53 protein-coding genes, 1 tRNA gene and 4 pseudogenes (2 of these 58 running past the window's edge) are annotated in these 55038 nt (G+C 72.6%); 36 read left to right on the top strand and 22 right to left on the bottom strand.

What is annotated here, in order from left to right; translation table 11 throughout:
• Together ACWD1U_RS06215 and ACWD1U_RS06210 are read right to left on the bottom strand one after the other, a co-directional pair.
• Positions 1-615, bottom strand: the 5' portion of a protein-coding gene (locus ACWD1U_RS06215; RefSeq protein WP_451104873.1) for a class I SAM-dependent methyltransferase. It extends 162 nt beyond the left edge of the window; only the first 615 of its 777 coding nucleotides appear in the window; it begins with the start codon at positions 613-615; the stop codon falls past the left edge of the window.
• 232 nt (positions 616-847) lie between these two features.
• On the bottom strand, positions 848-2299 hold the full coding sequence (locus ACWD1U_RS06210) for an MFS transporter (protein ID WP_451104871.1): 1452 nt from the start codon (positions 2297-2299) through the stop codon (positions 848-850).
• Between the two features lie 193 nt (positions 2300-2492).
• On the opposite strand from ACWD1U_RS06210, the gene ACWD1U_RS06205 reads away from it, so the two are divergent.
• The 6 genes from ACWD1U_RS06205 to ACWD1U_RS06180 all read left to right on the top strand — a co-directional run bounded on the left by ACWD1U_RS06205 (position 2493) and on the right by ACWD1U_RS06180 (position 7898).
• Entirely contained in the window at positions 2493-4232 is a 1740-nt protein-coding gene (locus ACWD1U_RS06205) for an MFS transporter (protein ID WP_451104869.1), read from the top strand.
• 90 nt (positions 4233-4322) lie between these two features.
• Positions 4323-4973, top strand: a complete 651-nt coding sequence (locus ACWD1U_RS06200) for a class I SAM-dependent methyltransferase (protein ID WP_451104867.1) — start codon at positions 4323-4325, stop codon at positions 4971-4973.
• 107 nt (positions 4974-5080) lie between these two features.
• The gene (locus tag ACWD1U_RS06195) at positions 5081-5368 is read left to right on the top strand and encodes a hypothetical protein (protein ID WP_451104865.1); all 288 of its coding nucleotides are present in this window, start codon (positions 5081-5083) and stop codon (positions 5366-5368) included.
• 64 nt (positions 5369-5432) lie between these two features.
• Complete coding sequence (locus tag ACWD1U_RS06190; RefSeq protein WP_451104863.1) at positions 5433-6383, top strand: N-acetylmuramoyl-L-alanine amidase; 951 nt, start codon at positions 5433-5435, stop codon at positions 6381-6383.
• Between the two features lie 158 nt (positions 6384-6541).
• Positions 6542-7357, top strand: a complete 816-nt coding sequence (locus ACWD1U_RS06185; RefSeq protein ID WP_451104861.1) for a hypothetical protein — start codon at positions 6542-6544, stop codon at positions 7355-7357.
• Positions 7358-7604: 247 nt separating this feature from the next.
• Positions 7605-7898 (top strand): hypothetical protein, encoded by a 294-nt coding sequence (locus tag ACWD1U_RS06180; RefSeq protein WP_451104860.1) that lies wholly within the window; start codon positions 7605-7607, stop codon positions 7896-7898.
• Positions 7899-8004: 106 nt separating this feature from the next.
• Here the strand turns inward: ACWD1U_RS06180 and ACWD1U_RS06175 are convergent, their stop codons facing one another.
• Genes ACWD1U_RS06175 through ACWD1U_RS06165 form a run of 3 tightly spaced genes read right to left on the bottom strand, consistent with a single transcriptional unit; the run spans position 8005 to position 11473 of the window.
• The gene (locus ACWD1U_RS06175) at positions 8005-9075 is read right to left on the bottom strand and encodes a prenyltransferase (protein ID WP_451104858.1); all 1071 of its coding nucleotides are present in this window, start codon (positions 9073-9075) and stop codon (positions 8005-8007) included.
• Positions 9072-9806, bottom strand: coding sequence for a methyltransferase domain-containing protein (locus ACWD1U_RS06170; RefSeq protein ID WP_451104856.1), 735 nt, complete (start codon positions 9804-9806; stop codon positions 9072-9074). Before ACWD1U_RS06170 ends, ACWD1U_RS06175 begins: the two co-directional genes overlap by 4 nt.
• A complete protein-coding gene (locus ACWD1U_RS06165) occupies positions 9800-11473 on the bottom strand; it encodes a glycosyltransferase family 4 protein (RefSeq protein WP_451104854.1) in 1674 nt (557 codons plus the stop codon). Before ACWD1U_RS06165 ends, ACWD1U_RS06170 begins: the two co-directional genes overlap by 7 nt.
• 211 nt (positions 11474-11684) lie before the next feature.
• Here ACWD1U_RS06165 and ACWD1U_RS06160 point away from each other — a divergent pair, with 211 nt between their 5' ends.
• A complete protein-coding gene (locus tag ACWD1U_RS06160; RefSeq protein WP_451104852.1) occupies positions 11685-12341 on the top strand; it encodes a TetR family transcriptional regulator in 657 nt (218 codons plus the stop codon).
• A 287-nt stretch (positions 12342-12628) separates the two neighbouring features.
• On the opposite strand, the pseudogene ACWD1U_RS06155 reads toward ACWD1U_RS06160, so the two are convergent.
• Positions 12629-12859 (bottom strand): annotated as a pseudogene (locus ACWD1U_RS06155) (ferredoxin); the annotation flags it as partial.
• On the opposite strand from ACWD1U_RS06155, the pseudogene ACWD1U_RS06150 reads away from it, so the two are divergent.
• The 3 genes and pseudogenes from ACWD1U_RS06150 to ACWD1U_RS06140 all read left to right on the top strand — a co-directional run.
• A pseudogene (locus tag ACWD1U_RS06150) lies at positions 12857-13123 on the top strand (hypothetical protein); the annotation flags it as partial. The pseudogenes ACWD1U_RS06155 and ACWD1U_RS06150 overlap by 3 nt on opposite strands.
• Positions 13124-13132: 9 nt before the next feature.
• Entirely contained in the window at positions 13133-13588 is a 456-nt protein-coding gene (locus ACWD1U_RS06145; RefSeq protein ID WP_451104851.1) for a nuclear transport factor 2 family protein, read from the top strand.
• 67 nt (positions 13589-13655) lie between these two features.
• Positions 13656-13829: a hypothetical protein gene (locus ACWD1U_RS06140; RefSeq protein WP_451104849.1), complete on the top strand. Its 174-nt coding sequence runs from the start codon at positions 13656-13658 to the stop codon at positions 13827-13829.
• A gap of 7 nt (positions 13830-13836) precedes the next feature.
• Here ACWD1U_RS06140 and ACWD1U_RS06135 read toward each other — a convergent pair whose 3' ends face one another.
• Positions 13837-14652: an SAM-dependent methyltransferase gene (locus ACWD1U_RS06135; RefSeq protein WP_451104847.1), complete on the bottom strand. Its 816-nt coding sequence runs from the start codon at positions 14650-14652 to the stop codon at positions 13837-13839.
• A gap of 33 nt (positions 14653-14685) precedes the next feature.
• Complete coding sequence (locus tag ACWD1U_RS06130) at positions 14686-15363, bottom strand: phosphotransferase (protein ID WP_451104845.1); 678 nt, start codon at positions 15361-15363, stop codon at positions 14686-14688.
• Positions 15364-15653: 290 nt separating this feature from the next.
• Between ACWD1U_RS06130 and ACWD1U_RS06125 the strand changes: the two genes are divergently transcribed.
• The 7 genes from ACWD1U_RS06125 (at position 15654) to ACWD1U_RS06095 (ending at position 23507) form a co-directional block, all read left to right on the top strand.
• Positions 15654-16868 (top strand): prenyltransferase/squalene oxidase repeat-containing protein, encoded by a 1215-nt coding sequence (locus ACWD1U_RS06125; protein WP_451104844.1) that lies wholly within the window; start codon positions 15654-15656, stop codon positions 16866-16868.
• Positions 16865-17503, top strand: coding sequence for an SCO2322 family protein (locus tag ACWD1U_RS06120; RefSeq protein ID WP_451104842.1), 639 nt, complete (start codon positions 16865-16867; stop codon positions 17501-17503). The genes ACWD1U_RS06125 and ACWD1U_RS06120 overlap by 4 nt, the downstream gene beginning before the upstream one ends.
• A 10-nt stretch (positions 17504-17513) precedes the next feature.
• On the top strand, positions 17514-18620 hold the full coding sequence (locus tag ACWD1U_RS06115; protein ID WP_451105039.1) for a CbiQ family ECF transporter T component: 1107 nt from the start codon (positions 17514-17516) through the stop codon (positions 18618-18620).
• Positions 18617-20380 (top strand): ABC transporter ATP-binding protein, encoded by a 1764-nt coding sequence (locus ACWD1U_RS06110; RefSeq protein ID WP_451104841.1) that lies wholly within the window; start codon positions 18617-18619, stop codon positions 20378-20380. The genes ACWD1U_RS06115 and ACWD1U_RS06110 overlap by 4 nt, the downstream gene beginning before the upstream one ends.
• Positions 20380-21213 carry an ECF transporter S component gene (locus tag ACWD1U_RS06105; protein ID WP_451104839.1) on the top strand — a complete coding sequence of 278 codons (834 nt, stop codon included), beginning with the start codon at positions 20380-20382 and terminating at the stop codon, positions 21211-21213. The genes ACWD1U_RS06110 and ACWD1U_RS06105 overlap by 1 nt, the downstream gene beginning before the upstream one ends.
• A gap of 318 nt (positions 21214-21531) precedes the next feature.
• Positions 21532-21843, top strand: coding sequence for an ATP-binding protein (locus ACWD1U_RS06100; RefSeq protein ID WP_451104838.1), 312 nt, complete (start codon positions 21532-21534; stop codon positions 21841-21843).
• A gap of 32 nt (positions 21844-21875) precedes the next feature.
• A complete protein-coding gene (locus tag ACWD1U_RS06095; protein WP_451105038.1) occupies positions 21876-23507 on the top strand; it encodes a hypothetical protein in 1632 nt (543 codons plus the stop codon).
• Here the strand turns inward: ACWD1U_RS06095 and ACWD1U_RS06090 are convergent.
• A complete protein-coding gene (locus ACWD1U_RS06090) occupies positions 23461-25512 on the bottom strand; it encodes a bifunctional glycosyltransferase 87/phosphatase PAP2 family protein (RefSeq protein WP_451104836.1) in 2052 nt (683 codons plus the stop codon). The two genes, ACWD1U_RS06095 and ACWD1U_RS06090, sit on opposite strands and share 47 nt — an antisense overlap.
• 395 nt (positions 25513-25907) lie before the next feature.
• Between ACWD1U_RS06090 and proP the strand changes: the two genes are divergently transcribed.
• Together proP and ACWD1U_RS06080 are read left to right on the top strand one after the other, a co-directional pair.
• Positions 25908-27293, top strand: coding sequence for a glycine betaine/L-proline transporter ProP (gene proP, locus ACWD1U_RS06085; RefSeq protein ID WP_451104835.1), 1386 nt, complete (start codon positions 25908-25910; stop codon positions 27291-27293).
• An 89-nt stretch (positions 27294-27382) separates the two neighbouring features.
• Entirely contained in the window at positions 27383-28054 is a 672-nt protein-coding gene (locus tag ACWD1U_RS06080; protein WP_451104833.1) for an O-methyltransferase, read from the top strand.
• A gap of 10 nt (positions 28055-28064) precedes the next feature.
• Here the strand turns inward: ACWD1U_RS06080 and ACWD1U_RS06075 are convergent, their stop codons facing one another.
• Positions 28065-28457, bottom strand: a complete 393-nt coding sequence (locus tag ACWD1U_RS06075; RefSeq protein ID WP_451104831.1) for a hypothetical protein — start codon at positions 28455-28457, stop codon at positions 28065-28067.
• Positions 28458-28546: 89 nt separating this feature from the next.
• Here ACWD1U_RS06075 and ACWD1U_RS06070 point away from each other — a divergent pair, with 89 nt between their 5' ends.
• On the top strand, positions 28547-28954 hold the full coding sequence (locus tag ACWD1U_RS06070) for a DnaJ family domain-containing protein (protein WP_451104829.1): 408 nt from the start codon (positions 28547-28549) through the stop codon (positions 28952-28954).
• Between the two features lie 18 nt (positions 28955-28972).
• Here ACWD1U_RS06070 and ACWD1U_RS06065 read toward each other — a convergent pair whose 3' ends face one another.
• Together ACWD1U_RS06065 and ACWD1U_RS06060 are read right to left on the bottom strand one after the other, a co-directional pair.
• Positions 28973-29575, bottom strand: a complete 603-nt coding sequence (locus ACWD1U_RS06065) for a hypothetical protein (RefSeq protein WP_451104827.1) — start codon at positions 29573-29575, stop codon at positions 28973-28975.
• 3 nt (positions 29576-29578) lie between these two features.
• Positions 29579-30289 (bottom strand): hypothetical protein, encoded by a 711-nt coding sequence (locus ACWD1U_RS06060; RefSeq protein ID WP_451104825.1) that lies wholly within the window; start codon positions 30287-30289, stop codon positions 29579-29581.
• Positions 30290-30458: 169 nt separating this feature from the next.
• Here ACWD1U_RS06060 and ACWD1U_RS06055 point away from each other — a divergent pair, with 169 nt between their 5' ends.
• Complete coding sequence (locus ACWD1U_RS06055) at positions 30459-30950, top strand: GNAT family N-acetyltransferase (RefSeq protein WP_451104823.1); 492 nt, start codon at positions 30459-30461, stop codon at positions 30948-30950.
• Between the two features lie 25 nt (positions 30951-30975).
• Here ACWD1U_RS06055 and ACWD1U_RS06050 read toward each other — a convergent pair whose 3' ends face one another.
• Positions 30976-33042, bottom strand: a complete 2067-nt coding sequence (locus tag ACWD1U_RS06050) for a DHA2 family efflux MFS transporter permease subunit (protein WP_451104821.1) — start codon at positions 33040-33042, stop codon at positions 30976-30978.
• 782 nt (positions 33043-33824) lie between these two features.
• Here ACWD1U_RS06050 and ACWD1U_RS06045 point away from each other — a divergent pair.
• Positions 33825-34625, top strand: coding sequence for a peptidoglycan-binding domain-containing protein (locus tag ACWD1U_RS06045; protein WP_451104820.1), 801 nt, complete (start codon positions 33825-33827; stop codon positions 34623-34625).
• A gap of 27 nt (positions 34626-34652) precedes the next feature.
• Positions 34653-35180 (top strand): annotated as a pseudogene (gene cpt / locus ACWD1U_RS06040) (chloramphenicol phosphotransferase CPT).
• 11 nt (positions 35181-35191) lie between these two features.
• On the opposite strand, the gene ACWD1U_RS06035 reads toward cpt, so the two are convergent.
• Positions 35192-35851 (bottom strand): HAD-IA family hydrolase, encoded by a 660-nt coding sequence (locus ACWD1U_RS06035; protein WP_451105036.1) that lies wholly within the window; start codon positions 35849-35851, stop codon positions 35192-35194.
• Positions 35852-36048: 197 nt separating this feature from the next.
• Positions 36049-36630, bottom strand: a complete 582-nt coding sequence (locus tag ACWD1U_RS06030; protein WP_451104818.1) for a TMEM165/GDT1 family protein — start codon at positions 36628-36630, stop codon at positions 36049-36051.
• Positions 36631-37020: 390 nt separating this feature from the next.
• Here ACWD1U_RS06030 and ACWD1U_RS06025 point away from each other — a divergent pair, with 390 nt between their 5' ends.
• The 6 genes from ACWD1U_RS06025 to ACWD1U_RS06000 all read left to right on the top strand — a co-directional run bounded on the left by ACWD1U_RS06025 (position 37021) and on the right by ACWD1U_RS06000 (position 44316).
• Entirely contained in the window at positions 37021-37665 is a 645-nt protein-coding gene (locus ACWD1U_RS06025; RefSeq protein WP_451104816.1) for an HNH endonuclease family protein, read from the top strand.
• A gap of 80 nt (positions 37666-37745) precedes the next feature.
• The gene (locus ACWD1U_RS06020; protein WP_451104815.1) at positions 37746-39383 is read left to right on the top strand and encodes an alkaline phosphatase D family protein; all 1638 of its coding nucleotides are present in this window, start codon (positions 37746-37748) and stop codon (positions 39381-39383) included.
• 270 nt (positions 39384-39653) lie between these two features.
• Complete coding sequence (locus ACWD1U_RS06015; protein WP_451105035.1) at positions 39654-41516, top strand: FAD/NAD(P)-binding protein; 1863 nt, start codon at positions 39654-39656, stop codon at positions 41514-41516.
• Between the two features lie 81 nt (positions 41517-41597).
• The gene (locus ACWD1U_RS06010) at positions 41598-42050 is read left to right on the top strand and encodes a DoxX family protein (protein WP_451104813.1); all 453 of its coding nucleotides are present in this window, start codon (positions 41598-41600) and stop codon (positions 42048-42050) included.
• 257 nt (positions 42051-42307) lie between these two features.
• The gene (locus tag ACWD1U_RS06005; RefSeq protein ID WP_451104811.1) at positions 42308-42904 is read left to right on the top strand and encodes a DedA family protein; all 597 of its coding nucleotides are present in this window, start codon (positions 42308-42310) and stop codon (positions 42902-42904) included.
• 128 nt (positions 42905-43032) lie between these two features.
• Positions 43033-44316 carry a phosphatase PAP2 family protein gene (locus ACWD1U_RS06000; protein ID WP_451104809.1) on the top strand — a complete coding sequence of 428 codons (1284 nt, stop codon included), beginning with the start codon at positions 43033-43035 and terminating at the stop codon, positions 44314-44316.
• Between the two features lie 10 nt (positions 44317-44326).
• On the opposite strand, the gene ACWD1U_RS05995 is transcribed toward ACWD1U_RS06000, so the two are convergent.
• On the bottom strand, positions 44327-44557 hold the full coding sequence (locus ACWD1U_RS05995) for a DUF2277 domain-containing protein (RefSeq protein ID WP_451104808.1): 231 nt from the start codon (positions 44555-44557) through the stop codon (positions 44327-44329).
• A 101-nt stretch (positions 44558-44658) separates the two neighbouring features.
• Here ACWD1U_RS05995 and ACWD1U_RS05990 point away from each other — a divergent pair, with 101 nt between their 5' ends.
• Both ACWD1U_RS05990 and ACWD1U_RS05985 read left to right on the top strand, forming a co-directional pair.
• Positions 44659-45585 (top strand): ketopantoate reductase family protein, encoded by a 927-nt coding sequence (locus ACWD1U_RS05990; protein ID WP_451104806.1) that lies wholly within the window; start codon positions 44659-44661, stop codon positions 45583-45585.
• 122 nt (positions 45586-45707) lie between these two features.
• On the top strand, positions 45708-46061 hold the full coding sequence (locus tag ACWD1U_RS05985) for a hypothetical protein (RefSeq protein WP_451104804.1): 354 nt from the start codon (positions 45708-45710) through the stop codon (positions 46059-46061).
• 48 nt (positions 46062-46109) lie between these two features.
• Here the strand turns inward: ACWD1U_RS05985 and ACWD1U_RS05980 are convergent.
• Positions 46110-46226 (bottom strand): annotated as a pseudogene (locus ACWD1U_RS05980) (DUF305 domain-containing protein); the annotation flags it as partial.
• An 84-nt stretch (positions 46227-46310) separates the two neighbouring features.
• A tRNA-Val gene (locus tag ACWD1U_RS05975) sits at positions 46311-46382 on the bottom strand.
• 200 nt (positions 46383-46582) lie between these two features.
• Here ACWD1U_RS05975 and ACWD1U_RS05970 point away from each other — a divergent pair.
• From ACWD1U_RS05970 to ACWD1U_RS05955, 4 genes are all read left to right on the top strand, one after another.
• Positions 46583-46759: a hypothetical protein gene (locus tag ACWD1U_RS05970; RefSeq protein WP_451105048.1), complete on the top strand. Its 177-nt coding sequence runs from the start codon at positions 46583-46585 to the stop codon at positions 46757-46759.
• 74 nt (positions 46760-46833) lie between these two features.
• The gene (locus ACWD1U_RS05965) at positions 46834-48234 is read left to right on the top strand and encodes a hypothetical protein (protein ID WP_451104803.1); all 1401 of its coding nucleotides are present in this window, start codon (positions 46834-46836) and stop codon (positions 48232-48234) included.
• Positions 48235-48256: 22 nt separating this feature from the next.
• Positions 48257-48478, top strand: a complete 222-nt coding sequence (locus ACWD1U_RS05960; RefSeq protein ID WP_451104801.1) for an FmdB family zinc ribbon protein — start codon at positions 48257-48259, stop codon at positions 48476-48478.
• A gap of 47 nt (positions 48479-48525) precedes the next feature.
• Positions 48526-49272 (top strand): DedA family protein, encoded by a 747-nt coding sequence (locus tag ACWD1U_RS05955; protein ID WP_451104799.1) that lies wholly within the window; start codon positions 48526-48528, stop codon positions 49270-49272.
• Here ACWD1U_RS05955 and ACWD1U_RS05950 read toward each other — a convergent pair.
• From ACWD1U_RS05950 to ACWD1U_RS05940, 3 genes are all read right to left on the bottom strand, one after another.
• Entirely contained in the window at positions 49190-50002 is an 813-nt protein-coding gene (locus ACWD1U_RS05950) for an HAD family hydrolase (protein ID WP_451104797.1), read from the bottom strand. The genes ACWD1U_RS05955 and ACWD1U_RS05950 overlap by 83 nt on opposite strands.
• Entirely contained in the window at positions 50002-52569 is a 2568-nt protein-coding gene (locus tag ACWD1U_RS05945) for a phosphoribosyltransferase (protein WP_451104795.1), read from the bottom strand. The genes ACWD1U_RS05950 and ACWD1U_RS05945 overlap by 1 nt, the downstream gene beginning before the upstream one ends.
• A 74-nt stretch (positions 52570-52643) precedes the next feature.
• Complete coding sequence (locus ACWD1U_RS05940; protein WP_451104793.1) at positions 52644-53810, bottom strand: HpcH/HpaI aldolase/citrate lyase family protein; 1167 nt, start codon at positions 53808-53810, stop codon at positions 52644-52646.
• Positions 53811-54039: 229 nt separating this feature from the next.
• Here ACWD1U_RS05940 and ACWD1U_RS05935 point away from each other — a divergent pair, with 229 nt between their 5' ends.
• Positions 54040-54933 carry a TerD family protein gene (locus ACWD1U_RS05935; protein ID WP_451104791.1) on the top strand — a complete coding sequence of 298 codons (894 nt, stop codon included), beginning with the start codon at positions 54040-54042 and terminating at the stop codon, positions 54931-54933.
• A 37-nt stretch (positions 54934-54970) separates the two neighbouring features.
• Here the strand turns inward: ACWD1U_RS05935 and ACWD1U_RS05930 are convergent, their stop codons facing one another.
• A protein-coding gene (locus ACWD1U_RS05930; RefSeq protein ID WP_451104789.1) for a TerD family protein crosses the window boundary here: on the bottom strand, positions 54971-55038 show its 3' end. It continues 670 nt past the right edge of the window; the window shows 68 of its 738 coding nt (coding positions 671-738); its start codon lies beyond the right edge, outside the window; the stop codon is at positions 54971-54973.

Genomic DNA, 55038 nt, shown 5'->3' with positions numbered 1-55038 from the left:
GGGCGTGTACGCGAGTCCGCCCCGCAGTCCGCCGCCCTCACGGTAGAAATCCGCGTCGGGCACCTCCGCCCCCATCCCGCCGGTCCCGGCGGCGAAACAGACGAGGCCGAACATGCCGCCAGGGGCCAGGACCTTCTCCAGCAGGGTCAGGTAGCTGACCCGCCGGTGCGGGGGCAGGTGGTGGAAGCAGCCGGAGTCGTAGACGAGGTCGTACGGCCCGGTGAGTTCCGTACCGGCGAGGGCGAAGGCGTCCCCGCAGTGGAACCGCACGCCTCCGACGCCGACTTCACGGGCCCGTTCCCGGGCCCATTCGACAGCCGCCGGGGCCAGGTCGACCGCGTCCACCTCGAACCCCCGCTCCGCCAGGTACAGCGCGTTGCGCCCGGGCCCGCATCCCAGGTCGAGTACACGCCCTCCGCCCGGCAACTCCCGCTCCACACAACTCACGAGGTTCTCGTCCGGCTTCGCCACGAAGAACGGCACCGGCCGCGAACGGTCGGCATAGAACCCGTCCCACCATCCGGCTCCCCGCTGCGACCACCGGTCGGCCTCGGGCGCGAACAGCCCGTCGAGGAGGGCGAGTACGTCGTCGACAGTGCGTATGTTCCGGCCCATCCGGCCCCCTTCCGCGTCCGCCAACCGTAGGCCGAGAGATCCCGAAAGGCCAGGTCAGGAGGGGTTTCCGGGGATGAGCGGGAGGCGTTGTACGACCCGCCGCGCACCCGGGACGCCATCCCTGCGCGGACCACTCGGACCCCAGGCAGAAACGCCCGCGGAGCGCCTTCCGAGGGTCGCCACGCCCCTGTTCCGGACCACGCGACAGGCGTTCTTTCCCGGTATCGCGGCCCTACCGCTCCCCTGCCGTGCGGGGCAGCCAGACCCACATCAGCACCGCGCCGGCCGTCAGCACCCCGGCCCCGGCGCGGAACGCCAGCGCGTAGCCCTCCGTCAGTGCCTGCGGAGTCCCGCTCCCGGCCGTCCGGGCCGCCGCCAGGGTCGACAGGACCGCGAGCCCGAGTGAACCACCCATCGTGCGGGAGGTGTTGACGAGGCCGGAGACCAGTCCGGCTTCCTGGGGGGCCGCCCCGGACGTGGCCAGGGAGGCGAGCGGGGTCGCCGCCAGGCCCGCGCCGAGCATCATCAGGATGCCGGGGTAGAGGATGCCGGTGGCGTAGGGGCTCTCGGGGGTCATCGTGGACTGCCAGGCGAAGCCGGCCACGGCGAGCAGTGTCCCGAGCACGGCCACGGTGCGCGGACCGACCGGCCGCATGAGCCGGGGCGCGAGCTTGGAGCCGAGGATGACCGCGAGGGAGCTCGGGACCAGGGCGAGGCCGGCTTCGAGCGGCGTGTAGCCGAGGACGTTCTGCGCGTAGAGGGTCATGAAGAACCACATGCAGAACATCGCGGAGCCGCACAGGAACATGGCGACGTTCGCCGAGGAGACAGCGCGCAGGCGCAGGAGTTCGAGCGGCATCAGCGGACTGGCGGTGCGGGCCTCGACCGTGAGGAAGACCCCGAGCAGGAGCAGCCCGGCGAGCAGCGGCAGCAGGGTGGCCGCGGCCGTCCAGTTTTCCGCCTCCGTCTGGGAGATGCCGTAGGCCAGCGTGCCGAGCCCGGCGGTCACGAGCAGCGCGCCGGGCAGGTCCAGGCGCCGCCCGTCCCCGGTCCGGCCCTCGGTGAGGAAAGAGGCGGCGGCGCACAGCACCACGGCGCCCACGGGCACGTTGATCAGCAGCACCCACCGCCAGGACAGCGTCTCCACCAGCAGCCCGCCGACCAGGCCGCCCGCCGCTCCGCCGCCGGCCCCGACCGCCGTCCAGGTGCCTATGACCCTCGCCCGCGCGGCGCCCTCGGGCACCGCCGCGGTGAGGATGGTCAGCGTCGACGGCGCCAGCACCGCCGCGCCGAGCCCCTGCACGGCACGCGCGAGGAGCAGCTGCCATTCCTGCTGCGCCAGCCCTCCGGCCAGCGAGGCGAGGGTGAACAGGGCGAGCCCGACGAGGAACATCCGCTTGCGGCCGTACAGGTCCCCGGCCCGGCCGCCGAGCAGCATGAACCCGGCGAAGGCGATGGCGTAGGCGTTCACCACCCACTGCAGGCCCTGCTCGCTCAGTCCGAGCCCGGTCCGCATGGACGGCAGCGCCACGTTGACGACGGACACGTCCAGCACGACGAGGAACTGCCCGGCGCACGTGAGCGCCACCACGAGCCACATCGGCGGCGCCCCGCCCGAGCGCAGGCGGGACAGACGGGACGGGCGGGCGGTGGCGGTGTCGGCGGATTCGAGCATGGGCGTCATGCTCTCAACCCGCTCGTGCCCCTTGCATCGGGATTTCGCCGGGCCGGGTGCTCGGTCCCGGGGCCTGGGACTCCCGTGATCCCAAGGAAAGGTCAAGTTTTCGTTAGAGTGCCAAAGCAACGGAATAGTTGCCTGAACATACAAGGTTCAGAGTCCACGTAACCCGACGCTCCCGGCCTGGAGGCCCCTCTCAATGACGCAGACGACGACAGACCGTCCCGCAGGCCGAGCGAGCGGGGCCGTCGTCCCGGTGCTCGCCTTCGCGGGCATCGTTGTCGCGGTGATGCAGACCCTGCTCGTCCCGGTGATCAAGGATCTTCCGCAACTGCTGGACACCGCCCCCAGCAACGCCACCTGGGTCCTGACCTCGACCCTCCTCTCGGGCGCGGTGGCCACCCCGATCATGGGCCGCCTCGGCGACCTCTACGGCAAGCGCCGCATGCTGATCCTGAGCCTCGCGGTGATGGTGGCCGGCGCACTGGTCAGCGCGCTCACCAGCGACCTGCTGCTGATGATCACCGGCCGTACGCTCCAGGGCTTCGCGATGGGCGCGATCCCGCTCGGCATCGGCCTGATGCGCGACATGCTGCCCCGCGAGAAGCTCGGCTCGGCGATGGCCCTGATGAGCTCCTCCATAGGTGTCGGCGGTGGTCTCGCGCTGCCCGCCGCCGCCCTGGTCGCCCAGCACAGCGACTGGCACGCCCTGTTCTACGGCGCCGCCGGCCTCGGCGTGCTCTCGATCGTGCTCACCCTCCTCGTCGTGCCGGAGTCCCCGATGCGCGCCGAGGGCTCCTTCGACCTGCCGGGCGCGCTCGGTCTGTCCGCCGGTCTCGTGCTGTTCCTGCTCCCGATCACCAAGGGCAGCGACTGGGGCTGGGCCTCCGGCACCACGCTCGGCCTGTTCGCCGCGTCGGCGGCGGTGCTCGTGCTGTGGGGCCTGATGGAGCTGCGGGTCAAGGCCCCGCTGGTCGATCTGCGCACCACCGCCCGCCCCGCCGTGCTCTTCACCAACCTCGCCTCGATCATGGTCGGCGTCTCCTTCTACGTCGTCTCCCTGGTCCTGCCCCAGCTGCTCCAGCTGCCGAAGTCCACCGGCTACGGCCTCGGCCAGTCGATGGTCGTCGCGGGTCTGCTGGTCGCGCCGCTCGGCCTGACGATGATGTTCACGGCACCCGTCTACGCCCGGCTGTCCGCCAAGTACGGCCCCAAGGTCACCCTGATCCTCGGCCTGCTGATCATCGCGATCGGCTACGGCGCCGGCCTCGGCCTGATGAGCGCCGCCTGGCAGAGCCTGGTCATCTCGGTCCTCCTGGGCGCGGGCATCGGCCTTGCCTACTCCTCGCTGCCCGCGCTGATCGTGGGCGCGGTCCCCGCCTCGGAGACGGGCGCGGCGAACGGCCTCAACACGCTGATGCGTTCCATCGGCACGTCGGTCTCCAGCGCCGTGATCGGCATGGTGCTGGCCGACACCGCCGACACCGTCGGCGGCGTCGAGATCCCGACCATGCACGGCTTCCGCGTCTCCTTCCTGATCGCGACGGCCGCGGTGGCCGCGGGCCTGGTCCTGGCCCTGTTCCTGCCGGGCCGACGACCGTCGAACAAGCCGCAGCCGCGCGCCGGCAGCGAGGAGGACGCGGCGCTGGAGCGCGCCGAGCAGATCCCGCGCGGCTTCCGCGGCCGGGTGCTGGCCGCCGACGGCTCCCCGGTCGCCCGCGCCAAGGTCACGCTGATCGACCGCCGCGGCCGCCAGGCCGGCGCGACCCTCTCCACCGAGGACGGCGGCTACGTGCTCACCGTCCCCGCCCAGGGCTCCTACGTCGTCGCCGCACGGGCCGTCGGCCACGGCCCGCACGCCTTGTCCGCGACCCACGCGGGCGACGACCGGCCGGTCGACCTGGACCTGTCGCTGCCGGGCGAGACGGTCTCCGCCTGACCCCGCTGCTCACCCGTACCCCCTGTCGCCCCCCGGCGGGGGGTACGGCACGATGGGCGCCCGGACCGTCGTACGACCGAGAGGAACCCCATGCCCGCGGCCCCGAAGCCCGAGATCCTGGCCGCCTTCGAGGCGGCGAAGGGGTTCATGCCCGTCGGCGAGGGGCTGGCGCTGTACGCGGCGGCGGTGGAGGCCGGGCGGCTGGGGCTGCCGCTGCTGGAGGTCGGCACCTACTGCGGGCGGTCCACGATCCTGCTCGCCGACGCGGCCCGGGAGGCCGGGGTCGGCGCGCTCACCGTCGACCACCACCGCGGCAGCGAGGAGCAGCAGCCGGGCTGGGAGTACCACGACCCCGAGACGGTCGACCCCGAGATCGGGTTGATGGACACGCTGCCCACGTTCCGCCGCACCCTGCACCGGGCCGGCCTGGAGGACCACGTGGTGGCCCTGGTCGGCCGCTCCCCGCAGATCGCGGCGATCTGGCAGACCCCTCTCGGTCTCGTCTTCATCGACGGCGGCCACACCGACGAGCACGCCACAGCCGACTACGAGGGCTGGGCCCCGCACGTCGCCGAGGGCGGTCTGCTCGTCATCCACGACGTCTTCCCCGACCCGGAGGACGAGTTCACCGGCCAGGCGCCGTACCGCGTGTACCTCCGGGCCCTGGCCTCCGGCGCGTTCACCGAGGTCTCGGCGACGGACTCGCTGCGGGTCCTGCGGCGCACGGGGCCGGGCGTCTGACGGAACGGCTGGGCGGGTGAACTGCGCCCCCCGCATCCCCTCCCGGTCGGCCCACGGGCGGCGTGGCGAGTCGGCGGGCGACCGCCACTGCCCAAGGATCCGGGCGCGTGGCACACACCTTCGCAGAGCTCGTGGAGAAGCAGCGCGCGGCGGACGAGGCGTACGCCCGCGTACGTCACCTGCAGGACGTGTACGGGCCGCCCACCCGGACCCAGTGGAGCGACCAGCAGACCACCACCTGGGAGACGGCTTGGCGCGCCTGGCGCGACCTCGCCCGGGACGTCCAGGCGGCGGTGACCGCGTACGCGAAGCAGGAGGACACCCCGCGCCAGGAGATCGAGGCGCGCGTGAAGGAAGCGGTACGGCACGGGGACGACGGCGGCAACGCGGGGTAGCCGCCGCCACCCATCGGGTCGTCCTCGGTCCGTAGCACCCCGCTCAGGGCCTAGGGTGGCAGGCGTGTCGTACGTAGGACCGGACTTCGAACCTCCCCAGCCCCGCCGCTCCCGCCGCGGCCCCCTGACCGTCGCGCTCGCGGCGCTGGTGCCGGGGGCGCTGCTCGGCTGGCTGGTGTACGAGACGGTGGGCGGCTCGGGGAACGGCGGAGACCAGGGGCAGGCGACCGTACGGTCCTCCCCGCCCGCCGCGTCGAGCGCGCCCCCCGACGACGCCAAGGAACCGAGCGTCTCCCCGACGCCCTCCGACGCGCCTTCCAGCTCGGCGCCCGCCGCGTCCGGCCCGCTCAAGGGGAAGGTCGTCGTCATCGACCCGGGGCACAACCCGAGCAACTTCCAGCACGCCTCTGAGATCAACCGCAAGGTGAACATCGGGACGAACTGGAAGGAGTGCGACACCACGGGCACGTCCACCAACGACGGTTACACCGAGGCCAGGTTCACCCTGGACGTGGCGCACCGCATGCGCACGCTCCTCGAAGAGCAGGGCGCCACGGTGAAGCTGACCCAGGACGGGGACCGGCCGTACGGGCCGTGCGTGGACGAGCGGGCCCGGATCGGCAACGCGGCGAAGGCCGACGCCGTCGTCTCGATCCACGCCGACGGCTCGGGCGCCGGCAACCGCGGCTTCCACGTCATCCTGCCCGGCGCGGTCGATTCGGGCGCCGCGGACACCCGGGCGATCGTCGCCCCCTCCCGCGACCTGGGCGAGCACATCGCGGGCCGCTTCGTGGCCGTCACCGGCAGCGCTCCGTCCAACTACATCGGCGACGGCAGCGGTCTCGTCACGCGTGAGGACCTGGGCGGTCTCAATCTGTCAAAGGTGCCCAAGGTGTTCATCGAGTGCGGCAACATGCGCGATAGCAAGGACGCGGCGCTGCTCACCAGTGGCGCGTGGCGGCAGAAGGCGGCGCAAGGGATCTCTGAGGGAATCGTGAGTTTCCTGCGCGGGTAGTTCCGGACCGGCTGATCCCGGCGGACACCCTGATCGGGCGACCGATAGGGTCCCTCTTACGATGAGGGGTCACCCCCGCGCTTCACACCGGAACCTGACGGCGACATGGTGACAGCGACGCCTCTATTGACGATGAGACGACCTACGAAGGACCTGAAGTGAATATCCGCTCCCTCACTCGAGGCGACGGCGTGGTGATCGGAGCAGCGGTGTTGCTGTTCATCGCGTCGTTTCTCGACTTTTACTCGTCCGACGGTGCTCCGGAGGGCCTGGAGATGCCCAGCCTGTGGGGCAGCGGCCCGGTTCTGATGGGCGTTGTACTGGCGGGCCTCATCGGCGCCGCGCTCGTCGTCGTCGGCCGCGGTCTGACGCAGGCCCCGAAGGTCGCCGGTCTCGAACTCGGCCAGGTCGGCGCCGCGCTCACGGTCTTCGCCGCGTGGAGCGCCCTCGGCAACATCTTCGACCCGGCGAGCGCCAACAACAACTTCGGTACCTCCTCGAACGGTCCGGACGCCGGCATCGGTCTGATCCTCGCCCTCGTCGCCACGCTGCTGATGGCCGCCGCCGCCCTCGCCACCCCCCTCGTCCCGGCCCTCAAGGGCGCCCTCCTGCCGGCTCCCCGCCCGGCCGCCCCGCAGCCCTACGGCGCCCAGCCCCCCGGTGGCTACGGCTACCCGGGCGCGCAGCAGCCCGGCGGCTACGGCCACCCGCAGCCGGGACAGCCGTTCGGCGGCCAGCCGCAGCAGGCGCAGGCCCAGCCGCAGCCCCCGGCCGCGGACTTCTCGCCGTTCTGGTTCGCGGTGCCGGTGCCGCGCCCGCTGTTCGCCGAGGACGGCTCCCCGGCGCCGATCGCCGAACTCGCCCCGGGAACCTGGTACCTGGCCGTCGAGCAGCGCGGCCAGGCCCTGGTCGCCCAGACGCAGGACGGCCGCCGCGGCGTTCTCCAGGACACGTCGGGCATCCAGCGCGGCTGAGCCCTCGACGCTCCTAGTGCAAGGACCCCTTACGGCCCCTCACCCACCCGGGTGGGGGGCCGTTGCCGTACAGCCCGCGCCGGGAGCCCGCGAACGCACAGTGGAGCGGCCGGAGTCGTGGCGCAAGGGTCCGGGGACGGACCCGCTCGCGCTCGGCGCCGACCCTCACACCCCGCGCGTCCTCGCCGAGTTGAACTCCTGAGCGAATTCCGGGTTTGATTCAGAGTTCAAGGGCAACACGGAGGTCATGTCCCCTCGATATCGCAACGGCGCGAATCAAGCCGGCACGATCATCGCGGTCGTCGCCGACATCATGGCTCTCATTCTGGGCCTGTGGATCCTGATGTACCTGCTGGACGCCAACCAGGGCAACGACTTCGTCCAGTTCATCCACGACGCGGCCCGCTGGCTGGCGGGTTGGTCCCACGACCTGTTCACGTTCGACGAGGCGTGGGCCCGAGTGGTCGCCGGTTACGGCTTGGCGGCAGTGGTGTACCTGTTCGTGGGCCACGCCATCGCCAACCGAGTACACCGGCACTGAAGACGCCTCCAGGAATCTTCCGTCAGGGGCGCGGGACTGTGTCGACATGCGGCTCGGCCGCGTGGGCACGACGAACCATGCGCGGCCCGCGCCCGTCGACGCAACGTCAGTCGCAGCAGTCCGCTTCCAGCCCCAGGGGCAGCTGCTCCCCGCCGAACACGGCGCAGGTCGCCTCATGCCCGCCGAGCGCGGCAACGGCGAGCAGCAACGACCCGGCCGTCCACGTCGTGAGCTCGCGCGGCCAGATCGCCTTGTCGTCGAAGACGTACCCGGTCCAGTACAGCCCGGTCTCCGGATCGCGCAGGTGCTGGATCGACTGCAGGATCTCCAGCGCCCGGTCCGACTCTCCCATCGCCCACAACGCGAGCGCGAGTTCCGCGGACTCACCCCCCGTCACCCACGGGTTGGGAACCACACACCGCACGCCCGACCCGGGGACGACGAACCGGTCCCAGCCCTCCTCGATACGCGCCTTGGCCTCGGCACCGGTCAACGCGCCGCCCAGCACGGGGTAGTACCAGTCCATCGAGTACCGGTTCTTGTCCAGGAACCGCTCGGGGTGGTGCCGTATCGCGTGTCGCAGGGCGCCCGCCGCCAACTCCCAGTCCGGTTGCGCCTCTTCCCGCTGCTCGGCGATGGCCAGCGCGCAGCGCAACGCGTGGTGGATCGAGGAGCACCCCGTCAGCAGGGCGTCGGCCGTCTCCGTGCCGTCGTCGTCGCGCCGCCAGCCGATCTGCCCGCCCGGCTGCTGCAGGCGGAGCACGAACTCCACCGCCGCGTACACCGCCGGCCACAACCGCTCCAGGAACGTGTCGTCGCCCGTGGAGAGGTAGTGGTGCCAGACGCCGACGGCTATGTAGGCGACGAAGTTGGTCTCCCGGCCCCGGTCGGTGACGTCGGCGAACTCCCCGTCCGCGTACGCCGCGTACCAGGAGCCGTCCTCGTTCTGGTGCCGGGCCAGCCACAGGTAGGCCCGCTCGGCGGCCTCGTGCTCACCGGCCGCGTCGAGGGCCATGGCCGCCTCGACGTGGTCCCACGGGTCGAGGTGGTGCCCCCGGAACCAGGGGATCGCGCCGTCCTCGCGCTGCACGGCGAGGATGCCGGCGACGGTGGCGGCGGCCTGCCCGGCGGTGAGGACCCCGGGCAACACCAGATGTTCCGTCCGGGAAGTCGTCACTTGGCGTCCACCTGAGGCAGGTGCGGCTTCGTCGCGTACGCCACGAAGCTCTTTCCGATCAGCGGGTTCAGCGCCTGTTCGGCGACCCGGGTGGCCAGCGGCTTCTTCATGATGTCCCAGACCAGCAGCTTGTGGTACGCCCGTACCGGCAGCGCCTTGTCGTTGTCGACGCCGAACGCGCACTTCAGCCACCAGTAGGGCGAGTGCAGGGCGTGCGCGTGGTGCGTGCCGTACGGCTCGAGTCCGGCCTCGCGGATCTTCCGCAGCAGCTCGTCGGCCCTGTAGATGCGGATGTGGCCGCCCTCGACCTCGTGGTAGGCGTCGGACAGGGTCCAGCAGACCTTCTCGGGGCCGTAGCGCGGCACGGTGACGGCGATGCGCCCGCCGGGCTTCAGCACCCGCACCATCTCCGCGAGGACGCCCTTGTCGTCCGGGATGTGCTCCATGACCTCGGAGATGATCACGACGTCGAAGGACTCGTCGGGGAAGGGCAGGGCGAGGGCGTCGCCCTCCATCGCCGTGGCGGTGGCGCCCTCGGGGGCCTCGCCGGCCTCCTTCATGGCCGCGAACCACTTCGCGACCTCGGCGATCTCCTCGGCGTTCTGGTCCAGTGCCACGACCTGCGCGCCGCGCCGGTAGCACTCGAACGCGTGCCGGCCGGCACCGCAGCCGAGGTCCAGGACGCGGTCGCCCGGGGCGAGCGGGAACCGGGAGAAGTCGACGGTCAGCACGTGGCCCTGCTTTCGGAGTTGACGCCTTCTACATCTGTCGGCGCTGGGGATCCAGCACCTGCCGGGGCTGCGGGTTCGCCACCCGCCGAGGCCGCGGAGCCGCCAGCGGCGGGGACCGCGGACGCGCCACCCGCCGAAGCCCTGACGCCGGCAGTCGCCGAAGCCGCGGAACCGGTGCCGGCGGCGATCAGGGAGGCGGCACCCGCCGAACCGGTCGCCCCGGCCCCCGTCGAGGCGCGGGGCGCGCCACCCGCCGAAGCCAGGGACAGGGCACCCGTCGGCCCTGCCGGCCCAGTCCTCGTCGAGGCGGCCGAACGGCCCGGCGTCAGGGGCGCGGTGCTCCGCGTGGAGCGGGCGGTGTCGCCCCCGGCCCGGTCGATCGCCTCGCGGTACCGCGCCACCGTTCCTTCCGCGGCCCTGGCCCAGGTGAAGTGCCGCAGCACCCGCTCCCGCCCGGCCGCTCCGAGCCGCGCACGCAACTGCGCGTCGCCCAGCAGCCGTCCGAGCCCGGCGGCCAGCGCGCCCGCGTCGCCCGGCGGGACCGCCAGGCACGTCTCCCCGTCGCGGCCGGCGACCTCGGGGATGGCCCCGCCGGTCGTGGCGAGCAGCGGTGTCCCGGTCGCCATGGCCTCGGCGGCCGGAAGCGAGAAGCCCTCGTAGAGCGACGGCACGCACGCGACCTGAGCCGAGCGCACGAGGTCGACGAGTTCGGCGTCGGAGATGCCCTTGACGAACTCGACGGCGCCGTCGAGCCCGTACCGTTCCATCGCCTGGGCGACGGGCCCCTCGGCCGGTCGCTTGCCGACGACGACGAGGTGGGCTCCCGGGTGCTCGGTACGTACCTTCGCCAGCGCCTCGACCAGATGGACCAGGCCCTTCAGCGGCACGTCCGCGCTGGACGTCGTCACGATCCGGCCCGGCACGACCGGCACGGACGGATCCGGCGAGAACAGGTCGGTGTCGGCGCCGATGTGGACCACGTGGATCCGGTCCTGCCGGACGCCGAGATGGTCGATGATCTCCTGGCGGGACGTGCCGGAGACGGTGAGCACGGACGGCAGCCGCCGCGCGACGCGCTTCTGCATGCGCGTGAAGGCGTACCAGCGCCGCACCGAGAGGCGCCGCTGCCACCCGTCCGCCGCGTCCAGCTCCAACTGCCGGTCCACGGTGATGGGGTGGTGGATCGTGGTCACCAGGGGCGCGCCGATGTCGCCCAGCAGGCCGTAGCCGAGAGTCTGGTTGTCGTGCACGACGTCGAACTCGCCGCGACGGGCCCGCAGATGACGGCGGGCGCGCAGCGAGAACGTCAGCGGTTCGGGGAAACCGCCGGTCCACATCGTCCCGACCTCGAGCGCGTCGATCCAGTCGCGGTACTCGCCGCGCCCGGGCGTGCGGAAGGGGTCCGGCTGGCGGTACAGGTCGAGGCTGGGCAGCTCGGTGAGGCTCAGCCCGTCGTAGCCCTCGTCGAGGACGGGGTACGGCTGGGCGCCGATGACCTCGACCCGGTGGCCGAGGCGGGCCAGTTCGCGCGAGAGGTGCCGGACGTAGACGCCCTGGCCGCCGCAGAACGGGTTCCCTTTATAGGTGAGGAGCGCGATGTCGAGCGGTCGCAAGCCGTCGGCAGCGGGGCCCTCCGGGGCCCCGGCCTCCCTGGCCTCAGCGGTCACTCTCGGCCCCCTTCTCCCTGCACTTTCCCGCGAGATTACGTCGGGAGGCTAATCTAGAACAAGTTTCAGACTTGATCGTTCGGAGGCTCCGAATCTACCGGCAGGTAGGGGCGCTGTGACCAGTGGATCAGGTGATTCACGCCACGGCAGGCTCCGTGCCATGCTGTGTGATCACTCGTCCTCACGGACGGTCACGGAACGGGACCGACACATGCCCGCGGAAGCCAAGGTGAGCGCCAAGGTGAACAAGGTGGCCAGAGTGGAGGCCGGAGCCGCGGCCCCGTCCCCTCCCCTCACGGAGCGGCAGGAAGCCCGCCGCCGCCGCATCCTGCACGCGAGCGCGCAGCTGGCCGGCCGGGGCGGTTTCGACGCCGTGCAGATGCGCGAGGTCGCGGAGTCCTCACAGGTGGCGCTCGGCACCCTCTACCGCTACTTCCCCTCCAAGATCCATCTGCTGGTCGCCACGATGCAGGACCAGTTGGAGCACATGCACGGCACGCTGCGCAAGAAGCCCCCGCAGGGCGAGACCGCGGCCGAGCGGGTCGCCGAGACGCTGATGCGGGCCTTCCGCGCCCTGCAGCGCGAGCCGCAGCTGGCCGACGCGATGGTCCGCGCGCTGACGTTCGCCGACCGCAGCGTGAGCCCGGAGGTCGACCAGGTCTCCCGCCAGACGACGGCGATCATCCTGGACGCGATGGGCCGGGAGCACCCGACCCAGGAGCAGCTCTCGGCGGTCCGGGTCATCGAGCACACCTGGCATTCGGCGCTGATCACCTGGCTCTCGGGCCGCGCCTCCATCGCCCAGGTCAAGATCGACATCGAGACGGTGTGCCGTCTGATCGACCTGACCGCCCCGGAACACCCCTGACACACCGAGGACCTACGAGACGGGTTCCCTTCGCCGGTATGGTCCGGATCAGGTGATGGGGGTCGCCTTCCGGTCGCCGGGTTCCGGCCCGGCGTCCTTCCGGCCTCTCAGCCCTACCGTCGCAGTCGGCACCAGCGGAAGCCGCAGCCTCCTGCCGACGTCGGCTACTCCGGTCGGACTCCCTCACTCGCCTCGTAGGCCTACGTCCAGCATAGAACGCCCACACCGGAATGAAACCCCCGCAACCGTGATTTTCCTGGCAGCACGAAGATAATCCTCAGGCGCTCCTCCCCGGGCCGGAACACCGGCTCCCCGCCGTCCCCGAGCGTGATCACGATCGCCTCCACCGGGCAGCTCTCCGCCGCCTCCGGCACCCGCTAGTTCGCGTCCGTGTCCGAGGCGGCCGGACACGACGGTCGGGCGGAGTCCGGACCGAAGCCGTCCGGCGCGTGGTGCGCGCACCGGGCGGAGCCGCTGCACAGGCAGCGGTCGACCTCGACGTGCCGGCGATCGCCCACCGAGAGATTCTCCTCACCGCCCCGCTCAGCCTCCTCGCCGAACCCCTCACCCCCTGGCAGCTCGCCGAACGCGTGGAGTGGAACCGCCCCTGGGACCAGATCCCGCACGGCTCCCGCACCATCGCCGTCCCGGAGGCCGAGGCCCATGCGCGCCGCCTGGTCGAACTCGGCCGGGCGGATGCGGTGCCGGGGAGCGAGCCCGTGAGGTACGTGCGGCGTAAGGGGATGGCAAACCCGGCGGAGAACATGTCGCCGGGGTGCTAGGCAACGGCCATGGACCCCATCGAACGCCTCCTCGCCGAACGCGCCTGCGAGCGCCTGATCATCGACTTCGTCCACCGGCTCGACCTCGGCGAACCCTCCTCCGTCGCCGGGTTGTTCACCGAGGACGGCGTCTGGCGGTGGCCGGAGGACGGTCGGCTGGTCCAGGGGCGTGACGCCCTGCGCACGTACTTCGGCTCCCGGCCGGCCGACCGGCTGTCCCGCCGCATGATGTCCAACGTCCTGGTGACGGTCGCGTCCCCGGACACGGCCGAGGCGGTCTCGTACTTCACGACGTACCGCGTCGACGGCTACGAGGGCGGCGTCATCCCGGCCGGGCCGCCGGTTCAGGCCGGCCACTACGAGGACACGCTCCACAGGGTCGACGGCACCTGGCTGCTCGCCTCACGGACTCTCCACCTACCCTTCGGCGGCCCCGCCCCGCTTCGGAACGCGCCTGCGTCATAAGGCACTTGGCGTCACGCAGCGCCCCCCAGGATGGCCGGACGCAACGCTCGCACCGGGAGAGATGCCCATGGGCACCGAAGAGGCCGCACGAACCACGACCGGCAGCGAGGCCCTGGACGACCGGTCGGCCGGGCCCATGGTGCCGCGGCTGGCGTTGGGCGCCCGGCTCCGGCGACTGGTCGAAGCCGAGCCGCCGGACGAGACTCCGACCGTCCTCCACCGGATCCTTCAGGAGACCTGAGGCGGCGTCAGCGTTTCAGGGCGACGCCGCCGTACTGGTGCACCTCCGCGGGCAGGTCCAGGGCCGCCGCGTCGGGACGCCAGCGCGAGCAGGAGGCCACGCCCGGTTCGAGCAGTTCCAGACCGTCGAAGTAGCGCTCGATCTGCTCGGGGCTGCGCAGGATGTACGGGATCGAACCGCCGTCGTTGTACTGCTGGATGGCCCTGACGTAGTCCTCGCTGGTGTCGGTGGAGTCGTACTGCACGAGGTAGCTGCCGGAGGGCAGGGCGTCCACCAGCCGCCGCACGATCGAGCGGGCCTCGTCGTGGTCCTCGATGTGGCCCAGGATGCCCATCAGCATGAGGGCGACCGGCTTCTCGAAGTCCAGCGTCTTGCCGGCCTCCCGGATGATCGTGCCCGGCTCGCGCAGGTCGGCGTCGACGTAATGGGTGACGCCTTCCGGTGTGCTGGTGAGCAGCGCGCGGGCGTGGGCCAGGACCAGCGGGTCGTTGTCGACGTAGACGATCCGGCTCTCCGGGGCCACCCGCTGGGCGATCTGGTGGGTGTTGTCGACGTTGGGCAGCCCGGTGCCGATGTCCAGGAACTGGCGGATGCCCTCCTCGGCGGCCAGGTGGCGCACGGCGCGGGCGAGGAAGTAGCGGGCGGCGCGGGCCCCGGTCTCGATACCGGGGAAGATCGCGCGGAACGCGTCACCGGCCACACGGTCGACTTCGTAGTTGTCCTTTCCGCCCAGCCAGTAGTTCCAGATCCGGGCCGAGTGCGGCACCGAGGTGTCGATCTTGGGGAACGGCTCCTGCTCGGCGTTCTCCACCTGGTCGGTCATGGACGCTCCTGCGTGTGGTCGGAGAGGCCCACGTTAGCCTGTCCGCACCCTGGAGAGGATCAACTCCTCGGCCAAGGCCAGGAGTTCGGCTTCCGTCTCACTCATCGTCGGGTTGGCGCCCCGGCGGCGCAGGGCCTCGGTCAGGGCCGGTCGCGTGAGAGGGGACGGGCCGGCGAGGAGGGCGGCCAGCATGGCGCCGGCGGGTGCGCGGAGGGCGTCGCCGGCGACGGCGGCCTGGGCGAGGATCACCGCGGTCGCCGCCCAGTCCAGGCCCGGGTCGCCCTCGGCGGCGTCGGACCAGTCGATGACGCGGGGGCCGTCGGGCGTGAGGATCACGTTCTCCGGGTGCAGGTCCAGGTGGAGGACGCGGACGGCCGGGTCGGTGGAGCGCAGGGCCGGGACGGCGTGGAGGTCGCGCAGCAGCCGGGCGAGGACCGAACCGGCCTCCGCCGCGTCCAGCCTCCCCGTCAGACAGGCCTGGAGCATGGTCGGGCCGGAGAGCCGCTCCATCACCAGGTCGGTGCGCGATCCGGACGGGCGGACCCGGGGCACCGGGTAGCCGTGCGCGTGCACATGGGCCATCACCGCGCCCTCGGCCGCCGCGTCGCCCCCGCCGTCCCGCTCGCGGCGCAGCACCCACGCCTCGTCGATCCCGTACACGTCGGCGCGGCGGCCCGAGCCGAGCAGTCTCCCTGGCGGTCTCGTCGGCATGGGCCGAAGCTATACCGCCCCACCCGGTACCCTCGGCCGGTTTCTTACGTGCGGGTACAGTAAGCAGGTCGTCATCACACCCGTACGGGGGGAAGCCGGTGCAATTCCGGCGCTGACCCGCAACCGTGAACCGCCGCCGAGGCGGTGAGCCGGATCGCCCCGTACGGTTCGTGACCGGCTCACGTGCCCGGCAGTCCGCCGGCGCACGGCACCGTCGAGGTATACGGAGCCGAGCCGCCGGGGTGTCCCGTGCTGCCCGGCTCCCCCACAGGGAGAGGCACCCGCCGATCATGAACGTCCGCCGCAGCGCCGCGGTCCTGGCCGCCGTCGCCGTGATCGGCGCCGCCACCCCGGCCGCCGCCGACCCGTCCCCCTCGCCGTCCCAGGCGTTCCCCTCCGCCCTGTACGGAGACAAGGACCCGAAGTTCGACGGTGTCTGGCGCCAGTCCCTCGCGCTGCTGGCGCAGGACACGGTGGGTGTGAAGCCGGCGGCGAAGTCCGTGCGGTGGCTGGTGCGCCAGCAGTGCGCGGACGGCGGGTTCGCCTCGTACCGCGCCGACCCGACCACCGCGTGCGACGCCAGGACCATGCTCGACACCAACGCCACGTCCGCCGCGGTGCAGGCCCTCACCGCGTTCGGCGGGCACGACGACGTCACCGGCAAGGCCGTCGGCTGGCTGAAGTCCGTCCAGAACAAGGACGGCGGCTGGGGCTATTCGCCCGGCGGCGCCAGCGACACCAACTCGACGTCCGTCGTCATCGGCGCGCTCACCGCCGCGGGCGAGGAGCCGGACCAGGTCGAGAAGGGCGGCAAGTCGCCCTACGACGCCCTGCTGAAGCTCGCCCTGCCGTGCGGCGGGGACGGCGACGGTGCCTTCGCGTTCCAGCCGGACAAGAAGGGCGAGCTCGTCGCCAACGCGGACGCCACGGCGGCCGGTGTGCTGGGCGCGCTGGGCAAGGGCATGGTGGTGCGGCCTGGCGAGAAGTCGGACGCGACCTGCGCGAAGGCCGGGACGCCGGAGCAGGCGGCGGCCAACGGGGCCGCCTATCTCATCGCCGCCCTGGCCAAGGACGACGGGCACCTGATGTCCGCCCTGGCCGGCGCCGAGCCCCAGCCCGACTTCGGCAACACCGCCGACGCGGTGGTCGCGCTCGCCGCGCGGGGCGACACCGGGCAGGCGGAGAAGTCCGTGCGGTGGCTGGAGAAGAACTCCGCGGCCTGGGCCGCGCAGAACGGTCCGGCCGCCTACGCACAGCTGATCTTCGCCGCACACGCGACGGGCACGAACCCGCGCGACTTCGGCGGCGCGGACCTGGTGAAGCAACTCAACGCGACGGGCCCCGCCCCGCAGACCGCCGGGAAGACCGGCGCGGCGGACGCGAAGGACGAGAAGAAGGACTCGGACTCGGTGTTCGGTGTCTGGTGGTACGTCGGTGTCTGCCTCGTCGCCGGAGTCGGCATCGGCTTCCTGTTCAGCGGCCGCCGGAAGCAGCAGCAGCTGTGATCCGCCGGGCCGTTCTCCTCCTCCTGGCCTCGCTCCTGCTCCTCGCGGGGGCGGGCCAGGCCCAGGCCGCCGGCTACCGCTACTGGTCGTTCTGGGAGCGTGACGCGGACCGCTGGGTCTACGCCACCCAGGGCCCGTCCACGACCCGCCCCTCGGACGGCGACGTCCAGGGCTTCCGCTTCGCGGTGAGCGAGGACTCCGGGGACGCGGCCCGACCGCGCGGCAACGCCGACTTCAAGGCGCTCTGCGCGAAGACGCCCGCGCAGGACGGCAGGAAGCGGGTGGCCCTGGTCCTCGACTTCGGCACGAAGGCGGACGCCGTCGAGGGCGAGAGTCCACCCGCCGCGAGAACGGCCTGCGCGCAGGTCCCCACCGAGGCGACGACGGCGGACGCCCTGGCGGCAGTGGCCAAGCCGCTGCGCTACGACACCAACGCCCTCCTGTGTGCCATCTCCGGCTATCCGGAGAAGGGCTGCGGAGAGCAGGTGTCGAAGAGGCAGACGCCGACCGCGACCGAGAAGGACGCAGCGGACAACGGCCCGTCGCTGGGCCTGTGGGCGGGAATCGCCGCGGTGGCGGTCCTGGGCGCGGCAGCGACCTGGCAGGTGCGACGGCGTGACCGTGGCCAGTCCTAGCGGCACCCCGCTGCGCCGGGTCGCGCGAACCCCCCGCCCCCGGCACCCACACCCGGCACCTCTCCACCCCGGCGCCTGGTGGCTCTGGGCACTGTCCCTCGGCACCGCGGCCACCCGCACCACCAACCCCCTCCTCCTCACCCTCCTCATCACGGTCTCGGCCTACGTCGTGGCGACCCGCCGCCCGGACACCCCCTGGTCCCGCTCCTACGGCGCCTTCGTCAAACTCGCCCTCGCCGTGCTGCTCATCCGCCTCCTCTTCGCGACGGTCCTCGGCTCCCCCATCCCCGGCACGCACACCCTGTTCACCCTCCCCGAAGTGGGCCTCCCCGCCCGGGCGCAGGGCATCCGCCTCGGCGGCGAGGTCACCGCGGAGGCCCTCGCCTTCGCGCTGTACGACGGCCTGAAACTGGCCACTCTCCTCGTCTGCGTCGGCGCCGCGAACGCCCTCGCCAACCCCTCCCGCCTCCTCAAGTCCCTTCCGGGCGCGCTCTACGAGATGGGCGTGGCGGTCGTCGTCGCCCTCACCTTCGCCCCGAACCTCATCGCCGACGTCCAGCGCCTGCGCGCCGCCCGCCGGCTGCGCGGCCGTCCGGACAAGGGCGTCCGGGGCCTGCTGCACGTGGGCCTCCCGGTCCTGGAGGGCGCCCTGGAGCGCTCCGTCTCCCTCGCCGCCGCGATGGACGCCCGCGGCTACGGCCGTACCGCGCAGGTCCCCGCCGCCGTACGCCGTACCACCGCCGCCCTCACCCTCGGCGGCCTGCTCGGCGTGTGCGCCGGAACGTACGGGCTGCTCACCGCCGAGGGCGCCGGCTACGGCGTGCCCGTCCTGCTCGCCGGCCTCGCCGCCGCCCTGGCGGGTCTGAGGATCGGCGGCCGCCGCTCCCTGCGCACCCGCTACCGCCCGGACCGCTGGGACGGGCGCGCCTGGCTGGTCGTCGCCTCGGGTGTGGCGGTCGCGGCACTCCTCACCCTCGCCTCCGTCCGCGATCCCGCGGCCCTGCATCCCGGCGTGGTCCCGCTCGTCGCACCCGCGCTCCCCCTCTGGCCGGCCGCTGCCGTCCTCCTCGGCCTGCTGCCCGCGTTCGTCGCCCCCGACCCCAAGGAGTCTTCGTGATCCGTTTCGAGGACGTCTCCGTGACGTACGACGGGGCCGCCGAACCCACCGTCCAGGGCATCGACTTCGAGGTCCCGGAAGGCGAACTCGTGCTGCTGGCAGGCCCGTCGGGGGTCGGCAAGTCGACCGTCCTGGGCGCGGTCAGCGGGCTCGTGCCGCACTTCACGGGCGGCACCCTGCGCGGCCGGGTCACGGTCGCCGGCCGCGACACCCGCACGCACAAGCCGCGCGAACTCGCCGACGTGGTGGGCACGGTCGGCCAGGACCCGCTCTCCCACTTCGTCACCGACACCGTCGAGGACGAACTCGCCTACGGCATGGAGTCGCTGGGCCTCGCCCCGGACGTGATGCGCCGCCGCGTCGAGGAGACGCTCGACCTGCTCGGACTCACGGATCTGCGCGCCCGCCCGATCGCCACCCTGTCCGGCGGCCAGCAGCAGCGGGTCGCGATCGGCTCGGTCCTCACGCCGCACCCGAGCGTCCTCGTCCTGGACGAGCCGACCTCCGCGCTCGACCCGGCCGCCGCGGAGGAGGTGCTGGCGGTGCTGCAGCGGCTCGTGCACGACCTCGGCACGACGGTCCTCCTGGCCGAGCACCGGCTGGAACGGGTCATCCAGTACGCCGACCAGGTCGTCCTCCTGCCGGGCCCGGGCGCGCCCCCGGTGCTGGGCCCCCCGGCCGAGGTGATGGCCGTGTCCCCGGTGTACCCGCCGGTGGTGGGCCTCGGCCGTCTGGCGGGCTGGTCCCCGCTGCCCCTGACGGTTCGGGACGCCAGGCGGCGGGCGGCGGACCTGCGCCGACAACTCGAGGTGCGGGACGGCATCGACCCCAAGGGGCGCGGGGCTGTCATCGATGTGCGGCTACCGCCGCGTGGGCGCGACCAGCCACACACCCCTCGCGGTCGCCGGCCCTCCGCACCCCCCGAGCCTGAGGGCGCCCCCACGCCCCACCGCCCCTGGTTCCCACGCCGGCGCACCGCCCGACCCACCCCGACAGCCCCGCACGCGGCCGAAGTACAAGCCCTCTCCGTCACCCGCGCCCGAATCCAAGCCCTGGGCCACGTCGACCTCACCGTCACCCCCGGCGAGACGATCGCCCTGATGGGCCGCAACGGCGCCGGGAAGTCCACCCTGCTCGGCTCCCTGGTGGGCCTGGTCGCACCCGGCGCGGGAACGGTCCGGGTCGGTGACGCGGTCCCGCACCGCACGGCACCGAAGGACCTCGTCCGCAAGGTCGGCCTGGTCCCGCAGGAGCCGCGTGATCTGCTCTGCGCCGACACCGTCGCAGCCGAGTGCGCGGCGGCCGACCAGGACGCGGGCGCGGACCCCGGTACGTGCCGGGCCCTGGTCTCCGAGCTGCTCCCGGGCGTCAGCGACGACACCCACCCCCGGGACCTCTCGGAGGGACAGCGGCTCGCCCTCGCCCTGGCCGTGGTCCTCACGGCCCGGCCCCCGCTGCTCCTGCTGGACGAGCCGACCCGTGGCCTGGACTACGCGGCGAAGGCCCGGCTGGTCGGGGTGCTGCGCGGGCTGGCCGCCGAGGGGCACGCCATCGTGCTGGCCACGCACGACGTGGAGCTGGCGGCCGAGATCGCCCACCGGGTGGTGCTGCTCGCCGAGGGCGAGGTGATCGCGGACGGACCGACGGCGGACGTCGTGGTCTCCTCGCCGTCCTTCGCCCCGCAAGTGACCAAGATCCTGGCCCCGCAGCACTGGCTCACGGTCTCCCAGGTCCGCGCGGCTCTCCACGAGGCCGGCTGATGGCCACCCGGAGCGCCCCCCAGAGGCAGGCCCGGGCCGTCCGTCTCGGCCCCCGCTCCCTCGCCGCGCTGGCGCTGGTCAGCGCGGTCGGTGTCGCCGGTTTCGGCTGGCCCTTCCTCGCGCCGCCCACCTCGGGGCTCAGCGCGCACGCGCAGGACGCCCCCTGGCTCTTCGCGGGGCTGCTGGTGCTGCTCGTGGCGGTCGTGGGCGCGGCGATCTCGGAGTCCGGGCTGGGTCCGAAGGCGGTCGCGATGCTGGGCGTGCTGGCCGCGACGGGTGCGGCCCTGCGGCCGATCGGCGCCGGTACTGCCGGTATCGAGCCGATGTTCTTCCTGATGGTGCTGAGCGGCCGGGTCCTCGGCCCGGGCTTCGGGTTCGTCCTCGGCTCGGTGACGATGTTCGCGTCCGCCCTGCTCACGGGCGGGGTCGGACCGTGGCTGCCGTTCCAGATGCTGGCGATGGGCTGGTTCGCGATGGGCGCGGGCCTGCTGCCCGGTCCCAACCGGCTGCGCGGCCGGACCGAACTCGCGATGCTCGCCGGCTACGGCTTCCTCGCCGCCTTCGCCTACGGCACGATCATGAACATGGCCGGCTGGCCCTTCATGAGCGCCCTCGCCTCGAACGTCGCCTTCGATCCCCACGCGCCGGTCGCCACGAACCTGGCCCGCTTCTTCGCGTACTGCGTGGCCACCTCGCTCGGCTGGGACCTGGGCCGGGCCGTCGTCACGGTCGTCCTGACCCTCGCACTCGGCCCCGCGGTCCTCAGGGCGCTGCGCCGCGCCACGCGCCGGGCGGCCTTCGAGGCGCCGGTCACGTTCGAGGCGCCGCGGTGACGCCACGCGAGTGAGGCAGCCCACGTGACCCACGTCATGTACGAGGCGAGGCCGTAGGCACAAGGCCCGGTCACGCGTCGCCTGTCCGCCCCGCATGCGGCCGGACCTAGTAGGGTCACGGCAGAAGCCCCTCTCACGCAACTCGGCCCACCACGGGACCGGTTGTATCCGTTCCGTAGCCGAGGGTAGTCACCGCACGTCAGCCTCGTCTCATGAACGAATACATTCCCGCCCGGTACGCGACGCGCCTCACCGTCGGCTCGCACGCCCCCCCGGCACATCCGGCGTATCGTCCGCTCGTTCCTCGGCGAGTGGGGCATGCCCGAGCTGTCGGACGCGGTCGAACTGGGCGTGACCGAGCTGCTGGCCAACGTCGTACGGCACGTCCCGGACCGGCGCTGCGCGCTGCTGTTGTTGCGGCAGCGCACCGGGGTACGGGTGGAGGTCACGGACGGCAGCGACGAACTGCCGCGCACCCCGGACTCGTTGGACGACGAGTCCGAGAACGGCAGAGGCCTGCTCCTGCTCGACGCGATGGTCGACAAGTGGGGCGTGTCGCTGTGGTCGGGGGGCGGCAAGACCGTGTGGTTCGAGTGCGGCAGCGACGTGGCCGTCTCCCGCGGGGACTGAACGTCTCGGCCCGTTTCCACGTCTTCGAGTCCGTGGTCTCAGCCGAACGCACCCAAGCCCAGCGGGCTACCCACCCGTCCCCACCGCGGAATCACCCCCTCCGCACGCTGTACGAACGTCACCGCGTTCCCCTGCTCGCCACGCTCCCCGTGACCCCGCTCTACGCGGCCTGGTGGCTGTTCCTCGCCACCGGCGGCGGCGACCTTGCCGCTCAGCACGCCTGGGCGGGGTTCGTCTCGCAGCATGGCGGGTCCGCGTACAACCTGTTCTGGTACGGCGGGATGCACACCGCCAACTACAGCCTGATATCGCCGTACTTGATGGCCTTGCTGGGTGTCCGTACGGTCACCGTGGTGTCCGGGCTGGCCGCCTCCTGGCTCGCCGCGGTGCTGATCCGGCGTACCGGCGCCCTCAAGCCGCTCGGCCCGGCCCTGCTCACCTCCCTCGCCCTGTGGTGCAACGTCGCCTCGGGGCGGACGACGTTCGCGCTCGGCGTGGCCTTCGGACTCGCCTCCTGCGTGCTGCTCACCCGCGAGAAGCGCATCGTGCTCGCCGCCGCCTACGCCGCCCTGACCACCATGGCCTCCCCGGTCGCCGGGCTGTTCCTCGCCGTCGCGGGGGCGGGGTTCCTGCTCACGCGGGAGGTGGCCCGGGCAGGCGCGCTGCTGGTGCCGCCCGCCGCGGTGGTCTTTCTGACCACCTACCTCTTCCCGTTCCACGGCGAGCAGCCGATGCCGGCGTCACGCATCTGGCCGCCCGCCGTCCTCGCTCTCGCCGTCGCCGCACTGGCGCCGCGTCACTGGCGGACCGCCCGCTGGAGCGGGGTCGTGTACGCGGCCGGCACGGTCCTGGCGTACCTCATCGCCTCCCCGGTCGGGACGAACGTCGAGCGGTTCGCCGCGCTGTTCGCCCCGGCCGTGCTCCTCGCGGCCCTGCTGTCCCGGCCCGGGACGGCCCGGCTCCGGCGCGCTCTGCTCGTCGCCGCACTCGTCCTGTCCGTCTCCTGGGTCGGCAAGAAGACCGCCGACGATCTGAAGGCGTCGGCCGTCGTGCCGGCCTGGGCCGCCGAAACCGAGGGGGTCCTCCGGGCCCTGGACAGGCTCGGCGCCGGCCGCGCCCGCGTCGAGGTCGTCCCCGCCCGCAACCACCGCGAGGCCTCCCTGCTGGGCCCGCATGTCAACCTGGCCCGCGGCTGGAACCGCCAGCTCGACGTGGAACGCGCCCGCCTCTTCTACGACGGCACGTTCTCCGCCGCCACGTACCGGGCCTGGCTGGATCGCTGGGCGGTCGGCTTCGTCGCGCTGCCGGCGGCCAGACCGGACGGGTACGCGAAGGAGGAGGTCCGGCTGATACGCGAGCGGCGGCCCGACTGGCTGGAGCCCGCCTGGCGGGACGCGAACTGGAAGGTGTACCGGGTGCGCGACGCCGTACCGCTCGTCTCGGCGCCCGGCTCCGTCGTCCGCGCGTCCCCCGCCGAACTGGTCCTGAAGGTCTCGCGCCCGGGCGCGGTGACGGTACGGATCGCCTATTCGCCGTGGTTGCGCAGCGACGGGGGCTGCCTCAGCCGCGACGGCGAGTTCACGCGTCTGAGCGTCATCGCCGCCGGTGAGTACCGGATCAGCTCGGAGTACGGTCCTTCCGTAGATCCGCACTCTCGCTGCTGAGCTCGGCGGCCGCCGCCACCGTGCGCGCCCGGGGCCCCTGGAGCAGGTAGGTGAGGCCGAGGCCCGCGCCGACCACGGCCGCTCCCCCGGCCGCGTCGAGCACCCAGTGGTTGGCCGTGGCGACGATCGCGGCGGCCGTGAACAGCGGATGGAGCAGACCCAGGGCCCTCACCCACCAGCGGCGCGCCAGGACGGCGATCACGACACCGCACCACAGCGACCAGCCGAAGTGCAGGGACGGCATGGCCGCGTACTGGTTGGTGAGGGCCGTGAGCGTGCCGTAGTCGGGCTTGGAGAAGTCCTGGACGCCGTGCACGGTGTCGATGAAGCCGAGCGTCGGCATCAGCCGCGGCGGGGCCAGCGGGTAGAGCCAGAAGCCGACCAGGGCGAGCAGGGTGGCGAAGCCCAGGGCGGAGCGGGCCCAGCGGTAGTCGGCGGGGCGGCGCCAGTACAGCACCGCCAGGACGGTCAGCGGCACGATGAAGTGGAACGACTCGTAGTAGAAGTCGAAGAACCCGCGCAGCCAGTCGATCCTGACGACGGTGTGGTTGACCCAGTGCTCGATGTCGAGGTGCAGGGCGCGCTCGAGGTCGTGGATCTGCATGCCGTTGGCCTCGGCCTCCGCCCGGCCGGCCGAGTTGCCGCCCCCGGTGGCCGCGAGCCTGACCTTGGAGTAGGCGGCGTAGGTGACCCGGATGAGGAGCACTTCGAGGAGGAGGTTCGGCCGGGTGAGGACCCGGCGCAGGAACGGCACCAGCGGCACCCGCTCGAAGCGGGCCGGGACGACGGGCGCGTACTGGGCCGGTGTCGGCGACTGGTAGTACGGCGAGGCGCGGGACAGGAACGGCACGGCGGTGGCGGCGGCGAGGGCGGCCAGCAGGACGAGGTTGGTGCGCAGGGGGTCCATCGCCGGCATGTCCGGCAGCATCATCCTGGCCGGGAGGGTCATGACCAGGACGACGGCGACCGGCCACACGTACCGGTCGGAGGCGTTCCTGCCGGCCCGGCCGACGACCGCGAGCAGCACCCACAGCAGCTGGTGCTGCCAGGCCGTGGGCGAGACGACGATCGCGGCGCAGCCGGTGACGGCGACGGCGAGCAGCAGCTGGCCGTCGCGGAAGTAGCGCACGGCCCGGCGCAGAGCGAGGACGGTGACGGCGGCGCCGAGCGAGAGGAAGAGCGCGACCTCCAGGGGGCCGTTCAGGCCGAGTCTGAGGAGGGCGCCGTGCAGGGACTGGTTGGCGAGGTCGTCGGCCGGGCCGCCGAGGCCGACGCCCGCCATGTGGTGGACCCAGTAGCGGTAGGAGTCGTGCGGCATCGCAGCCCAGGCCAGCCCGGTGCAGGCGGCGAAGGTGATCCCGGCGGACAGCGCGGCGCTTCTGCGGCCGGTGAACCACAGCAGGGGCGTGAACAGCAGCAGGGTGGGCTGGAGCGCGGCCGCGACACCGATGAGCAGACCGCTGATGCGCTGGCCGTGCGCGACGAAGCAGCCCAGCAGGACGAGCAGGACCGGGATGATGCTGGTCTGGCCGAGCCACAGGGTGTTGCGGACCGGCAGGGACAGCATGAGCAGGCTGATGGCGACGGGGGCGGCCAGCAGTGCCGTGCGGCGGCTGACCGGCTGGGGGAGGGCACGGGCGGCGATCAGGCCCAGGGCCACGACGAGCAGCAGTGTGCCGAAGGTCCAGCCCCAGCCGAGGGCCTGTTCGGCCGAACGGGTGAGGGGTTTGAGGGCGAGGCCGCCGAAAGGCGTGCCGGTGAAGCGGGTCGAGTCGTAGAGCGAGCCGTTCACATGCAGGACGCCGTTCGGCCCGACCCAGGTCTCCAGGTCCGTCAGCCGCTCGCCGCGCGGGGTGCTCAGGACGACGGCCACCTGCCGTGCGGCCAGGAGGGCGGCGACCAGCCACAGCCCGAGGCGGGCGACGCGCAGGCGTGGCTGTGTTCCCCCGACGGCTGTCGCTCCGAAGCCGCCCGCCGGTCGTCCGCTGTGATCCGCATTAGCCACGCCTCGTAGGCCTCCCACCCCAGTTCATCCCACATATCCCGGATGCCGGAATTCCCTCCGCGAAACCCTAGAGGGCTCGCACGGCCCCGGGGAAGAGAACGCGGGACACCCCCGATTCACCTGACGTCCGTCCTTCTTTTGCCCGGAAGACGATAGTGCGCAGGAGGCGTGGTTGCTCGGTGCGGAAGCGATAAGGATCACATGAAGACGGCATAGGAACCGCTTCAGGCCGGGCAGACGCACCAGTACAGCCACGGTTTACGTGCACTGTGCAACGAAAGGCGTACCACGCGTAAGCGGACCAAATCCGCCTATCGTCGCTTTTTCGGCCCGTACGACAGCGCCGCCGCGCGGGACCGCGTCCCTGTCCCCGTCGAAAGGTAGGCGAGCGAGTCTTGTCGACTGCCTCAGTCGTCACCGCCCCGTCCCTCATGAAGACCCGCACCGCGAAGGCCCCCGACCCCACCGTCACCGACCCCGCGCTCGTCAAGCGCGCCGTGAAGGCGGCCGCGCTGGGCAACGCCATGGAATGGTTCGACTTCGGTGTCTACAGCTACATCGCGGTCACGCTGGGCAAGGTCTTCTTCCCCTCGGGCAACGCCACCGCGCAGCTGCTCTCCACGTTCGGCGCCTTCGCCGCGGCCTTCCTGGTCCGCCCCCTCGGCGGCATGGTCTTCGGCCCGCTCGGCGACCGCGTCGGCCGCCAGAAGGTCCTCGCGCTCACCATGATCATGATGGCCGCGGGCACCTTCGCGATCGGTCTGATCCCGTCGTACGCGACGATCGGTGTCGGCGCGCCGATCCTGCTCCTCGTGGCCCGCCTCGTGCAGGGCTTCTCCACCGGCGGCGAGTACGCGGGTGCCGCCACGTTCATCGCCGAGTACGCCCCCGACAAGCGGCGCGGCTTCCTCGGCAGCTGGCTGGAGTTCGGCACCCTCGCCGGCTACATCGGCGGCGCGGGCCTGGTCACACTGATGACCGCCCTGCTCTCCGCCGACGACCTGACCTCCTGGGGCTGGCGCATCCCGTTCCTGATCGCGGGACCGATGGGCATCATCGGCCTTTACCTGCGGCTGCGCCTGGAGGAGACCCCGGCGTTCGCGGCCGAGGTCGAGAAGGCCGAGAACGACCGCCCCAAGGTGCCGCTGCGCGAGATGGTCACCGGCCAGTGGCGCGCGCTGCTGCTCTGCGTCGGCCTGGTGCTGGTCTTCAACGTCACCGACTACATGCTGCTGTCGTACATGCCGAGCTACCTGACCAGTGAGCTCCACTACGACGAGACGCACGGCCTGCTCGTCGTCCTCGGCGTGATGGCGCTGATGATGATCGTCCAGCCGTTCGCCGGCGCGCTGACCGACCGCGTCGGCCGCCGCCCGGTGATCGCCACCGGCTGCGCGGGCTTCCTGCTGCTGTCCGTCCCGGCCCTGCTGCTGATCCGCCAGGGCAGCCTGCTCGCGGTCGCGCTCGGCATGGGCGCCCTCGGCCTGCTGCTGGTCTGCTTCACGGCCGCCATGCCCTCGGCGCTCCCGGCGCTGTTCCCGACGAAGGTCCGCTACGGCTCGCTGTCCATCGGCTTCAACATCTCGGTGTCCCTGTTCGGCGGCACGACCCCGCTGGTGGTCACGGCCCTGATCGGCGCGACCGGGAACATGATGATGCCCGCGTACTACATGATGGCCGCGGCCGTGATCGGCGGTTTCGCGGTGTGGCGCATGGCCGAGTCGGCGGGACGCCCGCTGCCCGGTTCGGCCCCCTCGGTGGCGGATCGACACGCCGGGTGAAAACCCACTGCCGGCGACCGCCGCACCAACTATCTTCGTCACCGCCACTAGTTAGGGATGCTAACTATGCGTACGAAAGGTAGAGGTGTATGAGCGAGTCGCACGTCTGGGACGAGGTCGACGCCTACTTCACCGCCCACCTCGCCCCGGACGACGAAGCCCTGGCGGCCGCCCTGCGGGACAGCGACGCCGCCGGGCTTCCGCACATCAGCGTCGCCGCGAACCAGGGCAAACTCCTGCAGCTTCTCGCCCAGATCCAGGGCGCCCGCCACATCCTGGAGATCGGCACGCTCGGCGGCTACAGCACCATCTGGCTGGGCCGCGCCCTGCCCGCCGACGGACGGCTGATCTCCCTCGAGTACGACCCCCGGCACGCCGAGGTCGCCGTCCGCAACATCGCCCGCGCCGGCCTGGACAAGCTCGTCGAGGTGCGGGTGGGCCCTGCCCTGGAGTCGCTGCCCAAGCTGGCCGACGAGAACCCGCCCCCGTTCGACCTGGTCTTCATCGACGCCGACAAGGCGAACAACCCGCACTACGTGGAGTGGGCGATCAAGCTCGCCAGCACGGGCAGCCTGATCGTCCTCGACAACGTGGTCCGCGGCGGCCGCGTGACCGACGCGGACAGCACGGCGGGTGACGTGGTGGGGACCCGTGCCGCGATCGAACTGATCGGCCGGCATCCGAGGTTGAGCGGGACGGCCATCCAGACGGTCGGCACGAAGGGCTACGACGGATTCGCTCTGGCCCGGGTACTGGCGTGAGCCGCGGCTGTCACACCTCGTGGTAGAAGCCCACGTTGACGCTGCGCGGGGCGGTGCGGTCCTGGATGACGATCTCGCCGCTGCCGCCCCTGGGCAGCGGGACGGTGCCACCGTAGGCGAGGGGCTGGGCGTGCTCCCCGACGGTCAGCCGGACTTCGGAGGACGGATCGGGCTGGGAGCCGCGCAGCCAGGTCACCTGCCAGGTGCCCTCCGGCCCGCACAGGAACTCCAGGTGGACACGCGAGACGAACAGCCAGTCGTCCGGCGTGCCGAGCCGGCACACGGACTTGTCACGGCCCACCCGCAGCACGGCGCCCGGCTCGCTGGGCGCGTCGGCCATGAGCATGCCGGCCGTGGCACCCTCCTCCGCCGCGGCGACGGCGGCCATGGTGAGTTCGAGCACGTGCGCTCCTCCTGAGACGGCCTGAACGGGCCTGTGAGCCCGCCGCATGATAGAACGCCCGACTGCGCGGTGTCCGGCACAATGGCCTCATGACCGAGCGAAAGCCACCCGGCGTCGACTTCGGGTCCTGGGTCGACAGACAGATCCGTGACGCGGAGGCCCGCGGGGAGTTCGACCGGCTGCCGGGGGCGGGCCGGCCGCTCCCGAGCGACGTGGAGAGCACGTACGACGAACTGTGGTGGGTCAAGCGGAAGATGGCCCGTGAGGGCCTCTCCGTGCTTCCTCCCGCGCTGGCGCTGCGCAAGGAGGCGGAGGACGCGCTGGAGGCCGCCTGGGCGGCCCCCTCCGAGCGGATCGTCCGGAAGATCATCGGCGAGATCAACGACAAGATCCGCGCCATGATGTTCAAACCGCCGCCCGGCCCCCCGCTGGGAAAGAAGCCGTACGACGTCGAGGACGTCGTACGGCAGTGGCGGGAGCGCCGGGCGGATCACTGACCGGGCTGTGCACCCGGGTCACACGTGCAGCAGCCGTTCCCCGAGCTGCCGGTAGGCCTTCAGGGCCAGGCGGAGTTGCTCGGTGTCGGCGGACGACACCGGCTTGCCCTCGCCGCCCTCGACCGACTGCCAGGACTGGCGCAGGGAGCGGCGGTGCCGCGTCACGGCCTCGGTGAAGCGGGCCGCTATCTCCTCCAGCACGTGATCGGCCTCCTCGACGGCGGCCCTGGGCCCGTCGACGAACCCGGCGACGGCGTGCTGCAACTGCGCGCCGAGCTTGTCGGACTCGTCGTGCGGGAGGAGGTGGGAACCGGCGGTGCCGGCCTTCGAGGTGCCGGGCTCTCCCCGGTGAGCGGCGGAGGCGCCGGTGGCGCGGTCCGTCCCGGTGCCGTTGCCGTACGCGTCGCCGCGTGCCGCCTGTGTGCCGTGCGCGGCGGTGCCGTGCGCGGCGGCCCGGTCCGCGTCGGTGGCGCGGGGGTCACCGCGGTGCGCGTCGATGCCGTGCAGGTCGCCGCGGTCCCTGCCCGGTGTCGTGCCGTGGCCGGTGCCCAGGGCACTCTCGCCGCGGGCGTCCGGGGTGGTCGGCGTGTGGTCGCCGGGCGGTCGGGTCATGTCGGTCATCCCTCAACTCTCCTTGGCCTGACGTCGGTGGAGCGCCCACGGGGTGTGTCCGCCGCGGGCCTGAGCCTTGCGGCCGCCGTTCAGTCCGGCGCGGTGCCGTCCGTCGTGGCGTCCGTCCTCGCGCCGTGCCTCCGGGTGGCCGCCGCCGTCGTGGCGGGCCGGCCGCACCAACTCGTCGAACAGGGCGCGGGCCGCCACCATGGCCTCGCGCATGTCTTCCGTGCCCTGGCCGCCGTCACGGGCGTCCTCGGCGCGCAGGTGCGCCGCACGGTGCACGCGCCGGTAGCCGTCCACGTGGTGGGCGTGGTGCACGGACAACGCGGCGAGTTGTTCCTCGTACTGCCCGCCGTCCGGGAAGCCCCGGGCGCCGGCGAGCTCGGCGATCAGCCGGTCCGCCTCGGCGACGGCTTCGCGCGGCGAGTCGACGAACCGCTCCTGGGCGGCCGTCCAGCGCGCCTCGAACTGCTCGCGCTGTGCCGGTTCCAGGGACCGCTCGCGCAGGTCGCCGTGGCGGTGGAGGCGCTCGGTCAGCTCGCGCTCGGCGGCCTTGGTGTCACCGTCGTGCCGGGCGACGACCCGGTCGTACTCGGGTCCGAAGCGCCGCTTCAGGCTCGGGCCGCGCCGAGGCCCGCGGGCGCGCAGGGTCATGACGGCCGCGATGATGACGACGACCGCCGCGATCACGATCAGAGCGATGATCAGGCCAGTGGACATGAATGCCTTCCGGGTTCTCGGCCCAACCGGCTCTCCTCGCGAGCCGGTTCCCCGCTCGGGTAGCCCGGAAGTACGCGCCCAAACGGTGTCCGGGCGGACCGGGGACGCGCACGCACCCCGTGGTCATCGGGTTGCGGGTCCGGTGGGGCACTTGAGGAGAATGCGCTCCATGACCTGGACCGTGACCCCGGAACCGTACGACTCCCCCGTCGCCGCCGCCCTGTGGCGGGCGTACTACACCGAGGTCAGCGACCGCTGGTACCTGCTGCACGAGGGGCGCCGCACCGACCCGGACGAGCTGGAGCGGGAGATCGCCGCCCAGCCGGGTGCCGATCTCGCGCCGCCACGGGGCAGGTTGCTGGTCGCCCGGTACGGCGGTGAGCCGGCCGGCACCGCGGGGATACGGCTGCTGGACGGCACGACCGCCGAGCTCAAGCGGGTGTTCCTGCACGAGTCCCGGCGCGGCAGGGGCGGGGCCCGGATCCTGGTCGAAGCGGCCGAGGACGCCGCCCGCGCGCTCGGCGCCGGCCGGATCGTCCTCGACACCCGCAGCGACCTCGTCGAGGCCCGCGCTCTGTACGCCCGGCTCGGCTACACCGAGACCGAGCCGTACAACGAAGACCCGTACGCGGAACACTGGTTCGGCAAGCAGCTCAGCTGAACCGCTCGGGCCGCCCGGGCGGTTCTCAGACCGGCCGCCCGTACGGCCGCTCGCCGTAGGGCCGCTCGTCGTACGGCCGCTCGTACCGCGATCCGCACAGTTCGCCGTTCAGTTCCCGCACCAGCGTGACGAGGTCGGTCGGACGGTCCGGCCCCCACCAGTCGCCGAGCAGCGCGGCGAGGGACTCCTCCCGGGCCCCGGCCAGCCGCTCGGCCACCTCGCGCCCCTCGCCGGTGAGGATCAGGTCGAGGCCCTCGCGCACGGCCAGCCGCCGCTCCTCGACCTGGCGGACGGCCTCCATGAGCACGGGCAGCGGCACGGGCATGGTCTCGGTGAGCACGGCCGGCTCCACCGAGCCGTACCTCCGGATCCGCAGCAGCAGCCAGCTGGACGCGGGCAGCAGGTCGTAGCCAGCTCTCGCGGTGATCCTCCGGTAGATCTCGCGCCGCCCCGCGCGGGTGCCGAGCACGGACAGCGCGCGGCTCACCTCGTCGTGCGAGGACCGCTCGACGGGGTTGCTGGCCAGGGTCTCGGTCACGTCGGGCGCGGTGACCGAGGCGCGCAGCCGGTCCTCCTTCAGGAACCAGGCCAGCACGAAGCCGAGCAGCGCGACGGGGGCGGCGTACAGGAAGACGTCCGTGATGGAGACGGCGTAGGCGTGCAGGGCCGGTGTGCGCAGGCCGGGCGGCAGGGCGGCGATGCCCCGCGGGTCGGCCTCCAGCGCGTCCACCGAGACGCCGGGCGGGAGCTGGACGCCGCGGAAGGCGTCGGTGAGCTGGTCGCCGAGACGGCCCGCGAAGACCGTGCCGAAGACGGCGACGCCGAACGAGGCGCCGATCGAGCGGAAGAAGGTCGCGCCGGAGGTGGCGACGCCCAGGTCCTCGTAGGGGACGGCGTTCTGCACGATGAGTACGAGGACCTGCATCACCAGGCCGAGACCGAGTCCGAAGACGAAGAAGAAGCCGCTCAGTTCGGCGGTGGAGCTGTTCTCGTCGAGCTGGTGGAGCAGGAGCAGCCCGAGCGTGGTGACGCCGGTGCCGGCGATCGGGAACACCTTCCAGCGGCCGGTGCGGCTCACGATCTGCCCGGAGGCGGTCGAGGCCAGCAGCAGACCCAGCACCATCGGCAGCATGTGCACACCGGACATGGTCGGGCTGATGCCCTGCACGACCTGGAGGAACGTCGGCAGATAGGTCATGGCGCCGAACATCGCGAACCCGACGACGAAGCTGATCACGGCGCAGAGCGTGAAGGTGCGCACGCGGAAGAGCTTGAGCGGCAGCACGGGTTCGGCGGCCCGCCGTTCCACGGCGACGAAGACGCCGGCGAGGACGACGCCCAGGACGGCGAGCCCGATGATCTGCGCGGAACCCCAGCCCCAGGTCGTCCCGCCGAGCGAGGCGACCAGCACCAGGCAGGTGGCGACGGCGGCGATGAGGAAGGTGCCGAGGTAGTCGATGACGTGCCGCCGCCGGCCGCGCGGGATGTGCAGGACGGCCGCGATCACGGCGAGCGCGACGATGCCGACGGGCAGGTTGACGTAGAACACCCAGCGCCAGCTCGCATGCTGCGTGAACAGCCCGCCGAGCAGCGGACCGAGCACGCTGGTCGCGCCGAAGACGGCACCGAACAGGCCCTGGTAGCGGCCGCGTTCGCGAGGCGGCACGAGATCGCCGACGATCGCCATCGACAGCACGATCAGCCCGCCGCCGCCAAGGCCCTGCACCGCCCGGAAGGCGATCAGCTGAGGCATGTCCTGCGCCGCTCCGCACAACGCGGAACCGACCAGGAAGATCACGATCGCCGTCTGGAACAGCTTCTTGCGCCCGTACTGGTCGCCGAGCTTGCCCCACAGGGGGGTCGCGGCGGTCGCGGCCAGCAGATAGGCGGTGACGACCCAGGAGAGGTGGTCGAGGCCGCCGAAGTCGCTGACGATGGTGGGCAGCGCGGTCGACACGATGGTCTGGTCGAGTGCGGCGAGCAGCATGCCGAGCAGCAGGGCGCCGATGGAGACCAGCACGTTCCCGGGCACCTGCTCCGGAGCGGCGGTGCCCGGCCCTGACGGCTTCGTGGCGTTCACGTCCCCGGCCATGCGACCTCCCGAGGGTCCTGTGACATTTTCCATCGTGACCGCTGTGGCCCGTTATGGCCCGCCGGGCCCGTTTGGAAGCCGTGGTTCCAGGTCTCCCCGACCACACTGTGGAGAAGATCTGGATAATCTCTGGAGTTCGCGAGGGGAGGGAGGAACGCGTGGAACCAGCGAACGGCCACCCGTGCCCGGAGTGCGGCGCACCCAGACAGCAGGACGGCACACCGTCCTGCTCCTGCACGCACCGCGCCGCAGAGGCCCTCCGCGACGCCCGCACGGCCCGGGCGGCAGCGGCGGAGGACTTCGACCCGCTGCGGATCCGGCCGTACGTGGAGATCGACGGGGCGGCGCCCTCCGGGCCGGACCCGCAGGTCCCAGAGGACGGGGGAGCGCCACGACCGCACCCACCGGCGCCGGGAGACGCCCCGGCCGCGCCTCCGGGCGCGTCTTCCGCAGCCGACGGCAGCGGCCCGCCGCCCTCACCCCACGCCGCGGTCGCGCCCTCACGCGCGGGGCTCCCGCGGCCCGAGCGCCCCACGCCGAACCACGTGGCCATGCCCTCGCACGGCGGGCTCCCGCGGCCCGAGCGCCCCACGCCGCCGGCCGACGGTGCCCCGCGGCAGCGTTCGGCGGACCCTGCGCAGGCGTCGCGTGCCGAGGGCACGGCCCCGGCGAACGGAGGCGCGTCGCGCCAGGCCCGGGGGGACAGCCCCGCCACACCCCCGCATGCGGAAACGTCACACCCCGGGGGCTCCGCCCAGCCGCCCTCCCCCGCGAGCGCCACCATGACCCTGCGCCCGGTCGACCCGGACGCGACCACCGTGCTGCCCGCTTCCCCGGCCACCTCGGCGCTCCCCACGCCTCCGGCGCCCGGCAACACCGTGCCCAGCGTCACCCGTCTGCATCACTTCGACGGCACCCGGGGGACGGTTTCCGGCATGCCGGAACACGGCGCGGGCGGGGCGCGCGGGTCCGGGCGCCGGCGTCGCACTCTCCTCCTCGCCGCGGCCGCTGCCGGTGTCGCCGTCGTCGCGGCGGCGGGGTACGCGAGCGGGTTGTTCTCCTACGAGAGTCCGGCCCGGGACACCGCGCTGCCGGACGACATCCGGGCGAGCGTGCCGGACGCCCCGTCGAGCGGCGCGGCGTCCACGCCCCCGGAGGGCACGGCACCGGCCGCTCCGCCGGCGCCGGCCGCACCGCGGCCGTCCCGCACGAGCAGCCCTTCGCCCTCACCCTCGCCGTCCGCGTCGAGCGCCTCACCGAGCCCGTCGCAGTCGGTCACCCCCTCGGCCCCGCAGACGTCCGCCACGGCGACCGGCCCCGGGCAGGCACCTCCGGACAGCGCCCGCCAGAACGGCGGACCCACCGTGCTGCGCCTCGGCGACCGCGGCCCGGAGGTCAGCGAACTCCAGCTCCGCCTGCGGCAGTTGTACCTCTACGACGAGGACGCCGACGGCCTGTACGCCGGCTCGCTGGAGGAAGCGGTACGCAACTACCAGTGGTCACGCGGCATCCGGACCGAGGACCTCGGCGTCTACGACCAGGAGACCCGGGCGAAGCTGGAGTCGGAAACCCGGGAGCCGTGAGCGGCCCGGCCGCCCTGCGGTGACTCCGTGACCACTCAGGTGATCGTTCTCAACCGCAGTTCGGGCTCGGGCAAGTCCGGGATCGTCCGGTGCCTGCAGAGGTCCTGCGCGATCCGTGGCCGGCCTTCGGTGTCGACTCGTTCGTGGAGGCGATGCCCGCCGGGATGCGGGGGTCGGACGCGGGCATCACGTTCGACGCGGACGGCGGCGTGAGCGTGGGTGCGGAGTTCCGGGCGCTGGGCGGGGCCGGAGGGCATCGCCGCGATGGCCCGCGCGGGTACCGGGATCATCGTCGACGAGGTCTTCCCGGGCGGCCCGGCGTCCCAGCAGCGCAGGCAGAAGGCCCTGGCCGGGCTCGACGTGCTGTGGGTCGGCGTCCGGTGCGACAGCGCGGTCGCCGCCGGGCGGGAGATCGCGCGAGGGGACCGGGTCGGGGGCACGGCCGCGGCGCAGGCGCACCTCGTCCACGAGGGCGGGCACTACGACCTGGAGGTGGACACCACCCGCACCGAGTCCCTGGAGTGCGCGCGCACCATCGCCGCCGGGGCCGGCTGAGCGGGCGGAGTTCACCCCAGGTGGATCCGGATCGTCCCGTCCTCCACGGCCTCCACCCGCACCTGGGTGAGGTCCTCCACCACCGCGTCCGGCTCGTGGAACGCGGCCCGGGGCCCGACCCCGACCACCGTCATCCCGGCGGCGCGGCCCGCCGCTATGCCTGCCCCGGAGTCCTCGAACACCACACAGTCCGCGGGCGCGGTCCCCAGCTCGGCGGCGCCCTTGAGGAAGCCCTCCGGGTCGGGCTTGCTCGCCCCGACGGACTCCGCGGTCACCCGAACCTCCGGCAGGGCGAGACCGGCCGCGGCCATCCGCGCGTTCGACAGCGGCACATCGGCGGAGGTCACCAGCGCGTGCGGCAGTCCCCGCAGCGAGGCCAGGAACTCCGGGGCCCCGGGAATCGCGACGACACCGTCCGTGTCGGCCGTCTCCTCGGCGAGCATCCGGGCGTTGTCGGCATGGTTCTGCTCCATCGGCCGGCCGGGCAGCAGCAGCGCCATCGACGCGTAGCCCTGCCGCCCGTGGACGACCTTCATGACCTCGTCCCCGTCGAGCCCGTGATGTTCGGCCCAGCGCCGCCAGACGCGCTCGACGGAGGCGTCGGAGTTGACGAGGGTGCCGTCCATGTCCAGCAGGAGGGCGCGGGCGGTGAGCACGGCGGTGGCAGACATGGGCAGCTCCAGGGCTCGGGGCGCGTTCCAGCGCGGGAAGGGCGGACGGATCATGTCCGTCCCACCCCGGGCAGGGGACAAGGCGGCCCCGCCCGCCGGTCAGGGAAAACGGGCGGAGGCCACTTTGTTTCTCCACGGTACAAAACATCCCGCCCCTGCGCCAGGGGCCCCCGCCGGACGTTCACCCACTGTTCAGCTCATCCGGTCACGGCCTCCCACAGGCTCCACACGCCGAGCCCGAGCATCACCAGCGCCGCGATCTGCGTGATCAGCCGCAGCGGCACCTTCTTCATCAGGGCCTTTCCGCCGACGATGCCGAGCCCGGCCACCGCCCACAGCGCGAGCACCGCGCCCAGGCCGACGGAGAGCGGGTCGTCGTAGCGGGCGGCCAGGTTCGCGGTCATGATCTGCGTGAGATCGCCGAACTCGGCGACCAGGATGAGCATGAAGCCCGCGCCCGAGACCTTCCAGAAGGACTGGTTCTCCGGCTTGCGGACCTCCTCCTCGTCCTCGCCCTTCTTCAGAAGCAGGACCGCGGCCCCACCGAGAAAGAGCACGCCCGTCAGCGCGTGCACGATCTGCTGCGGCAGCAGCGTCAGCACACTGCCGGCCGCGACGGCGAGCGCGACGTGCAGCGTGAAGGCGGCGGCGACACCGGCGAAGACGTAGGAGGCGCGGTAGCGGGTGCCGAGGACGAGGCCGGCGAGAGCGGTCTTGTCCGGCAGCTCGGCGAGAAAGACGACACCGAAGACGACGGCCGTCACGGTCAGGCTGATCAAGGATTCCTCAATCGGTCGGGCTGCCCCGCCGAGAGTGCTGGAGCTTCGCACACGACACCTCGGCACGGCAGCACACTCGGCACCCGTGCCGGAGGGCACGGGCGTGCACTGCTTGCCGAAGGTCTCGCTGGCGCGGTCCATGGAAGGACCGGCCTCCGGGCGCCGGCTCAGGCGGGCTGAGCAGTGTGTCGACGGTCCGGCGAAGAGCTACTCCCCTTCTGCGCCGTCCATGGTACGCGACGCCTCTGGCGTGAAAACTTTCCGCGAAAACCTTGTCATGTCATGGACGCGTCACTAACTTCTCACCGGGCGCACACCTGTGCGCAACACGGCACCGCGAGCATTCCCCTCGCTCGCAAGCCAACACCCCCTTCCTCCCAGGGAGTTCGCATGCCCAGGTTCTACGCGCGTCGACGGCTGAGCGTGGCCGCGGCCGCCACCGCGCTCATATCGTCCGTGGGCCTCTTCAACGCCCCCACGGCCTCCGCCGCCCTCCCCACCCCCGTGAGCGCCACCACCGCCCGCTCCTACCTCGCCTCGCTCACCGTGGCGACCGAGGACCGCACCGGCTACAACCGCGACCTCTTCCCGCACTGGATCACCCAGTCCGGCGCCTGCAACACCCGCGAGGTCGTCCTCAAGCGCGACGGCACGAACGTCCAGCAGGACTCCTCCTGCGCCGCCACCAGCGGCAGTTGGTACTCCCCCTACGACGGCGCCACCTGGTCCGCCGCCTCCGACGTCGACATCGACCACCTGGTCCCGCTCGCCGAGGCCTGGGACTCCGGGGCCGACTCCTGGACGACGTCCCGGCGCCAGTCCTTCGCCAACGACCTCACCCGGCCGCAGCTCATCGCGGTCACCGACAACGTCAACCAGGCCAAGGGCGACCAGGACCCCGCCACCTGGATGCCCTCCCGGACGACGTACCGCTGCACCTACGTCCGCGCCTGGGTCCAGGTGAAGTACTACTACGGCCTCTCGGTCGACTCGGCCGAGAAGTCCGCGCTCCAGAACTACCTGGCCAGCTGCTGACACGCGCGGATTCCGTGCCGGAACCTCCCCGCTGACCTCCGTCGTTCCGTACCGTACGGGGCGACGGAGAGGGGAACGACATGGCCGACCTGCGCCTCGGGCCGCTGCTGAGGTACACCGACGGCTCGACCGCGACCGTCTGGATCGAGACGAGCGGCCCGTGCGTCGCCGAGGTGCGCTGCGCCGACGGCGCCGGCGGGACCGCCCGCACCTTCCAGGTCGCGGGCCACCACTACGCGCTGATCGCGGTGACCGGCCTCACCGCGGGTACGACCACGACGTACGAGGTCCTCCTCGACGACGGCCGGGTGTGGCCGCTGCCCGGCTCCCCCTTCCCGCCCTCGGCGATCCACGCGCCCGGCCCGCAGGGCGCCCTCCAGGTCGCCTTCGGCTCCTGCCGGTGGGCCGCCCCGCCGGCGGGCGGGGACGACCCCGCCGGCCCGGACGCCCTGGACGCGCTCGCCACCCGCCTCGCGGCCGACCCGGACGGCGAGCGGCCCCACGTCCTGCTGCTGCTCGGCGACCAGGTGTACGCCGACGAGACGTCCGACGCCACGCAGCGCTGGCTGGGGGCCCGCCGCGACCTGAAGGAACCGCCGGGCAGCGGGGTCGCGGACTACGAGGAATACACGCACCTCTACTACGAGTCCTGGCTCGACCCGCGGATCCGCTGGCTGCTGTCCACCGTGCCCAGTTTCATGATCTTCGACGACCACGACGTCATCGACGACTGGAACACCTCCGCCGCCTGGCTCGCCGACATGCGGTCCACCGGCTGGTGGCAGGAGCGGCTGCTGAGCGGTCTGATGTCCTACTGGGTCCACCAGCACCTGGGCAACCTCTCCCCCGAGGAGCTCGCGGCCGACCCGGTGTACGAGGCGGTCTGCAAGGCCCCCGACGGCACCGATGTGCTGCGCACCTTCGCCGCCCGGGCCGACGCCGACCCGGCCACGGTCCGCTGGAGCTACCGGCGCGACTTCGGGCGCGTACGCCTGGTGATGATCGACAGCCGGGCGGCCCGCGTCCTCGCCGAGAAGGACCGCGCGATGCTCGACCCGGGCGAGGAGGCCTGGCTGCGCGAGCAGGTGACGGACACACCCGAGGCGTACGACCACCTCCTTCTCGGCACCTCGCTGCCCTGGCTGCTGCCGCACCTGGTGCACGACGCCGAGGGGTGGAACGCGGCGCTGTGCCGGGGCGAACGGGGCGAGCGCTGGGCGCGGTTCGGGGAGAAGCTGCGGCGGGCCGCCGACCTGGAGCACTGGTCGGCGTTCCCCGACTCCTTCGCCGGCCTGGCCGAACTGATCGCCGAGGCGGGCTCGGGGCGGGACGCGCCCGCTACGGTGTGCGTGCTGTCCGGGGACGTCCACCACGCCTACATCGCCGAGCCCTCCTGGACCGGCTCCGGCCCGGACGCCCGGGTGGTGCAGCTGGTGTGCTCGCCCGTCCACAACTCGGTACCGCTGTCGATGCGGCTGGCCTTCCGCATCGGCTGGAGCGCTCTGGCGCGCGGCATGGGCCGCGGCCTCGCCCGGCACGGCCGTCTTCGGCGGCTGCCGGTCGACTGGCGCAAGACGGGCGGGCCCTGGTTCGGCAACCAGCTCATGACACTGACCCTGCGCGGCCGTTCGGCCCGGCTCCGGCTGGAGCACGCGAAGGCTCGGCAGGGGACGGGGCCGAGCCTGACGACCCTTCTGGACTCCGAGCTTGCCCCGTAATCGACCTGTTCCGCCCGTTTACTGCGACTGTGCCCGGGATGCTGGTGACGCGCCCCACAGCGACCGTCAATCCTTCCCCACGAATCGTGGTTCCCGCTCCCGGCGACGGCATGATGAGGCGGACCGTCCGCTTCCTGCACGGCGGACCGCCGACACGTGCCCCACACGCCCGGGAGTTCCACCTTGTCCGCGTCGCCCGAGGAAACCGAGGAATCCGTACCGGCCCGCAGGCGCGGGCCGGCCGCGAGACCCGCCGACGTCTCCGTCGCCCTGGTCGGTGCCGGACCGCGCGGCACCAGCGTCCTGGAGCGGCTCTGCGCCTCCGCCCCGGAGCTCCTCGCGCCCGGGGCCCTGCTGACGGTCCATGTGATCGACCCGGACCCGCCCGGCCCCGGCCGCGTCTGGCGTACCGACCAGTCGTCCGAGCTGCTGATGAACACCGTGGCCTGCCAGGTGACCCTGTTCACCGACGACAGCGTGGACTGCTCGGGGCCGATCCGCCCGGGTCCGAGCCTGCACGAGTGGGCGCGCGGCACGCTCGGCCCGGACGAGTACCCGACCCGGGCCCACTACGGCCGCTACCTGGAATGGGTGTTCGCCGAGGTCATACGGAACGCGCCGCCGAGCGTGCGCGTCGAGACCCACCGGGCCCGCGCGACCCGGCTCGTCGACACCGCCGGCGGCAGCCAGGCCCTCACCCTCGACGACGGCCGCACCCTGACCGGCCTGTCCGCGGTGGTCCTCACCCAGGGGCACCTGCCGACGACCGCCGACCCGGCGCTGCTGCGGCTCGCGGCGCATGCCGCCCGGCACGGCCTGCGCCACGTCCCGCCCGCCAACCCGGCCGATGTCGACCTCTCCGCCGTCCCCGCGGGCGAACCCGTCCTGCTGCGCGGTCTCGGCCTCAACTTCTTCGACCACGCGGCCCTGCTGACGACCGGCCGTGGGGGCCGTTTCGTACGGGACGCCGAGGGCCTGCGCTACCTCCCCTCCGGCCGCGAACCCCGGCTGTACGCCGGTTCCCGTCGCGGCATCCCGTACCAGGCCCGCGGCGACAACGCGAAGGGCCCGTACGGCCGGCATGTTCCGCTCGTCCTCACCCCGGGGGTGATCGCGGGCTTCCGCAAGCGCGCGGACTCCGGGGAGGCGCCGGATTTCCTGGCGGAGATATGGCCCTTGGTGGCCAAGGAGGTGGAGACGGTCTACTACGCCGCCCTGATCCGGCGGACGGGGGGCTCCGGGCCGGAGTTCACCGACCGTTTCCTCGCCGTCCCGCACGGCGACCCTCGGGAGAGGCTGGTGCTGGACGAGTTCGGGGTGCCGGAGGCGGACCGGTGGTGCTGGGAGCGGATTTCCAGGCCGCATACGGGGCGGGACTTCGCGCACCCCGGCGAGTGGCGTGACTGGCTGGTGTCGTATCTGCGCGAGGACGCCGCGCAGGCCGCCCTGGGGAATGTGCACGGTCCGCTGAAGACCGCTTGCGACGTGCTGCGCGACCTGCGCAACGAACTCCGGCTGGTCGTCGACCACGGCGGTCTCACCGGCGCCTCCCGCCGGGATCACCTGGACCGGTGGTACACCCCGCTGAACGCGTTCCTCTCCATCGGCCCGCCCCGGCGCCGCATCGAGGAGCTCGCCGCACTGGTGGAGGCGGGTGTGGTGCGGGTGCTCGGGCCGCGCCTTCAGGTGGCGGAGGTGGAGGGCGGGTGGACGGCGCACTCCCCCGACGTGCCGGGGTCGGCCGTCCGCGTGAGAACGCTCATAGAAGCCCGGCTGCCGGAACCCGACCTGCGGCGCACCGCCGACGAGCTCCTCGCAGGACTACTGCGGACCGGGCAGTGCAGGCCGCACACCGTGGACGGTTACGAGACGGGGGGGTTGGACGTCACCCCACGCCCTTATCGTCTGATCGACCGTCAAGGAGTTGCACACACAAGGAGGTTCGCGTTCGGCGTGCCGACAGAAGGCGTGCACTGGGTGACCGCCGCGGGGGCCCGGCCAGGTGTGGATTCGGTCACCCTTTCGGACGCGGACGCGGTGGCCAGAGCGGCTCTACGTGCGGCCGGGGGCGAAATCGCGCCCCCACCGGAGAGAAAGCGGTGGCCAAATGTTGAACTTGCAAGCATCAAATAGGCGCACCTAACGTGGGTTACTCATCGGTTCCGTCCCCGACCGGCCCTCCCCGGGGCCGGCCAACCGTAGGAGACCCCCCACATGACCGCACGCCTCAACGGCGCCCAGCCGTACGCGCTCGGACTGTTCCGGATCGTCATCGGCCTGCTGTTCGCCTGCCAAGGAGCCGTCGCGCTCTTCGGCGTCCTCGGGGGCGTGGACGGCAAGGGCGGCACCGCCGCGACCGGCGCCTGGCCGAACTGGTACGCCGCCGTCATCGAACTCGTCGGCGGCACCTTGGTGATGCTGGGCCTGGGCACCCGCGTCGCGGCGTTCATCTCGTCCGGCGCGATGGCGTACGCGTACTTCAAGGTCCACCAGCCCGAGGGCCTGTGGCCGATCGAGAACAACGGTGAGGGCGCGGCCATGTACTGCTGGGCCATGTTCCTGCTGATCTTCACGGGCTCCGGCGCGTTCGGCGTGGACCGGCTGCTGTCGCGGCGCACGTCCGCGCAGGGGCAGCGGTCCGCGGAACGGACGCCGGTGACGGCCTGAGCCGCCCGCGTCCGACCGGTGCCGCGGAACGGCGCCTCCCCACACGGGGAGGCGCCGTTGCCGTTTCTCCGCCGGGCCGCGGGGACGAGCCGGGCGAGACGGCACGAGGTGAACCCTCGGTACCGAACGTACGAGCCCCCTGTGAACCGCCCGTCACACCCCGGGCGTACGCTGTATGGCTGTCATGGCCACTCCTGCCGCTCCCCCCGCGACATCGCGGCACGGTCTGGCCCACGGGGGAATCACGGGGAGTCGCGGTGCTGGAGCAGGTGGGGTCGCTGGTCGGCAGCCCATGGATCTATGCGGTGGTGGCCCTGTCCGTGCTGCTCGACGTGTTCCTGCCGGTGCTGCCCAGCGGCATCCTGGTGATCACGGCGGCCACGGCGGCGGCCGCGGGCTCGGCGACCGACGTGCCCGACATTCTCGTCCTGACCCTGTGCGCGGCCACCGCGTCGGTCCTGGGCGACCTGGTCGCCTACCGCCTCGCCTGGCGCGGCGGTGCCCGTCTGGACCGGGCGATCTCCCGCTCCCGGCGCCTGTCCACCGCGCGGGAACGTTTCGGGGTGACTCTCGCGCGGGGCGGCGGCGCCCTCGTCGTCCTGGCCCGTTTCGCCCCCGCCGGCCGCTCGGTGGTTTCCCTCGGCGCGGGCGCCGCCCACCGCCGCGCCCGCGACTTCCTCCCCTGGTCGGCCCTGGCCGGTGTCACCTGGGCCACCTACAGCGTCGCCCTGGGCTACTTCGGGGCCCACTGGCTGGGCGTGAGCTGGCTGGCGACGGCGGTGTCGGTGGGGGCGCTGTTCGCGGCCGGGGCCGGGGCGGCGTATCTGATGCGGCGAGAGCCGCGGACGTCGTAGGCCGGGCTCGACTCACCACCACGACCATCCAAGACCTGGAAGCGGCTGAGACATTGACAACCACAGCGTCGCCGAGAGCCTCACGAATAAGACGGATCACGCTCGCCGCGAGACGTCACCCACGGGCGATGCTGTGGGCCGCGGCGGGCGTGATCACGCTCGGATTCCTCATCGCGCTCCAGTTCGCCGCGCGCCACCTCGGTTTACCGGGGCCGATCACCATGCAGGCGCGAGAGGTGATCTACGCCCCCAAATCGGGCTTCCTGCTGTACGCCAGCATGGCGTTGACGATGGTGGTGCTCACCTGGCGGCAACGGCTGATCGCCCTGGGAGCGGCGGTCGGCATCGACCTGGTCTTCCTGCTGGGGCGGTGGGCGGCCGACACCGGGGAGACCGAAGGCCACCCCTTCGGCAACGGCGCCCTGTGGGTGATCCTTGGCTGCGCGGTCATCGCCCTCACCCGCCGCACCGGCCGGGAACAAACCCTGCTGCTGAAGGGCGTGGGGCTCGGCCTGCTGCTGGTGACCGGCCGTAAGACCGGTGACACCTGGCTGCTGATCACGTCGGAGACCCGTCCGGTCGCGCTCGACCCCTACGTCGCCATGGCCGATCACGCGCTGGGCAATCCGTCGTGGCTGATGGGCCGGATCGTCAGGGCCTCCGGCCCGGTCGGCGAGCACGCGCTCGACTACGTCTACGCCCAGCTCGCGGTGGCGGCGGTCGTCGTGTCGCTGTACCAGCTGCGCAACGTGGCGGCCGACCAGCGCTTCCCACGCCACCACCTGGTGCGCACCTTCCTGGTGATCGGCCTCCTCGGACCGGCCATCTACATGATCTACCCGGTGGTCGGCCCGATCTTCGCCTACGGCCCCGAGGGCGGGCACTGGGCGGTGGCCGACCTGTGGCCGAACACGCTGCCGCCGATCACCACCCCGTACGAGATGCCGTTCGACGAGATCACCCCGCGCAACTGTATGCCCAGCCTGCACACGGCGTGGGCCACCGCCATCTTCATCCACTCCCGCAAGGGCCCACGCGGGTTGCGTCTCGCCGGCACGTTCTGGCTGATCGCCACGCTCGCCGCAACCCTGGGATTCGGCTGGCACTACGGCGTGGACCTCGTCGCCGGCGTGGTGTTCGCCTACACGATCGAGGCAGCGCTGCGCACGTTCGACCGCGGCTGGGAGCGGACGGGGACCCTGCTGGTCGTCTACGGGACGGCGGTCTTCGCCGCGCTCCTGGCGTCGTACCGGTTCGCACCGATGGAGATGGCCCGATACCCGTGGGTCTCCGGCCCGCTTCTCCTGCTGGTGATGGCCTCGGTGGTCTACGGCTACCTCCGGACCACCCGGCTGTGGGAAACGCAGGCCGTCCCGGCACCGCGACCGGAGCCGCAGCCGGAGCTCGTCTGAGGGCCGAGCCCTAGCCGGCCCGACGGGCCGCGGCCCCCCGGATCTCCAGCCCGTCGAGCAGTTCGGCCGTGGCCTGCGCCACGGCCTCCACGGCGCGGTCGAACACCTCCTGGTTGTGAGCGGCGGGCGCGCGGAAGCCCGAAACCTTCCGCACGTACTGCAACGCGGCAGCGCGAACGTCCGCCTCCGTGGCCTCTTCGGGCAGCGCGGGCGGACGAAGCGTCTTGATGCTCCGGCACATGCCCCCAGTCTCACCCTTCCGGCCTCCGTGCCACAGCGAGGTTTGCCATGATCGTCGGAGGCGGCCACCGCCCCGGGGCCGACCGACGAGAGGAATTTTTCGTGGCGAACGAACTCACTGTGGCCGTCCTGGGCCCCGGCGGCGTGGGCGGACTGCTCGCCGCCCTGCTCTCCCGCGCCGGCCACCGCGTGATCTGCCTGTCCGGCGAGGAGACGGCCAAGGCCCTGCGCGCCGACGGCATCCAGGTCCGCAGCGACCACTTCGGCGACTTCACGGCCCGCGTCGAGGCCGGCACCGAACTGCGCGAACCGGTCGACGCGTGCCTGGTCACCGTCAAGCACCCCGCCCTCGACGCCGCCCTGGCCCGTGTCCCCGCAGCCGCCCTGGCCGACGCCCTGCTCGTGCCGTTCCTGAACGGCGTCGAACACCCGGCGGCCCTGCGCGCCCGCTATCGGCCCGATCGGGTCGCCCCCGCCGTCATCCGCGTCGAGTCGACCCGTCTCGCCCCGGGCGTCATCGAACACGGCAGCCCCTTCGCGGAGATCGACCTGACCGGCGCGGAGGTACCGCGGCCCCGCCTCGACGCCCTCGCCGAGGCCCTCGACGCCGCCGGTCCCGTCACCCGCGTCCTGGAGGACGAGACGGCGGCCCTGTGGGCGAAGATGTCGTTCCTGGCACCGTTCGCCCTGCTCACCACCCGCCACGGCCTGCCCGTCGGCGACGTCCGCACCCGCCACCGCGACGAACTGACGGCCCTGGTGGAGGAGACGGCCGCGATCAGCCGCGCCTGTGGCGGCCCGGCGGACCCCGCCCAGGCCCTCGCCCGCTACGACGCGTTCCCGGCGGCGACGAAGTCGTCGATGCAGCGCGACGCGGAGGCTGGCCGGCCGCTCGAACTGGACGCCATCGGGGGCGCGTTGCTGCGGGCGGCCGAGCGTCACGGGGTGGCGGCGCCGGTGACGGCACGGGTGGTGAGGGAGCTGGCCGAGGACTCGGGCCTGAGTGCGGGGGCCTCGGGAAGCCACTGATCCTCGGGAAGCCACTGGCCCTCGCGAAGCCACTGATCAGGGCGTCGCCGCTGGTACACCCGTTCGCATGAACCACGGGAAGGAACTCGCCTACCCAATTCGAACAGGCGTATCATTGGGCCGTGGCTACGACCTATGACTTTCCGAGTGACCTCCTCGCCGGTCAGGAGGAACTCCATCAGGTCCGGGCCGAGTTGTCGGCCCTGGTGAAGCGGCTTCCCTGGTCGGTGGAGCCGCTGGACGGCTTCAGCGACGACAACGGCTGGCGCAAGGTGGAACGCCCCGCCTCCCCCGGCTGGACCGCCGACGAACAGGCCGAGGTGGAGAAGCTCCGCCGCCGCGAACACGAACTCGCGGTGTTCGTCAGCACCCACCGCTACTGGTCCGAACTCACCGGCCCCGAGCGGGTGGCGGCCCGCTCGCAGCTGAAGCACGCGCACGAGGCCCCGCCGGAGGGGACCGACGGAGCCTCGTGACGCCGGAGGTCGGGTCCTGCCGGCGCCCGGGATCCCGTTCATCTCCCCGATCCCGGCCTTCTGAGCGGTGACGATGCCGTCGGCCACGGCCCTGGCGGGGCCGTAGCGGCCCTGGCTCCGCTCCGTCTCGGCCATCTCCACAGCGCCCGCGTGATGCTCGACCATCAGCGTCGATCCTGCCGCCGGTCGGTCACGGAAGAGGCCCCCCGGGGAATGAATCCCTGGAGGGCCTCTCGCCAGTCGTACCTGTGGGCGCGGACGGTTTCGAACCGCCGACATCCTGCTTGTAAGGCAGGCGCTCTACCCCTGAGCTACGCACCCGGCTCCCGGGTCAGCCGCCCAGGACGAGTCGACAGCCTACCTTGCCCGGGGCGCGGTCCCGCAAACCCGTGTCGAAGCCGTGCCGGGGGTTAACCCCACCGTTGATCCGGGAGTGGCCCGGATCCTCCTGCGGGCTTCGCGTCCATACGGTCGTAGAGCGCCTGAGAGCGCCCGCCGTTCCGTCCAGGGGGGACACCGTCATGGCCCGCAGCACCCGCACCGCACGCACCGCCTCCGTCCGTACGACCGCCCTCGCCGGTGCCGTCGTGGTCGGTGACGGCGGCGTCGATGTGTCGGTCCCGCGCGACGAGACCAGCTCCCATGTGGTGTCCGCCGAGACCGGCGACGGCAAAGTGACGGTCCGAACGGCGAACTAACCGGCCCGTGTGTTCGTCCTTAACCGGTGGGAGAATGACACCGGGCAGGGTGGACCACAGCACGGGAGAGGGATGTGACGGCGACACCAGCGCAGCCGTACTCGCCGTCGGTGCCGCGCGCACATCGCCCGCGCCGCCGCGTCCCCCGCACCCCCGGCCCGCTCCGCGACACGCTCGTCCTGGCGACGCTGCCGCTGCTCGCCGCTCTCGCCCTGCCCGCCGCCTTCGCGGGCGGGGGCACCCGGCGCTGGTTCGGCGGCCGGGCCGAGAACCAGCGCGCCGAGGCACAGGCCGCCAAGGACGCCGCCGCGGCCGCGTTCTACGAGCTCGACACCGCCCAGCGCGACCTGCGCATCTCGATCGAGACGATCACCGCCGTCGACGACTCCCCCGCCGCCCGGCGCGCCGTCGACGGCTTCGACGCCCTCGGCAGACGCATCGACGAGGTCAGCCACCAGTACATCAACGCCGTCGACGCCCACGACCTCGACCGTGACGACCTGGAGGCCTCGGCCGCCTCCCGAGCCCGTGCCGAACTGACCGCCGCCAAGGAGGAGCTCGGCCGGGTCAAGCAGGAGCTGGACCGCTTCACCGACGGCCTGGGCCCCCTGCTCGGCAAGGCCGAGACCCAGCTGGCCCGCCTCGCCCCCGCGGTCGAACGCGCCCGCCAGGCCCTGCTGGCCGCCTCCAACGCCCTGGACACCGTACGAGCCTCGGGCCTTGAGGCGGACGACCTCGCCGCCCGCCTCGCCGCCCTCGCCCCGGCGCTCACCAAGCTGAACCAGGGCGCCGGCCAGCACGGCGTACCCCAGACCCTGGAACGGGCCGAGCGCGTCACCCGCGAGGCCGAAGCGGTCCGCGTGGAGGCCGAGCGGCTGCCGGAGCGCGCCGCCGAGATCGACCACCGGCTCGTCTCCCTGCGCACCCGCGCCCAGGCCCTCACCACCCGCTCAGAGCAGGTTGAGCCGACCCTGAGCGAACTCCGCCGCCGCTTCACCGCGGCCTGCTGGCAGGACCTGCAGCACGTCCCCGACGTCGCCGCCGAGAACGTCCGCCAGGCCGAGACCAAACTGGCCGAGGCCCACACCGCCCGCGAGGAACAGCGATGGGCCGACGCCACGGCTCTGCTGTCGACCGTGCGGGCCCTCCTCAACAGCACCGACGAGGCCGTCTCCGCCGCCGGCGACCGCCTGCGCCGTCTGAACGCCGTGCAGAAGGACCCCCAGCAGGAGATCGACCGCACCCGCTTCGCCATCCGCGACGCCCAGCGCCTCGCCATGGCCGGCCGCAACACCCCCGACCCGCGCCACGCCCGCCCCCTGGACGACGCCGTGTCCCGCCTCGACCGCGCCATCGCCGGTCTCGAGGGCCGCCACCCCGACTACTGGCACTTCCTCACGGAGACGGAAGCGGTACGCGGGGCGGTGTCCCACGTGGTCTCACAGATCCGCGAGGAACGCGGGGCCGGCCATTGACCGTGCCGGTTAACCTGTGCGCATGCCTCGCTACGAGTACCGCTGCCGGACCTGCGGCGACACCTTCGAACTCAGCCGTCCCATGGCCGAGTCCTCCGACCCCGCGGCCTGCCCCTCGGGGCACGACGACACGGTGAAGCTCCTCTCCACGGTCGCGGTCGGTGGCTCGGCCTCCGCCCCGGCCCCGGCCCCCCGCCCGGGCGGCGGCGGGGGCGGCTGCTGCGGAGGCGGCTGCTGCGGCTGACGCTCTTCCTCAGGAGTTCTTCAGCTTCGGTTTCCTAGCGTGGCGGCATGACAGCCATCGCAGCGGACGCCGGACCGCAGTGGGTCAACGACCTGATGGACGCCCTGGGCGCGCCGGGTGCCGGTCTCGCCATCGCCCTGGAGAACCTGTTCCCGCCGCTGCCCAGCGAGGTGATCCTGCCCCTCGCCGGGTTCGCCGCGAGCAGCGGCCGGATGAGCCTGCTCGCCGTGCTGCTGTGGACGACGGCCGGCTCGGTGGTCGGCGCCTTCGCGTTGTACGGGATCGGTGCGCTGCTCGGCCGTGACCGGACGGTGGCGACAGCGGCCCGGCTGCCGCTGGTGAAGGTCTCGGACATCGAGAGGACGGAGGCCTGGTTCCTGCGGCACGGCACCAAGGCGGTGTTCTTCGGCCGGATGATCCCGATCTTCCGCAGCCTGATCTCCGTGCCGGCGGGTGTCGAGCGCATGCGCCTGCCGGTGTTCCTCGGGCTGACCACGCTGGGCAGCGCGATCTGGAACACGGCGTTCGTGCTCGCGGGCTACCTGCTCGGCGCGAACTGGCACCAGGTGACGGACATCGTCTCCGCCTACTCGAAGGTGGTCCTCGCCGTGGCGGCGCTCGCGGTGCTGGTGTTCGTCGTGCTGCGGCTGCTGCGATCGGGGCCGGGCCGGCGCCGGCGGGACGGACGCGCCGGCGCCGGCCACGCCGACGTCAGCGGGGCGACCTCACCGTCCTCAGGAGCTCCCGCAGGATCCGCTCGCCCGCAAGGACGCCCCGCTCGGGAAGCGCCCTGATCGAGGGAGCCGTCCAGCCGGTGTCGGCCAGTTCCCCGTGGCCCGGGCGCCAGCCCTGGTCGGCCGCGAGGAGCAGGTCGGCGTCGAGCAGGGAGTCACCGGCGGCGAGGGTGAGATCGGCGCCGGTCCGGCGGGCGACCTCGTGCATCGCCGCGCTCTTGGTGAGCGGCTTGGGAACGGCATAGATCTTGCGGCCCTGGAGGGAGACGGTCCAGCCACGGTTCTCCGCCCACACGGCGAGTTCCTTCACCCAGTCCTCGGGCAGCAGCTCCCGCTCGACGACGAGGTAGGCGAACAGGTCGTCGGCGACGCGGTGCTTGCGCACCCAGACCGGGTCGGCGGCCCTCAGCAGGTGCTCCTGCACCTCGGCCAGGGGCGCGCACCGGTCGGCCAGCCGTGCGGTCACCCGCGCGTGCCAGTCGGGGTCGGACACGCCGTCCACCAGGAGGTGGCCGCCGTTGGCGCAGATCGCGTACGTGGGTTCGGGGCCCGGCAGGCTGATGCGCTGGTACTGCTTGCGCGTCCGGGTGGTCGTCGGCACGAAGACGGCCGCGTCGCCCAGGTCGGTGAGGAGCTGGGCCGCCGTCTCCGTCATGTACGACAGCGGTTTGCTCTCGTGCACCTCCACACACAGCAGCCGGGGCGCCCGCGCGTCCGGCATGGTCAGCGCCAGCGCCGCAGCGGAGTAGATCAGTGTGCGGTCGAGGTCGCTCGCGACGAGTGCGGGCATCAGAGGGTCACCGCCTTGCCGTCGGCGCCGGTCGCGCCCCGGGTGTACTTGGGGTGGATCAGGCCGACGCAGGTGTAGGGCAGTTCGCCGACCTCCTCGACGGGGACGCCGCGTTGCTCGGCCAGCAGGCGGACGTGGTCGAGGTCGCTGCCCGCCCCGGCGCGCGCCAGGACCTTCCAGGGCACGCGGCGCAGCATCACCCGGGTGGTCTCGCCGACGCCGGGCTTGACGAGGTTCACGTCGTGGATGCCGTACTCCTCACTGATCCGCTCGACGGCCGCCCAGCCCTCCCAGCTGGGTGAGCGGTCGGCGGCCAGCAGTTCCTTGGCCTGGGCGCAGGCGGCGTCCGCGACCTCCGCGAAGCGGGCGGAGACGGCGTCCAGGAAGGTCACGGACACGTCGGTGCCGGACAGTTCGCGGTAGAACTTCGCGCCGTGGAAGTCGTGCGGGCCGACCAGGTCGGCGCGCAGCACCGTCCGCGAGATCAGGCCGGAGACGGTCGAGTTGAGGCAGGCGGAGGGGACGAGGAAGTCCTCGCGGGTGCCGTAGGTCCGTACGCAGGAGCCCGGGTCGGCCAGGACGGCGATCTCGGGGCTGAAGCCGGTGATGCCGTCGGACTTCTCGAACTCCTCCAATGCCTGGGCGAGTTCGCGGGTGATGGCGCCCTTGCCGGTCCAGCCGTCGACGAAGACGACGTCCCGGGGGTCGTGGTGCTGGGCGAGCCAGCGCAGCGCGTTGGCGTCGATGCCGCGTCCGCGGACGATCGACACGGCGTAGTGCGGCAGGTCGAGGCCGTGCCGGTACCGGGCCCAGCGGCGCATGAGGATGCCGACGGGCGTCCCGGCGCGGGCCAGGGAGACCAGGACGGGGCGCGGGGACCGCTCCGCGAGGACGGTCTCGGTGACGACGCCGACCGCCTGGGCGATGCGGGCCGCCGAGGTCTTGAGCGCGGCGTGGAACAGCTCCTGGTACTGCTCGCTCGGCTGGTACTCCACGGGCAGCGATTCGGCGTAGTGCGCGCCGCCGCTCTGGATCGCCTCCTCGCGCTCCTCGGTCGGCGCCTCCAGCGTCACGTCCGAGAGGTCCTGGAGCAGCCAGCCGACCTCCTCGGGCGGGTACGACGAGAAGGCGGGGCCGCGAAGGGGCTCGGGCAGCATGGAGGGCCTTTCAGGCGCGGACGGGGTCCGGGGGAGGTACGACGGCACGACGGCGAGGAGGACCTGCGGCGTGTGCCCGGCGAGGCGGGTCAGCAGGCCGTCCGGCCCGTGCAGCCGGGGGGTGTCCGCGGCCGAGTCGACGACGGCGACGACGGCGTCGAAGCCGGCGCCGGCGACGTTGTAGGCGTAGCGCTCGCCGGGTCCGTCGGCTGGGTCGTCGTGGGCGGGGAAGACCAGGCGGGTGCGTATCGCGTAGCCGGGGTCGTCGACGGCGAGGACGGGAGAGCGGGTGGTGGTGGAGTAGCGCACCTCGGCGTGAAGCACCCGCTCCAGCCCTTCGGCGAGCCTGAGCGGGGCGTACATCAGCTCCTCGGAGCCGAGGACGAGCACGCGGCGGGCATCGTCGGGCAGCGCCTCGGCGAGCCGGGCGGTCATGGCGGGCAGGACACCCTCCAGGCGTTCCCGGTGCGCGGGGGTGAACCCGTGCCGTCCCCCGTCGGGCAGGCCGGCGGGCCAGCCCAGGTCGATGCGGGTGGGGCGGGGGTGGTTGCGCTGCTCCTCCGGGTGCGGGCCGGTGGGAGCCGGTCGCACAGGCGCCGGACGGCCCTCCGCGGCCCGCTCAGACTCGTACCGCGCCACCAGCTCCTGGCCCTTCTCCAGCACCCCCTCCGGCAGCCGCACCGTCCCCGAGGCCGCCGCGACGAGGTCCACCCGCGCGCCGATCTCCCGGGCGAACTCCTCCAGCCGGCCGGCGTCGGCCGCCGACCGCATGTCCACGAGTGCCACGACGACATAGCGCCGCCGCAGATACCGCTGATGAAGATCCCGGACGGTGTTCAGCACGGTGTTACCCGTGGAGAACTCGTCGTCGACCAGGACCAGCGGGCCGTCCCCGGTGAGCAGTGCGGGGTCCTCCGGCAGGAGCAGGTGCGAGGTCGCGTGGGAGTGGGCCTCCTCGAAGCCGCCGGCCGGGGCGAGCCCGGGGACGGGGCGGCGGGTGGAGTGCAGGTAGGTCGCGGTGCCCAGTCCGTCGGCGACCGAGTGGCCGAGGCCGGTCGCGGTCTCCGCGTAGCCGAGGACGACCGCCCGGCGTGCTTCCTCGGCGCCCAGCAGTTCTCGCACGCGGCGGCCGAGCGCGACGCCCTGGCCGTACACGACGGACGGCGACTGCGGCACGTGCTTGCCGAGCACGTTGGACACCAGCAGGTGGGCGCGCTTGGGGTTGCGGCGCAGGGCCAGCCCCAGCAGGCCGGTCAGCCGGTCGTCGCCGTCGAGTTCGACGCCGAGCCGCTCGGCGACCCAGCTGCCGGACCAGACACCGCCGGCCTCGCCGCCCGTCCCGGCCGGTGTGCCGGACCGCGTCCCGTCGCGCACCTCGTGGTGCTCGCCCTCGTTCACTGCCTTCTCCATGAAATCCCTGCGTCGAGTCCGCCGATGTACCGGGCCCGGGCCCCCGTGGCCTCGAGCCCTCCCACTCCCTGCCGTCAGTCCGGCAAACCCGCCGCCAGCAGTTCCACGAAGCCGATGTCCTCGTTGGCCACGCCGAAAACCTCGGCGCGCAGCAGGGTCCGCTCGGCCCAGGCCCGATGCGGCTTCACCTCGTTCATCTTGTTCGTGTAGGCCGACTTCAGCACGCCCCCGCCGCCGCGCTCGGGGCGCAGGATGTCCTGGGCGTCGGTGAACTCCTCGTGGCTGACGACCGACAGGGCGTGCACCGGCAGCACGTGGGAGGGGTGGATGCAGGTCTTGCCCAGCAGGCCGTTGGCTTGATCCAGGGAGATCTCCCTCAGCAGGCCGTCCATGGCGTGCTCGATCAGCTTCTCGCGCAGCGCCGCGGCCTGCACCTCCAGGAAGGGGCTCTGCCGCAGCAATGGTTTGAACATGCGTTCCTGGACCCGGAAGTACTCCCACACCGGCCCGGTCACGGTGAAGCCGGTCCCGTCGGCGCGGCCCAGCATGTTCACCACGTCGGCGATCACGGAGGCGACGATCTGCACATCGTAGGCCGTCATGTCGGGGCCTCTGCGCAGACCGTACGAGGAGCAGAAGTCCGTCACGCCGAGGCGCAGGGCGAGCACGCGGTCGCGGTACTTGTCGACCGCGCGGGAGATGCCCTCCAGGGTCTCCACGCGGGACTCCCGGTAGAGCAGCTCGGGCGACTCCAGCACCGGCATGGCGAAAAGACGACGGCCGCTTTCGGCCTCGGCGGTCGACAGGGCCTCAAGGAACGGAATGCCGCGTTCCGCCGTGAACTTGGGCAGCACGAATCCGGACAGCAGCCGGACGGCGGAGCCGAGGCGCCGTACGAGGTCGGGGATCTGCTCGGGGACGCGCACGCGGATGAACAGCAGCGGCAGGTCCGCGTCCGGGAGGCCGGCGAGGGCCGTGAACTGGCGGACGAGGTTCTCCTCGCCCGGGCCGACGTCCGCGTCGTCGATCGAGTCCTCCAGGCACAGCACCATCGAGACCACACCGCGCCCGGCCTGCTTGAGGATGTCGTCGGCGAGGCGGGGCCGGGTGGCGGGGCTGTAGAGGGTGGCACCCAGGGCGGCCGCGAGCAGCCGGGCAGAGGATTCCGGGGTGAACGCGCACGGCTCCCGGTAGAAGAGACGCTTCCGCACCTCAGGGGCGATGTGCCCGAAATGACGCATGAAACTCCCCCGCGCGGTCGTGCGACCTGCGAATCGTCGAAAGCTGGCCGGTAATAGTACGTAGAAGTCCATGCCGGAGGTTCCCTTCAGGCATGAATATCAGGTAACGCGGGCAAGCACAGCCAGGCCCGGCCATCACGACGGTAGTCCGCGACGGCCGTCGGCGCCGCTCGTGGCGCCGCGGCCCCCCGCGTTGTCGTGAGCAGGACCGAGAAGGCAGGATGATCGCATGACGCACGCGATGCTGAAGGGGTCGAACGTCCCGCTGGAAGCCACCACGGTGCGCGCCGTGCTGCGCTGGACACCCGGGCAGGGGGTTCCGGACGTCGACGCCTCCGCGCTGCTCCTCGGCCCCGACGGTCGTGTGCGCTCCGACGAGGATTTCGTCTTCTACAACCAGCCCCGGCACCCCTCCGGGAAGGTGTGGCGGCTCGGCAAGAAGCGGGTCGCCGAGGGCCTGACCGACACGATCCAGACAGAACTCACCGGTGTCGAGTCGGAAGTCGGCCGGATTCTGCTGGTCGCATCGGCGGACGGCGTCACGTTCGACCGCGTGCAGGCGCTGCGCATCCTGCTGTACGACGCGGCGGGCACGGGGGACGAAGCGCTGGCGCACTTCGACGTGAAGCCGGAGACGGGCGAGGAGACCGCGCTGATCTGCGGAGAGCTGTACCGGCGCGGGGAGGGCTGGAAGTTCCGGGCGCTGGGCGAGGGCTACTCGAACGGGCTGAGGGGGCTCGCGACCGATTTCGGCATCTCGGTGGACGAGTCGGAGGCGGCGCAGGAGCCGACCACGTCCCTCCCCACGCCTCCCACCACGGCCGGCCCCGCACCCACGACCACCGGACCCGCCCAGCAGCCCCAGGCCCCGGTCCCGTCCTCTCCCGAGGTGTCCCGGCCGCTGCCCCCGGAGCAGCCGGCCGCGGTGCCCGCGCAGCCCGGATACGGCTACCCGGCCCAGCAGCCTCCGCCGACGCAGCCGGCGTACGGCTACCCGCAGGCACCGGCCACGGCGGGCGTCGCGGGCGCGCAGTCCGGCTACGGCTACCCGCCGCCGGTGACCGCGGCCCCCGACCCGGACTTCCGCCTGCCCCCGCAGGGCCCGCAGTTCATCGGCCGCTAGGCGGGACGCCGGATCCGGACCGGGACGCCGAGGCAGGTCAGCGGTCCACCTTCGTCTTGTAGCCCCGCCCCCACTGCAGCCCCCACCCGTACAGCCGGTCCAACT

The organism is Streptomyces sp. NPDC002788, assembly GCF_053592115.1.
The sequence above is the reverse complement of the archived record's forward strand: the minus strand, read 5'-3'. Positions and strand labels throughout refer to the sequence as shown.

Bases quoted from the DNA above. Each gene is read 5' to 3' on its own strand.
- ACWD1U_RS06210 (WP_451104871.1), bottom strand. From the start codon at position 2,299: ATGACGCCCATGCTCGAATCCGCCGACACCGCCACCGCCCGCCCGTCC.
- ACWD1U_RS06205 (WP_451104869.1), top strand. From the start codon at position 2,493: ATGACGCAGACGACGACAGACCGTCCCGCAGGCCGAGCGAGCGGGGCC.
- ACWD1U_RS06200 (WP_451104867.1), top strand. From the start codon at position 4,323: ATGCCCGCGGCCCCGAAGCCCGAGATCCTGGCCGCCTTCGAGGCGGCG.
- ACWD1U_RS06180 (WP_451104860.1), top strand. From the start codon at position 7,605: ATGTCCCCTCGATATCGCAACGGCGCGAATCAAGCCGGCACGATCATC.
- ACWD1U_RS06160 (WP_451104852.1), top strand. From the start codon at position 11,685: ATGCCCGCGGAAGCCAAGGTGAGCGCCAAGGTGAACAAGGTGGCCAGA.
- ACWD1U_RS06145 (WP_451104851.1), top strand. From the start codon at position 13,133: ATGGACCCCATCGAACGCCTCCTCGCCGAACGCGCCTGCGAGCGCCTG.
- ACWD1U_RS06140 (WP_451104849.1), top strand. From the start codon at position 13,656: ATGGGCACCGAAGAGGCCGCACGAACCACGACCGGCAGCGAGGCCCTG.
- ACWD1U_RS06135 (WP_451104847.1), bottom strand. From the start codon at position 14,652: ATGACCGACCAGGTGGAGAACGCCGAGCAGGAGCCGTTCCCCAAGATC.
- ACWD1U_RS06130 (WP_451104845.1), bottom strand. From the start codon at position 15,363: ATGCCGACGAGACCGCCAGGGAGACTGCTCGGCTCGGGCCGCCGCGCC.
- ACWD1U_RS06125 (WP_451104844.1), top strand. From the start codon at position 15,654: ATGAACGTCCGCCGCAGCGCCGCGGTCCTGGCCGCCGTCGCCGTGATC.
- ACWD1U_RS06105 (WP_451104839.1), top strand. From the start codon at position 20,380: ATGGCCACCCGGAGCGCCCCCCAGAGGCAGGCCCGGGCCGTCCGTCTC.
- ACWD1U_RS06100 (WP_451104838.1), top strand. From the start codon at position 21,532: ATGCCCGAGCTGTCGGACGCGGTCGAACTGGGCGTGACCGAGCTGCTG.
- ACWD1U_RS06080 (WP_451104833.1), top strand. From the start codon at position 27,383: ATGAGCGAGTCGCACGTCTGGGACGAGGTCGACGCCTACTTCACCGCC.
- ACWD1U_RS06070 (WP_451104829.1), top strand. From the start codon at position 28,547: ATGACCGAGCGAAAGCCACCCGGCGTCGACTTCGGGTCCTGGGTCGAC.
- ACWD1U_RS06065 (WP_451104827.1), bottom strand. From the start codon at position 29,575: ATGACCGACATGACCCGACCGCCCGGCGACCACACGCCGACCACCCCG.
- ACWD1U_RS06060 (WP_451104825.1), bottom strand. From the start codon at position 30,289: ATGTCCACTGGCCTGATCATCGCTCTGATCGTGATCGCGGCGGTCGTC.
- ACWD1U_RS06055 (WP_451104823.1), top strand. From the start codon at position 30,459: ATGACCTGGACCGTGACCCCGGAACCGTACGACTCCCCCGTCGCCGCC.
- ACWD1U_RS06050 (WP_451104821.1), bottom strand. From the start codon at position 33,042: ATGGCCGGGGACGTGAACGCCACGAAGCCGTCAGGGCCGGGCACCGCC.
- ACWD1U_RS06045 (WP_451104820.1), top strand. From the start codon at position 33,825: ATGACCCTGCGCCCGGTCGACCCGGACGCGACCACCGTGCTGCCCGCT.
- ACWD1U_RS06035 (WP_451105036.1), bottom strand. From the start codon at position 35,851: ATGTCTGCCACCGCCGTGCTCACCGCCCGCGCCCTCCTGCTGGACATG.
- ACWD1U_RS06025 (WP_451104816.1), top strand. From the start codon at position 37,021: ATGCCCAGGTTCTACGCGCGTCGACGGCTGAGCGTGGCCGCGGCCGCC.
- ACWD1U_RS06020 (WP_451104815.1), top strand. From the start codon at position 37,746: ATGGCCGACCTGCGCCTCGGGCCGCTGCTGAGGTACACCGACGGCTCG.
- ACWD1U_RS06010 (WP_451104813.1), top strand. From the start codon at position 41,598: ATGACCGCACGCCTCAACGGCGCCCAGCCGTACGCGCTCGGACTGTTC.
- ACWD1U_RS06000 (WP_451104809.1), top strand. From the start codon at position 43,033: ATGCTGTGGGCCGCGGCGGGCGTGATCACGCTCGGATTCCTCATCGCG.
- ACWD1U_RS05995 (WP_451104808.1), bottom strand. From the start codon at position 44,557: ATGTGCCGGAGCATCAAGACGCTTCGTCCGCCCGCGCTGCCCGAAGAG.
- ACWD1U_RS05970 (WP_451105048.1), top strand. From the start codon at position 46,583: ATGGCCCGCAGCACCCGCACCGCACGCACCGCCTCCGTCCGTACGACC.
- ACWD1U_RS05960 (WP_451104801.1), top strand. From the start codon at position 48,257: ATGCCTCGCTACGAGTACCGCTGCCGGACCTGCGGCGACACCTTCGAA.
- ACWD1U_RS05955 (WP_451104799.1), top strand. From the start codon at position 48,526: ATGACAGCCATCGCAGCGGACGCCGGACCGCAGTGGGTCAACGACCTG.
- ACWD1U_RS05950 (WP_451104797.1), bottom strand. From the start codon at position 50,002: ATGCCCGCACTCGTCGCGAGCGACCTCGACCGCACACTGATCTACTCC.
- ACWD1U_RS05945 (WP_451104795.1), bottom strand. From the start codon at position 52,569: ATGGAGAAGGCAGTGAACGAGGGCGAGCACCACGAGGTGCGCGACGGG.
- ACWD1U_RS05940 (WP_451104793.1), bottom strand. From the start codon at position 53,810: ATGCGTCATTTCGGGCACATCGCCCCTGAGGTGCGGAAGCGTCTCTTC.
- ACWD1U_RS05935 (WP_451104791.1), top strand. From the start codon at position 54,040: ATGACGCACGCGATGCTGAAGGGGTCGAACGTCCCGCTGGAAGCCACC.